We start from the raw sequence: 48,107 nt of genomic DNA, 5'->3' as shown, positions 1-48,107 counted from the left end.
CACGATGGATGGCTCGCCGAGCCTCCGAGTTAGCGAGGTCGACACCGCACTACGGTGGTATGCGGCCCGGCTCATGGATCTGATGGCGGTCTGACGCCACGATGATCAATCCGGCGCGGGACGTCGCGCCGGACCTGAGAAAAATCCCCCAATATGTCAAAAGCTTACGGAGAACCGAGAACTTTTTTCGGTTTGCCGTTTTGGATGGCGTGACATTTTCCTTAGTTCCTATGGGACGCCAATTAGAACCACGCATCGAGCACATCACATGACACCCATTCTGCTGAAATTCGAGGATGCCGCGAAGCTCCTCGGTATTCCCAAGACGGATCTCTGTGCTGCTGCTGATGAACACGGGTTCACCGTGAGCATCCGCAAGACCCGTCGGATTGAAGCAGATAAACTGAAGGAACTGATCGAACAATGCCGCGTAAATCCAAAGGCCCCAAGCTCTACTTTCGCAAAGCCAAGGGGTCGCGAAAGGCCGTCTACGTCATCCGAGACGGCAAGAATGAGTTCTCAACGGGCACAGACGATAGCGGATCAGCTGAAAAGGCACTCCGGATCTACCTCGCAGAAAAAGAGCGACCAGTAGCGCCGGATGCCAAGCTCATGGTCGCGGATGAAACAGGCTCCCCCCGTAGCCTTGCCGTCGCTCCTGCATGCACATCTCAATCGCTGGCACGCCAATGGATCCCAGTGGGTCGTCGAGATCGAAGGCGCGGGCGTGGTGAACATCAAGAACGACTGGGAGGCGGTTCGCCAACGAGCCGGGCTTCCCGAAGTCACGCCTCATACCCTGAGGCACACCGCTATCACCTAGGCGATGCAAGGCGGCGCTGACGTTTGGCACGTATCAGGCTTCTTTGGCGTGTCGCTTGACACACTTCAGCGCGTCTATGCACACCACCATCCTAATCACATGTTCACCGCCGTTGGTGCAGCGAACAGGATGGGTAAGCCGGCCAAATAGGACGTCACATTCGATTCAGGGACCAGCCCGTGCGAGCCGACTCGCGCGGGCTTTTTGTTTGGAACGCGGCCATCTGTCAGGTCTGACCGACCTGATACGATGCATATCTGGGACGGTCCCCAGATATGTGGGGCCCAGAAAACAACAAAGGCGCCCGAAGGCGCCTTGTTTTATTGGTCGGAGCGAGAGGATTCGAACCTCCGGCCCCTGCCTCCCGAAGACAGTGCTCTACCAGGCTGAGCTACGCTCCGACCGTGGCGGGCGGGATAGCCCAGCACGGGCGCCTTGGCAAGTGGTTATTCTGCCGCTTCGCGCCGGCTTCTGCGGTGCAGGATGGGCGAGATGCGGAAGGACGCCGCCGTGGCCCCGCGCGACCTTGTGCGCAACACAGGAGTTTGCGACCTTGCGCCCAGCCGAACCTCGCGAAAGAGGATGTAAAGCCCCGACAGAATGATGATTCCCGCGCCGATCATCGTGGCCCTGTCCACACTTTCGCCGAAGAGGAACAGTCCGAAGAGGCTGGCCCATATGATCTGGGAATACTGCATTGGCGCGACGATGGCCGCGTCGCCGTTGCGGTAGGCGGCGATCAGCACCAATCCCGCGACGAATCCAAGGAGTGACACGAGGCCGAGCCCGCCTAGGTGCTGGATCGGCATCGGCACATAGACGAAAGCAAGGAGGCTCCCCATGATCAGGAAGTTCGAGGCCATCGGATAGAGCATCAGGACCACCGGGCGTTCATCCTTGCCGATCTTGCGCACGATGACGCTCGCCACCGCATTGCCGACCGCCGAGGTGAGGCCCGCGATATGGCCGAGCGTCAGTTCCGTCGCCCCCGGTCGCAACACGACCAGCACCCCGATCAGCCCGAGCACGACGGCGAACAGCCGATGCGGGCCTACCCGTTCGCCCAGCATGGGGATTGACAGCAGGGTAATCAGGAGCGGCGAGGCGAAGAGCAGCACATAGACCTGCGCCAGCGGGAGAACCGAGAATGCATAAAAGGCCGTGAAGCCGGTGAGCGAGGCAGAAAGCGTGCGTGCCAGTGTCCACCAGGGATGCACGGGCCGGAGGTTGCCGGGCGTCGCGTCCTTCATCAGCATGAAGGTCACGAGCGGGAATGAGAACAGCGTCGAAAAGAAGATGAGCTGAAACGGCGAATAGGTTCCGCCCAGCACCTTGATGACGGCGTCGTGGGTCGCATAGATGCCGAACGCCAGAAGCGCGAGAAGTGGGCCGGACAGGTTCATGGGGTCTCCATTCTACCTGACGGTATCGCGCAGACCCTTCGGATTGTTCAACCCCGCATGGGGGAACCGATCAAATGCGAGGCGGCAATCGGCCAAGTGATGCGTATTTGGCCGGTGGTGCCAGGTCCATGACCGACGCAAGAAGAAAGCCGCGCGAGGGAGTCGCGCGGCTTCAGGGTCATTGGTCGGATCAGAGGCTCGCGTCGAGCTTGGCGAGGATCGCGTCGCCCATGCCGCTGGTCGAAACGGGTGTGACGCCCTCCTGGCCCAAAAGGTCCGCGGTGCGCACACCATCGGCCAGCACATCCTCGATGGCCTTTTCCAGACGGTCGGCTTCGTCGCCCAGATCGAAGGAATAGCGCAGCGCCATCGAGAACGACAGGATGCAGGCGATCGGGTTCGCCTTGCCCTGACCCGCGATATCGGGGGCCGAGCCATGCACCGGCTCATAAAGCGCCTTGGGACGGCCGTTCGCCATCGGCAGGCCGAGCGAGGCCGACGGCAGCATGCCGAGCGAACCCGTCAGCATCGCGGCCACGTCGGACAGCAGGTCGCCAAAGAGGTTGTCGGTCACGATCACGTCGAACTGTTTGGGCCAGCGGGCAAGCTGCATGCCACCGGCGTCGGCATACATATGCGACAGCTCGACCTCGGGGTAATCCTTGGCGACTTCGGTGACGACTTCGCGCCACAGGATGCCCGATTCCATCACGTTGGCCTTTTCCATGGAACACAGCCGCTTGCCGCGCTTCATGGCAAGTTCAAAGGCGGACCGCGCCACGCGGTCGATCTCGCTCTCGGTATAGCGCTGGGTGTTGATGCCCACGCGTTCGTTGTTTTCGGTAAAGATCCCGCGCGGCTCGCCGAAATAGACGCCCGAGGTCAGCTCGCGCACGATCATGATGTCGAGGCCCGCGATCACGTCGCGTTTGAGCGACGAGAAATCGGCGAGCGCGTCGAAACACTGGGCCGGGCGCAGGTTCGAGAACAGGTCCATCTCCTTGCGCAGGCGCAGGAGACCACGCTCGGGTTTCACGCTGAAATTCAGCACGTCGTATTTCGGGCCGCCCACGGCCCCCAGCAGAACCGCGTCCACCTCCTGCGCCTTGGCCATCGTGTCGTCGTGCAGCGGTGTGCCATGCGCGTCATAGGCGGCCCCGCCGACGAGGTCCTCGGACACGTCGAAGCGGAGGTCGCGCTTGTCACCGAACCAGTCGATGATGCGCTTCACTTCGGCCATGACTTCCGGGCCGATCCCGTCGCCGGGGAGGATGAGGAGAGAGCCGATGCTCATGGGCGTTGTCCTTCTGAATGACTGTCCGCGGTGGGGTATCCTGACCGGACGGAAGGGTCAAGAAACGCTGGGGCTCCGGACGGTCGCCGGGATGCCTTCGGCCAGCGCGTCCCAGACCCGGCTCACCCGCGGGACCCGGCGCATCGCCTCATGCGCGGTGAGCCAGACGGGCAGGGCGGGGAGCCCCATCTCGGGAAACAGCCGCTCGACCCTCGGATCGGACTGGCCCGTGGCCACCTGCGCGATCCCGATGCCGCAGCCCGCCGCGACGAGTTGCCAGTTTCCGGCCTGATCATCCGTCCGCGTCGCGAAGAAGTCGCGCGTAACCGGCCAGCCCATCTCTCGCATACCCCGGATCATCAGGTCCGAGCGGTCATAGCCGACCCAGTCGTGGTTCAGCATGTCTTCGACGGTCTCCGGCCGCCCCCGCCGGTCGAGATAGCTCGTCGCCGCGAAGATCCCCAGGGGCAGGTCGCAGACATGCCGAGTCACCACGTCGAGTTGCTCCGGGCGATACATTCGCACGGCGATGTCGGCTTCGCGGAACAGAAGGTTCTCGCTCGCGTCGGTCGCGACGAGGTCGATCTCGATCCCCGGCTCCGTGTCCCGCAACCGGGCAAGGATCGGCGGCAGCACGAAATGCGCGACGATGACGCTCGCCGTGAGCCGCACCGTGCCCGACGCGCGGTCGTCCTCGCCTGCGGCAATCAGGGCGATTTCTCCCGCCGCATCGCGCATCGCCTGGGCCGCAGGAAAGATCCGATGACCGATGTCGGTCAGGCTCAGGCCCTTGGCGTGACGACAGAAAAGCTCGACGGCCAGCGCCTGTTCCATGTCGCGCACTTGCCGCCCGAGCGTTGGCTGGCTTGCCGACAGGACCCGCGCGGCGGCAGAGAGCGAACCCTCTTCTGCGACGGCGAGGAAAGCGCGGATCAGGGTCCAGTCGATCTGGGACAAGGGGTTTTCCATTCACCCATGAATAGCAGACATCCGCTTTCTGGCAATTCCTATACGAAGCGCGTAGGGACAAGCTGCGTCATGACCACCGGAAAGGAGACCGTCATGACCAAGACCATCCTCATCCTCGGCGGCACCGGCAAGTTCGGCCGCCATGCCACCAAGGCTTTCACCGAAGCCGGCTGGACCGTGCGGCCCTTTGACCGAGCCACCGAAGACCTGACGGCGAAGATGCGCGAGGCCGACGCGGTGCTCATGGGCTGGAATCCCGTCGGCTACCACCTTTGGGCCGATCACCTGGTCCCGCTTCATGACCGTGTCGCCCGTGCGGCCGCTGCCACTGGGGCGCGGGTGATCCTGCCGGGCAACGTCTATGTCTACGGTCCCGGTCAGGGCATGCCTTGGACCACGGACACACCGCATCGGGCCGAGAACCCCCTTGGCCGACTGCGCCGCGCGGCCGAGGCGACCTACGCTCGCCACGGTGCGAAACTGACGATTCTTCGCTGCGGCGACTTCATAGACACCGAGAATGGCGGCAACTGGTTCGACAGTCACATCGCGGCGACGGCCCCCAAAGGCTTCATCCGTTATCCCGGTGCGCTGGACGTTCCCCATGCCTGGGCTTTCCTCCCGGATGCGGCGCGGGCCGCCGTCGCACTGGCTGAAGCGGCAGACCGGCTGACCGACCGCGAGGACGTGCCTTTTCCCGGCTACACGCTGTCAGGCAACGACCTTGCCCGCGCGATGTCGCAGGCGCTGGGCCGTCCGATCGCCGTGAAGCCCTTCCAATGGCTGCCACTGCGCCTGGCTCAGCCGGTCGTGCCGATGCTGCGCGGCGTCTTCGAGATGCGCTATCTCTGGTCGCTGCCTCATGCACTCGACGGTGGGCGGTTGGCTGAACTTGCACCCGACTTCACGGCGACGCCCCTTGCCGATGCGCTGCGTCAGGCGCTTGCCTGGCAGGAGCGAAGGCACGCCGCCTAATGTCTGCGCCTGTGTCCGCCCGGCGTGCGCGACAGGAAGTCGACCGGCCGTTTCGCGACCCAGGCCGCGAACTTCGCGAGGCGCGGATGGGTCAGGAGCTTTTCCGGTGTGTCGTAGTCACGCGCGATCTCGGCTTCGCAGAGCGTCGCGTGGATTTCCTTGTGGCAGATGTGGTGCAAGAGCACCGTCTCCCGCCCGCCCTTGAGCCGCGGCACGAGGTGATGGCGCGACTGCGGCACGCCGGGCGGGATCGGGCGGCCGCAAAGCGGACAGACGGGCGTGCTTGTGTCGGCGGGCGTTTCCATGCAGGGAACGTGGGATGACGGACGAGATTTGCCAAGCGCTGGTGATCGGAGGCGGGCCCGCGGGGCTGATGGCCGCGGGCGAGTTGGCCCGTGCCGGCCTGTCCGTCGTGCTCTGTGAAGCCAAGCCCACCGTTGCGCGAAAATTCCTGATGGCGGGCAAGAGCGGTCTGAACCTGACCAAGGACGAACCGCTCGACTCCTTCCAGGCGCAGTTCCACGGAAGTTGCGCGGGTTTGGTGCGCGAGGCAGTCGCGGACTTCGGCCCCGAGGCGGTCGCGGATTGGGCGCGCGGGCTGGGGCAGCCGGTCTTCACCGGCTCGTCAGGTCGGGTTTTCCCGGTCTCGATGAAAGGCTCCCCCCTTCTGCGGGCCTGGCTCGCCGGGCTGGACGGGGTCACGATCCGCACGCGTTGGCGCTGGGCGGGGTTTGGGGACGATGTCTGGCGTTTCGAGACCCCCAAAGGTGAGCGCACGATCCGCGCGGAGCGGGTCATTCTGGCGCTGGGCGGGGCGAGCTGGGCGCGGCTGGGGTCTGATGCGTCTTGGGTTCCATGGCTGGATGAGCGCGGTGTCGAGATCGTGCCGTTCCAACCCGCGAACGCCGGGCTGGTAGTGGACTGGTCGCCCCATATGGCCAGACATTTTGGCGCACCGGTCAAGGTGGCGCGGCTCACCGCCGGCCAGACCGACGTCCGTGGCGAGTTCGTCGTCTCTGCGCGCGGGCTTGAAGGCTCTGCCATCTACGCCGTGTCGCGCGCGGTGCGGGAGGGTGCGCCCCTGACGCTCGATCTTTGTCCGGACTGGACCCTTGACGAGGTCGCCGCCCGGCTGGCCAAGCCGCGCGGCAAGGCGACCGTTACCGCCCATCTGCGCAAGACCCTGCGCCTTGATCCGGTGCGGCTCGCGCTTCTCATGGAATTCGCGCGGCCCCTGCCCGAAGGCGCGGCTTTGGCGGGGCTGGTGAAAGCACTCCCGGTGGCCCACGGCGGTCTTCGACCGATGGACGAGGCGATTTCGACCGCCGGGGGGGTCCCAGCCGGCGCGCTCGACGGCTATGTGCTTCGTGCGCTCCCCGGCGTCTTGACCTGCGGCGAGATGCTTGATTGGGAGGCCCCGACGGGGGGTTACCTGCTCACCGCCTGTTTCGCCACCGGGCGCGCGGCCGCGCGCCAAGCACTCGATATCGCGCACCGAACTTGATCCTGGGCGGGAGATTCAACCCAGTGCCTTGACCCGCTGATAAGCCTCGCGCGACCGCATCCGTTTGAAATAGGCCAGCACATCCTCGTTCTCGACCGGGTATTTCGCGCCAAAGGCCCAGTTTCCACAGTGAGTCGCGAGGATGTCGGGCACGGTCATCTCGTCGCCCATGAGAAAGGGCCTGTCGCCCAGGAACCCGGCCAGCCGGTCGATGGAGCGGGCGAATTCCCACTTTAGCGGCCCGCGGATCTCGGGCATCTTCTGGTCATCGGGCAGCATGAACATATGGCGCGTGCCCATCCACAAAAGCGCATCCATTTCGTCGTTGATGAAATTCGTGACCGCGTCCTGCTTGCCCCGCGCGACGGTGCCGGCGGGGGCGGTGAAGCGCCCGTGTTTGTCCGCGAGGAACTGCATGATCGCGACGGAATCGCCGAAGCTGTCGCCCTCGACCTCCAGCACCGGGACCTTGCCCAGAAGGTTGCGGGCTCGGGCGTCCTCGGACTGCGGTCCGGTCTTCACGAAGTCATAGGCCTCGCCCAGTTCCTCGAGCATCCAGAGCACGCGAAAGGCGCGGGTGTCAGTCTTGCCGTAGACGGTATACATTTCGGTTCCTCCCTGTCTGCAGGGAAGCCGGGGTCGCGCAGCAGGGCAAGCGTGACGTGAGGTTCAGCGCCCCGCCATATAGGCCAGACGAATGAGCGTGCGCTCCATCAGCGCCATTCCGGGTGCCTTGGAGGCGGACCGCAGCGTGAGGTCGGCGTCCACGATCATGTCGAGCGCCGATTCGAGCTTGTTCACGCCCCAGCGCCCGGCCTGCCGGATCATCCGGTCGCGGGATTTGAAATGCACCGGGGGACGGGCGCGGAAGATGCCCTTGCCCGGCCCCTCGGGGTCCGAGGCGGCCATGTGGAGCGTGCGAAAATGCATCGTCATCGCAATGGCGAGGCGGACGGGCTCCAGCCCCTGCGCCTCCAGTTTGGTGAGAAGCGGCCCAAGGTCGCCCGCCCGACCCTCGGCGGTGGCGTGGAGCACGTCGTCCAACTCGGCTTCCGTCGTGGCGGGCGCACAGGCCAGCACATCGGCGGGGGAGACGGGCGCGGGATCGCCCAGCTTGTAAAGCGACAGTTTCTCCATCGTCTGGCGGAAATCGCCGGGGTCCAGAGTGCGCGACAGCCCCTCGATATCCGTCATCGCCTCGCGGTCGATGTTGGTCAGGCCCTTTTTCCCGAGTTCCGCCTGAATTTCCTCGCGCGTCGGCGGGTCGTCATAGATGCCCACGGCATAGGCGCTGGGATGCGTCTCGAAATATTTCCGGAGCGCCCCGGTCGGCTTCATGTTCCCGCCCGTAATGATCACGGCGGCGTCGCCCGGCACCCATTCATCCAGCGATTTGCCCAGATCCTTGCCCGCAAGATCGGTCATATCCTCGACAAAGACGGCGCGGGGACCGGGGAAAAAGCCGATCTCCTTGATGGCGTCGAGAAGCCGGGTCGGATCGGACTTGAGGTCACCGGCGGTCATCCGGGTGAGCCGCATGTCCTGTTCATAGGTCGGGCCCAGCAGATTCTCGATCAACTCCTGCCGCTTGAGCGCCACGCGCATCGCGTCGGTCCCGTAGATGAGCACGCCCATCTTGTCGGGATCGGGTTTCGCGAAATAACGCGCGGCCTCGGCGGGTTTGAGCTTCATGTGACGACTGTGGCCCTAGGCCACGACGTTCACAATACGCCCCGGCACCACGATCACCTTCTTCGGCGGATTGCCGTCCAATGCCCGCTGCACGCCTTCGGTCGCGAGCGCGAGTTTCTCGACCTCGGCCTTGTCCATATCGGCGGGCACGGTGATCTCATCCCGCCGCTTGCCGTTCACCTGAATGGGCAGCGTTACGGTCTCGTCCACCAGCATCGCCTCGTCGAGCTTCGGCCAAGGGGCGTCGGCGACGAGGCCTTCGCCGCCGAGCATGGACCAGAGCTCTTCCGCGAGGTGCGGGGTCATGGGCGACATGAGCTGCGCGAGCGTCTTGGCGGCGGTCTTCTTGGCTTCGGCCCCGGCTTGGGACTTCTGCAAGGTGTTGGTGAAACCATAGAGCTTCGCCACGGACGTGTTGAAGGCAAAGCCCTCGATCCCGTCGGACACGGCCTTGATCGTCTTGTGCATCGCGCGCAGCAGGTCCTCGTCACCCGTGCCCTCGCCCGTGGAGTCTACCACGTCCGACACGATCCGATACACGCGGGCCAAGTGCTTGGACGCGCCCTCGGCACCCGACGCGGTCCATTCCACATCGCGCTCGGGCGGGCTGTCGGACATGACGAACCAACGCGCGGTATCGGCCCCGAAGTCCGCGATGATCGCCAGCGGGTCGACCACGTTGTTCTTGGACTTGGACATCTTGGCGGAGGGGATGACCTCGACCTGTTCGCCGGTCTCCCTGACGAATACGCCGCCTTCCCGCGCCTCGACCTGCTCGGGGTAGTGGTAGACCGGACGCCCCTCGGCGCTCGTCGTCCTGTAGATCGCGTGCGTCACCATGCCTTGGGTAAACAGCGCATTGAACGGCTCACGCGATTTTTCCGGCAGGTGGCCGGTCATGTTCATCGCGCGGGCGAAGAACCGGGAATAGAGCAAGTGCAGGATCGCGTGTTCGATGCCGCCGATGTATTGATCGACGTTCATCCAGTACTCCACATCCTCCGCGACCGTCGGCGTGTCCGCACGCGGCGCGGTGAAGCGGGCGAAATACCACGACGAATCGACGAAGGTGTCCATCGTGTCGGTCTCGCGCTTGGCCGGCGCACCACACGACGGGCAGGCGCAGTCGCGCCACGTCGGGTGGCGGTCGAGCGGGTTGCCGGGGATGTCGAAGCTCACGTCATAGGGCAATTCGACGGGCAGGTTTTCCTTCTTCTCCGGCACCACGCCGCAGGCGTCGCAATGCACCACGGGAATCGGGCAACCCCAATACCGCTGGCGCGAAAGGCCCCAGTCGCGCAGGCGGTATTGCGTGTGGCCCGTGCCCCAGCCCGCCATTTCGGCAAAGGCCACGGTGGCGGCAATCGCCTCTTCCCCCGTCGCCTCGTCCAGACCCGCGAAGTGGTTCACCCATTTCACGCGCTCGGTCTTGGGCGGCAGGAAGGCGGTGTTCTCCACCGGCTTCGGGTCTTTGAGGTCAAAGAAGGTGTCGATCACCGGCAGGCCGTATTTCCGCGCGAAATCGAGGTCGCGCTGGTCATGCGCCGCCGAGCCGAAAATCGCCCCGGTGCCGTAATCCATCAGGATGAAGTTCGCGATCCAGACGGGCAGCTCCCAATTCGGGTCGAGCGGGTGCTTCACGCGCAGGCCGGTGTCCATCCCCAGTTTTTCCGCCGTTTCCAACTCGGCGGCGGTGGTGCCCCCCTTGCGGCAAAGTGCTGCGAACTCCGCGATCTTGGGGTCGGACGCCGCCAGGTCCTTGGCCAGCGGGTGATCCGCCGAAATCCCCACGAAACTCGCGCCCATCAGCGTGTCGGGCCGGGTCGTGTAGACCTCGATCGGATCGCCCCCGTCCAGGCGCTCGAACGCAAAGCGAAGGCCCTGCGACTTGCCGATCCAGTTCGCCTGCATCAGACGCACCTTCTCCGGCCAGTCCTTCAGCCCGTCCAGGGCCGACAGCAACTCGTCCGAGTAATCCGAGATCTTGAAGAACCACTGGGTCAGCTCGCGCCGCTCCACATCCGCGCCGGACCGCCAACCCTTGCCGTCGATCACCTGCTCGTTGGCAAGCACCGTCATATCGACCGGGTCCCAGTTCACTACGGCGTTCTTGCGGTAGACGAGACCCTTCTCAAGGAAATCCAGAAACAGCGCCTGCTGCTGGCCGTAATACTCCGGGTCACAGGTCGCCAACTCGCGCGACCAGTCCAAAGACCAGCCCATCGGCTTCATCTGTGATTTCATTTCCTCGATGTTCTTGTAGGTCCAGTCCTTCGGATGGCCCCCGGTCGCCATGGCGGCGTTTTCGGCCGGCATCCCGAAGGCGTCCCAGCCCATCGGGTGCAGCACGGAAAAGCCCATGTTCCGCTTATAGCGCGCGACCACGTCGCCCATCGTGTAGTTGCGCACGTGCCCCATGTGGATACGCCCCGAGGGATAGGGAAACATCTCGAGTACGTAGAACTTGTCCTTCGACGGGTCGCGGGTGGCGGCGAAGGTGCCTGCCTCCTCCCAAGCCTTCTGCCACTTGGGTTCGATGGAGCTTGCGTCGTAGCGGGACATATCGGGTCCTTTGATAAGAAAAGCGCCGGGCGTTTGGCCCGGCGCACATGTAATTGGATGTGAGAGAGGCGTCCAGCCGCTTACAGGTTGATGTCCTGAACCCGGAGCTGGCGGGCGCGGTGCAGGATCGCGTCCTCGATCTTGTGCTGGGTTTCGGTCGACACCGACTGGCCGCCACGTGATTGCAGCGCCACGTGAAGCCCGCGTGCATCGAGCGCCGGGTCCGACACATGGACCGTGGCGCGATAGGCCTGACCGCCGCCGGGCGGAACGCCGTAACCGAAGACCAGAACGCCCGTGAAGGGATCGGCGCTTTCGACGGGCATGAAGGACAGAACGTCGAGCGAGGCGTTCCAGAGGTATTTGTTCACTTCGACGGTGGTGTTCGGGTCGTCGCGGTCTGCGAAGAGGTCCCAGATCGTGTCGCCATTGTCGCGCTGAGTGGCGCGATCGGGGCGCTGCGGGATCGCGATCGCATCGGGTGTGCCCTGCCGCGCGCCATTGCCGCCAAGGAAATTGCCCATGCCGCCAGAGCAGGCCGTGAGAGCCATCAGGCTGACCATGAGCCCCGCTTTCGCCACTATGCGACCTTTATGCATGGAATTGCCCCTCACCGTCCGTTTGCATCTAACTACCCAAGCGAAAAAGCCCCGGCAAGCGTTTTCCCGGCGCGGGCCGGCCAGTCATAGAGGCGGCCGGGGGACAGCCCCCCATATATATGCGCCTTCGCGCGGGCCGTGCGATCCGAGGCAGACGTGGAATCCGTGCCTCTGATAAGGCGGTCAGATTTTGTGTGACATGTCTGCACCATAATTGTGCGCAATCAAATCAGCGGTTTCGCATTGCTTGCATCAAGGGCGGGAAAGAGAGAGGAAACAGCATACTCAATTCGGATTCCCCTGAATTGAGGTGCACCTTTAGATAAACGAGGGAAACGAAATGAAAAAGATTCTCCTTGCTTCGACGATGCTGGTGGGTACCGCCGGTGTTGCCGCTGCTGACGTGTCGTTCACCGGCGCCGCCTGGACCGGCCTGTCGTACAACGTCACCACTTCCACCCTGTACCCGGAAATCTCGGCGCTCTTCACCGCCGGCATGATGACCACCACCGACGGTGGCCTCGAAGTGGGTGCTTCTGTGACCACGCTCGCCGCTGGCGCCGTGATGCAGAAAGACCCGGGCGACGCTCAATTCGGCACCAACGACTGGCCGCTGACGTCCGGCGTTGTGCTCGGTGCGTCGGTCTACATGTCCGGCTCCTGGGGCCGCCTTGACATTGCCTACGACACCAACGCTGACGACAACACTGGTCCGGCCACTCCTGGCTTTGTTGCGACTCACCCGGGTGTCTCGGCCGACCCCGACATCACCGCGACCTACACCAACACTTGGGGCAACTTCGACCTCGCGGTGTACGGCGTGCTGGTTCCGGTCGGCTCGGCTGCCACCACCATGGGTGACTTCGGCGCCATGGGCACCTACAACTTCGGCGACTATGCCGTTTGGGTTGCCTATGACTACGACCGTTCGGACGCTCCCGGTCAGCCGCACACGATCTCGGCTGGTGCCGAAGCTTCGATCTCCGGCTTCACCGGCGCCGCTGAAGTTGCTTACAACTTCGGCAACCCGGCCCCCTTCTCGTGGGCTGTGTCGGCTGGCTACGAAACCGGCCCCTACTCGGTTGAAGCTTTCTTCAACTCCGACCGTGAATACGGTGTGGAAGCTGCCTACGACCTCGGCGGCGGTGTGGCCATCGAAGCTGGCTTCGCCCACTCGAACGGCGTGAACTCGCCGGTCGCCAACGTCGTCTACGGCGGCGTGTCGATGCGCTTCTAATCCCATCGGGATTTGAACAGGGAAGAGCGGGCCTTGCGCCCGCTCTTTTCTTTTGTGCAGCGTCATGTTCTGTCGGGTCCTGAAAAGGAGTGACCGCCATGCCGCTGACCGAGATCATCCAACGCATTCAGGATGAAGAAACCCGCGTGGGTCGGGCGCCCGGGTCCACGAAGCTGGTCGCCGTGTCGAAGGTCCAGCCGCTCGACCGGGTCGTCGCGGTTCTGGAAGAGGGTCACCGTCGGTTCGGAGAGAACAAGGTTCAGGAAGCGGCGGGCAAATGGCCGGAGCTGCGCGACCGGTTCCCGGGGGTCGAACTTCACCTGATCGGACCGCTCCAGACCAACAAGGCGCGGCAGGCGATGGAGCTGTTCGACGTGATCGAAACCGTCGATCGCCCGAAGCTCGCCAAGACGATCGCGCGGCTGGCGGACGAGCTTGGCCATTGTCCGCGCCTCTTCGTTCAGGTGAACACCGGGGAAGAGGACCAGAAGGCGGGCGTCCTGCCGGCTGACGTGGATGGGTTCCTTGCCGAATGTCGTGACCTGGGTCTGACCATTGAGGGGCTCATGTGCATCCCGCCGGTCGATGAGGAGCCGTCGCTCCACTTTGCGCTCCTCGCAAAAATCGCCGCACGGAACGGGATTGCCGAGCTGTCCATGGGCATGTCGAGCGACTTTGAGAGGGCCGTTGCACAGGGTGCGACCTATGTCCGCGTCGGGTCCGCCATTTTCGGCGAACGCGACTACGACTGAGGCCGCACGATCACGCGGGAGCGGGGCGTCCACCGGTCCAGAATCCAGCGCAGGTGTTCGGGCCGGAACGCCAGACAGCCCGCCGTGGGCCTGAGCGGTCCACGCCAGCAATGCACGAAGATCGCCGATCCCTTGCCGGGTGTCGCCTCGGGCCAGTTCCAGTCGGTTACGACGAATACGTCGTAAAGCGGGTCCGCGCGGCGCAGCCGTTCATGTGATGGCGCATAGGGCGCGCGCACGAGGTGGTTGTAGTCCGGCGCATCCGGGGCATCGGACCAGAGGTCGCGGGGTCCGGTTGGGTAAAGCGGGAAGGGGGCATCCGGCCGCGCCAACCGATCCGCGCGATATCCGCCCTCCATCAGGCGCCAGACGCCCGCTGGCGTTGCGCCGTCGCCCTCGCGTTTATCGGTGGTGATGCCGTTTCGACCGATGGCCACCGGAAATTGTCGGCCCAGGAAGCGCGCACGATGGCCCGTCACGACCAGATCCCGGATCACAGGAGATGCCCGCTCTTCGCCGCCTTGGTGTCGAGATAGGCCGTATTATGCGCCCCGCGCCCGACCTTGAGCGGCACGCGCTCGGCCACGCGAATCCCCTGCGCTTCCATCATCGCGACCTTGGCGGGGTTGTTGGTCATCAGCCGCACCGAGGAGAACCCCATCTTCTTCAGGATCTCCGACCCGATCCGGAAATCCCGCTCGTCGTCTTCGAAGCCGAGCCGGTGGTTCGCCTCGACCGTGTCGAAACCCTGATCCTGAAGCGAATAGGCGCGCATCTTGTTGGCAAGCCCGATCCCGCGCCCCTCCTGGTTGAGATAGAGCAGAACCCCCGTGCCGTTCGCCCCCATCGCGCCAAGGGCCGCGCGAAGCTGTGGACCGCAGTCGCATTTGAGCGAGCCAAGCAGGTCGCCGGTGAAACAAGCCGAATGAAGCCGCGCGAGGACCGGCTCGTCGCGGTAGGGACGACCGATTTCCACGGCGTAATGCTCTTCTCCGCCGTCTTCGGGACGATAGATATGGAGCCGCCCGGCCTCGGACACTTCGAGCGGCACCCGCGCCGACACCACTTCAGCGAGCGTGGCGAGGGGCGCCTCGGCCGGCGCATCGGTCAGGTCGAGCCGCGTGAGCCCATGCTCGAGCGCCACGGCGAGCCCGTCGTCCAGAGACACCATGACCGCGGCAGGCAAGAGCATTGCGGACTTTGCCAGCACGATGGCCGCCGTCGCGATACGGTCGTCTCCGCCCCGTTCGGTCAGGAGAGGACCCTTCATCGGCTTTCGCAGGTCGTCCGCCGGGTCCGCGACTCCGGTGATCCACTCAACGCCTTCGTCCTCGGGCACGATCACGCGGGCCACGTTGTCGGAATAGGCACGGGCCTTCAGCGTGGCCGCGCGGCGGGGCGTGACCGCGAGGATGACCTGCCCGAATCCGCGCAGGTCGGCCAGCCGCGCGGGCCCCAGCGTTTCACTGGCCACGACGAGCGCGGCCTGACCGGCGATCTCGATCACCACGGGAAGCCCCATCCGCAGGTCGGCGCGGGCGCGGGCGGTCAGCTCGGTCTGGCTGGGTCTGAGGCTCATATCGGTCCCTTATCTCTCGCCCCTAGATAGAGCGCGCGCCCGGAAAGTGAAACATTCCACGCACATTCGACACGTCCGCGTGAGTCGATTGCAGCAAATGTTGCCGGGATCGTGTGGGATGCGCACCTGCCAGATGTAAGCGAACGATCATGGCAAGGAGGACCAGATGGCGACCCAGAAGAACATCCTGCTCGTCGACGACGACGAAGATATCCGTGAGGCTCTGGCCGAACAGCTTGTCATGACCGAGGATTTCGAGGTCTTCGAGGCCGCCAACGGGGCCGAGGCCATGCAGAAGGTCAAGGAGCAGATCCACGATCTGGTCATCCTCGACGTGGGCCTGCCCGACACCGACGGTCGCGAGCTTTGCAAGTTGATGCGCAAGCAGGGCGTGAAATGTCCCGTCCTCATGCTGACCGGACACGACAGCGACGCCGACACGATTCTCGGCCTTGATGCCGGGGCAAACGACTATGTGACGAAGCCCTTCAAGTTTCCCGTGCTTCTGGCCCGGATCCGTGCGCAGCTTCGCCAGCATGAGCAAAGCGAAGACGCGGTGTTCCAGCTTGGGCCCTATACCTTCAAGCCGGCGATGAAGATGCTCATCACCGAGGACGAAAAGAAGATTCGTCTGACCGAGAAGGAAACCAACATCCTGAAGTTTCTCTATCGTGCGCAGGAAAGTGTCGTGGCAAGGGACGTTCTTCTGCACGAGGTCTGGGGCTACAACGCCGGGGTCACGACCCATACGCTGGAAACCCATATCTACCGCCTGCGTCAGAAGATCGAACCCGATCCCTCCAACGCGCGGCTGCTGGTGACCGAAAGCGGTGGATACAGGCTTGTTGCCTGACGGCCACAGGGGTCAAAAACGCGCTACTTTTTGGTGCGATTTTCGGGTAGTCTGAAGTTAGGACACGATGGAATACCGGGGCGAGTTCTCTCCCCCTCTACCGGGGTTCACGACATCCCCTCCCCGTGTTGGGGTAATAACACGGGATCCTCCCTGTTGGACTGACCCGGCTTCCCGCCGGGTCTTTTTTTGTCCGTTTCTGCGTGGCCTAGTGCCCGGCAATGGGGCCGTCGACGACCGAGATTGGAGCGATACGGTCCCGGTTGGCGAGCCATTTGGGCCGGGGCGCCTTGGCCGCGAAGGGGCCGACGGGACGGTTTGTGACCGCGTTGAACACGAAGAACGCGTTCGAACGCGGGTCGGGCGTGATGTTGCCGTTCGAGCCGTGGAGCGTGTTGCAGTCGAAGAAGACAACAGTGCCAGCCGGACCGGTCGCCGCATCGAGGCCATAGTGCGAGGCGAAGCGGCGGATCGTGTCGGGCTGCGGCACCCCGACGGTCTGCGCCTTCAGCGATTGCTCGTGATTGTCCTCCGGGGTTTCGCCGAGGCAGGCGATGAATTCACCCTGCGATCCGGGGATGAGCAAGAGCGGCCCATTGAGACGCGAGTTGTCGGTCAGCAGCACCGACGCCGACACCGCCCGCATCCGGGGGAGCCCGTCCTCGGCGTGCCAGGTTTCGAAGTCCGAATGCCAGTAAAACTCTTTTCCTTTGAACCCCGGCTTATAATTGAGCCGTGACTGGTGGAGATAGACCTTGTCGTTCAAAAGAAACTGGGCGACGCCGGCCAGCCGGCTGTCCGCGGCGAGTCGCGCGAAGATGGGGGAGTGTTCGTCGAGCCGAAAGACCGTGCGAATCTCGTCCCCCTCCGGCTCGGTGACGAAGTCCGCCGGCCGTTCCTGCGCCGGGGTGTCGCGCAGTTTGGCGGCGGTAGAGACCAGAAGCTCCAGTTCCTCCGGTGTGAACACGTCGTGGCGGACGAGATATCCTTTGTCGTTGTAATGCTGTGCTTCGGCTTCGGAAATGGGCGCGGCGTCGGTCCATTCCGACCACAGGACCGGATCGCGACGCTTTGATATGTCTTCCTCGCGCGGCAGGCGCGTCGGATAGGCGTCGATGCGCTCGGCGTTCTCGGTCTTGATGGTTTCGAGTCCAGCTTCGAATTTCATGGTTTGCCTCTCCGGGTTGAGTTTTCATTTCGCCATAAAATTAGGCAGCGCGCCCCTAACGCGGACTGGCAGTCTCATGTTCCAGTCTGTGGTCGCAAGCCCGGCGGACGATGGCGCACCGGGCGGAGAGGTGCTGGTTGGGGCCCGACCACTGGCCATTCCGGTTTCAAATGGTAGGGTCCGCGCGAGCAGAATACGGAGTCGCACATGCCCTTTACCCTCGCCACATGGAACATTAACTCTGTCCGCCTGCGTGCCGATCTGGTGTCGCGCTTGCTGGCGGAGGAGGCCCCCGATGTCCTGTGTTTGCAGGAGTGCAAGAGCCCGGTCGACAAGATCCCGCTCGATGTCTTCGCCGCCCGTGGCTACACGCACCTGGTCGCCAGGGGGCAGAAGGGCTACAACGGTGTGGCGATCCTGTCGAAGATCCCGATCGTTGACGCGGGCGATCGCGATTTCGCGCGCCTTGGCCACGCGCGACATGTGGCGGCGACGCTCGAGAACGGGGTGACGGTGCATAATTTCTATGTCCCCGCCGGTGGGGACGAGCCGGATCGGGAACGCAACGAGAAGTTCGGTCAGAAGCTCGATTACCTGTCCGAGATGCGCGACTGGTTCCACGAAGAGGCGCCGCAGAAATCCGTCCTCGTCGGCGATCTCAACATCGCCCCGCGCGAGGATGACGTCTGGGACCACAAGAAGTTGCTCAAGGTGGTAAGCCATACGCCGGTCGAGGTCGAAGCCCTGGGCGAGGTGCAGGACGCGGGCAAATGGGTCGACATCACGCGCAAGGATATTCCCGAGGGCAATCTTTACAGCTGGTGGTCCTATCGCAGCGCCGACTGGGACGCCGCGGACAAGGGGCGCCGGCTCGACCATGTATGGGCCACGCCAGACATCGCCAACGCGGGGCATTCGAGCCGCATCCTGCGTCCGATGCGCGGCTGGGAGAAGCCCTCGGATCACGTGCCGGTCTTTGCGAGCTTCGACCTGTGACCTGCGACAGGCTGCCGGGGTTGGCGGCCTGAGCCATCGCGCCCATATTGGGGACAACTCTGGATAGGACGACGACCATGATTGAACTGGGACAAGCCAAGCCGAACGGCGCCGACCACGGCGCGCATGTGAAGGAAATCAGCGAAATGACCTTCATGGAGGACGTCGTCGACGCCTCCAAGGAGGTGCCGGTGATCGTGGACTTCTGGGCGCCCTGGTGCGGGCCCTGCAAGACGCTCGGCCCGGCGCTGGAAGAGGCCGTGAACGCCATGGGCGGGCGCGTGAAGATGGTGAAGGTCAACGTAGACGAGAATCAGCAGATCGCCGCGCAGCTTCGCGTGCAGTCGATCCCCACCGTCTATGCTTTCGTCGACGGACAGCCCGTGGATGGGTTTCAGGGCGCGATCCCGCACAGCCAGATCAAGGAATTCGTGGCCAAGCTGGCCGACAGCGCCGGCACCGACGGGCTGGCAGAAGCGCTCGCCGCCGCGGATGAAATGTTGGCCGCCGGGTCGGTGGACGACGCGGCCCAGACCTATGCCGCGATCATCGAAGAGGACGACAAGCGTGCCGCGGCCTATGCCGGGCTGGCCCAGTGCCACCTTGCGAAGGACGACGTCGAGGGGGCGGAGGCCGTGCTGAACGGAGCGCCCGTCGAAGTCTCCAAGGACCCGTCGATCGAAGCCGCCCACGCCCAGATCGCGCTGGCCCGACAGGCGGCAAACGCCGGTCCCGTGGATGACCTGCGCGCGCAGGTCGACGCCGATCCCGACAACCACCAGGCGCGCTTCGACCTTGCCCAGGCGTTGCAGGCCTCGGGTGACACGCAAGGCGCGGTGGACGAACTGCTGGAGTTGTTCCGGCGTGACCGGGAGTGGAACGAGTCCGCGGCAAAGGCGCAGCTCTTCATGATCTTCGACGCCCTGAAGCCCAACGATCCCATCGCGCTCAAGGGCCGGCGCAAACTGTCGTCCCTGATCCTCGTATGATCCAACGCAAGGACCTTCCCGATTCCCTGCCGCTGTTTCCCCTGCCGGGGGCAGTCGTTCTCCCTCGGGGGAGGCTGCCGCTCAACATCTTCGAGCCGCGCTATCTGGCGATGTTCGACGATGCGCTGAAGACGGCGGGGCGGCTGATCGGGATGGTCCAGCCCGCCGAGGACAGCGGGCAGCGGCTGCACCAGATCGGATGCGCGGGGCGGATCACGTCCTTCACCGAAACCGACGACAATCGCTACATGATCCAGTTGACCGGGGTCAGCCGCTTCCGGATCGTGGAAGAGATCGACGGGTTCACACCCTATCGCCGCGCCCGCCCGAACTGGGACAGTTTCGAGCGCGACCTTGGCCGGGCCGAACATGACCCGGCGATGAACCGGGACGCCTTCCTCGACCTGCTTGCCCGCTACTTCGACGTGGCGGACCTGCGCACTGACTGGGGCAGCCTCAAGGAAGCCGAGGACGAGCTTCTGATCAATTCGCTGTCGATGCTCTGTCCCTTCGATCCCGAGGACAAGCAGGCGCTTCTTGAGGCGCCGACGCTCGTCACCCGGCGCGAAACGCTGGTGACGCTCATGGAGTTTGCGCTGGCATCTGGCGGCGGGGGCGCGAGCCTGCAATGACAGAGGTTCTCTTCGACCGTCACATGCTCGAAGCGCTGGTCTGCCCGCTCACGCAACGGCCGCTCGAGTATGATCCCGAACGGCAGGAGCTCGTGTCGAAAGCTGCCAAGCTCGCCTTTCCGATCCGGGAAGGCGTTCCCGTGATGCTGGTGGACGAGGCGCGCAAACTCGACGACTGATCAGAGGTTGCGGCGGTCTTTCTCCACCCCGATCGAAAACGTCCGGTCGGGCAGATTACCACCCTGACGCAATTCACCGAGCACGGTCGTCGTCTGTGCTCCGGTGTCGTCGGTGATCACCCACTGCCGAAGCTGGACAGGATTCGCAGTGAACATGAGCTGGATGTTCCCGTATTCCGGATGCTCCGGGTCCTGCGCCGTCACGATGGTCGCCGTTCCGTCGAAGCGATGGGCGATGACCATGCCATTGCGGGCGAGATCGACGTTCTGCGCAAGGATCAGGTTCAGGGGCGTCTTGGCGAGCGGGTATTGCTCCGGCCCGGTGTTCGACTTGGCGTCGAAGATCGCGAGTTGTCCGGCCGAGGCGAGCACCAGCGTGTTGTCCGGCGCAGCATATTCGAATCGCGCGCGACCGGGGCGCTTGAGCAGGATCTGCCCGGTGGAAATCGAGCCGTCTGCGTTGATCTGGGTGAACTCCGCCGTGGCCGTCGTGATGCTGTTGAGATAGCGCGACAGGTCATTGAGCGGCAGTTGCTGGGCCATGGCAGGCAGGCTGGTCGCAGCGAGGGCAGCGGCGACGGCGGGCAAGGCGAGGGCGAATTGACGTCTGTTCATGGGCTTCATGTAGGTCCTTAGGGGCGCGGTTCCATCCCGGTTGTCCCAGGATAAGCGAAACCCGGCCTGATAGGCGATATCAGACCGGGTTCGTAACGTGCTGGTGCCGGGAGTTTGTTCCCGGCTACTGCTGTTCGGGCACCAGAATCTCGCGCTTGCCGACGTGGTTCGCCGGCGAGACGAGCCCCTCGTCTTCCATCTGCTCCACCAGGCGCGCGGCCTTGTTGTAGCCGATGCCCAGCTTGCGCTGGATATAGGAGGTGGAGCACTTGCGGTCCTTGATCACGATGGCGACCGCCTGATCGTAAAGCGCATCCTCGCCGTTCGTGTTCCCGCCGGTATTGAGGCCCAGCACCGCGTCGATGTCGTCGGCCTTCTCGTCGTCCACCCCTTCCACGACGCCGCCGACATAGGTCGGAGGGCCATAGGATTTGAGGTAGGAAACGATCTCCTCGACTTCCTCATCCGAAACGAACGGCCCGTGAACGCGGGTGATCCGCGCACCGCCGGCCATGTAGAGCATATCGCCCATGCCCAGAAGCTGTTCGGCCCCCTGTTCCCCCAGAATGGTACGGCTGTCGACTTTCGACGTGACCTGGAACGAAATACGGGTCGGGAAGTTCGCCTTGATCGTGCCGGTGATGACATCGACCGACGGACGCTGCGTCGCCATGATGATATGGATGCCCGAGGCACGCGCCATCTGGGCCAGCCGTTGGATGCAGGCTTCGATCTCTTTCCCCGCGACCATCATGAGGTCGGCCATCTCGTCCACGATAACGACGATATAGGGCAGCTTCTCGGGCGCGAATTCCTCCGTCTCGAAGATCGGCTCGCCGGTGTCCTCGTCGAACCCTGTCTGCACGGTCCGGCTGAACATCTCGCCCCGCGACTGCGCATCCGCCACGCGGCTGTTGTAGCCGTCGATGTTGCGCACGCCCATCTTGGACATCTTGCGGTAGCGTTCCTCCATCTCGCCCACGGTCCACTTGAGCGCGACGACCGCCTTTTTCGGGTCGGTCACGACGGGGGACAGAAGGTGCGGGATGCCGTCGTAGACGCTGAGTTCCAGCATCTTGGGGTCGATCATGATCAGGCGGCATTCCTCCGGCGTGAGCCGGTAGAGGAGCGACAGGATCATCGTGTTGATCGCCACCGATTTCCCCGACCCGGTGGTCCCGGCGATGAGAAGGTGGGGCATCTTGGCAAGGTTCGCGACGATGGGATCGCCGCCGATGTCCTTGCCGAGCGCCAGCGGCAGTTTCATGTTCGCGTCGCCGAAGTCACGGGCGGCGAGGATTTCGCGCAGCACGACCTTCTCGCGGTTCGCGTTCGGGAGTTCGATGCCGATCACGCTGCGGCCCGGCACGGTCGAGACGCGCGCAGAGAGCGCCGACATCGACCGGGCGATGTCGTCAGCGAGACCGATGACGCGCGAGGCTTTCAGACCTGGCGCGGGCTCGAGTTCATACATCGTGACCACGGGGCCGGGGCGCACGCTTACGATCTCGCCCTTCACGCCGTAGTCGTCGAGCACGTTCTCGAGCATCCGCGCGTTTTCTTCGAGCGCCTCGTCCGACAGGTGGTGCCGTTCGATGATCGCCGGGTTGGTGAGCAGGTTGAGCGGCGGGAGTTCATAGGCCGCCATGTTGTCGTCGAAGGCGAGCGAAGGCTGCGCCTCTGCGATGGCCCGGGTTGAGAGCTTCTGCGGCTTCTTCACCGGATGCTGCACGACCTTCTTCTGCTCGGGCATGGGAGGCGGAGCATAGGCGGCGGGCGCGGGGTCATAGGGTTCCGCGTCGTAGTCCGGCTCCATCTCGGCCGAACGCCAGTCGTCATACCCGTAGTCGGCGTCCAGCGCGACGTCGTGACCCTGCGCGTCCAGAGCCGCCGGGGCCCGCATCGCAGGGGCAAGGTGGTAGGTCTCGGTGCTGTAATCCCCATCGTCGAAACCGGGAGCTTCGTCGTCCATTTGGGCAAAGATATTGGGGTCTTCCGCCGTTTCCACCGGCATCGCAATGCCGCCGTGGTGGTGGAACATCGGCTCATCCTGACCCATCGGAGCATTGCCCTGCTCATAGGCCATATGCTCATGCTGGATCGGGGCACCGAGCGTCAAAGGCGGTTCCGCGCGAAGCGGGGGCTCGGCCCGAAGCTGCGGGGTGCGGAAGCTCTGGGCCATGCGTTCGACACCGGCGCGGCGCTGATCACGGGCCCGCGCGGCAGCGGAGGCGATCATCTGCGAGGTGGTCGAAAGCTCTTCCTCGGGCGCATAGGACATGCCACCCGCTTTTGCCGCGCGCGATTTCATCGCGGTGGCGATCTTGGCCGAGATCCGGTCAGGGTTGTCGTCCCCGCCTGCGAGATCCCCGTGGAATGTGTTGTCCATCAGCTCCGGCTGCGGCTCGGGCTGCCGTTTCATGAGCCCGGGCACGCGCGACAGAAGCCCGCCGCGTGGCGCGGGGGCCGGTTCGGGGGCGGGGACAACGGGCTGCGGCATCGGTTGCCGTGCGGCCGGCTGCGGCGCGGGCTGGGCCACCTGTTGCGCCGGGCGCATGGGCGGCTGTTGCGGCGCGGGGGCGCGCTGCACGGGGCGTTCCATCGGGGGTTCGGCCCGGATCACGCGGCTGGCCTGAAGCGGAGGCGGCGCGTCGAAGTGGTCGTCCTCGTCGATCATCGGCTCGTCTTGGGGCATGTTGGCGAAGGACTGCTGGGTCCATTCGGACCGGTCCTCGCGACGGGCCGCCTGACGCTCTCTGACGCCCTGCGCCATGCCGGCCGCACCCTGTGCTGCGCCGCGCATCCCGATCCTGGCGCCCGAGGCCGCACCTCGTGCGCCGATCCGGAGGAGAGACACAAGCCCCGCATAGCTCATGACCGCGCCAACCAGCATGAAGCGCCCGATCCGCACGATTTCGTCCCGGGTAAAGCCGGTGGCGAAGGCGCCGACAATGAGCGTCGCGAGTCCGAAGGCAACCGCCATGAGCTTGAGCCCGAAGCCAGCGGATCCGGGCACGACACCCAGAACCGCGCCCAGAACCGTGTCGCCGAACAAACCGCCGAGCCCGAAGGAGTGGGTCCAGTCGGCCGGCGGAACCAGCGTCGCGGCATAGACAGAGGCGAGCGCTACGGCGATGGGCGCGAAGATCGCACGCGACATCACCCGGTCATCGCCCCGGTGCAGGATGTAGCGCACGCCCCAGATGAGGAAGGCCGCCGCGAAACCCCAGGCCCCCTTGCCCAAAATGATCGCCAGCGGCGAAGCGACGGTCGCGCCCACGGTGCCGAGCGCGTTTTGCGCCGGGCCCTCAGTCGCGGACATCCAGCCCGGGTCCTCGGCCGAGTAGGTGCCCATCATCAGCGCGATCGCCAGCCCGACGATCACGAGCCCGATCCCCATCAGTTCCTTGCCGCGTCGCTCGATCATCATCTGCGTCGCGCTGTCAAAGATCGGGTCACGTTCCCTGAGCTGATATGCCATGGTTCACCTCGTCCTCAGTGTTGGAGGCAGTCGCGAAGCTGTATCAGCACGCGCTGCGTCTCTTCTTTCGGGGCGACTAACGCCACTCTTATGTAATTTCTGCCCGGATTCTGCCCGTCCACATCCCGCGCCAGATAGGCACCGGGGAGCACACGGATACCGGTCTCGGTCCAGAGCTTCATTGCCGCCGCTTCGCCGTCCTCGACCGGAAGCCAAAGGAAGAAACCGGCTTCGGGGGGCAGGTAGCCGGGATAATCGGCAAAGACCTCGTCCGCGATGGCGTATTTGTCCTGATAGAGCTGGCGCGACGCGGTGACGTGCTGTTCCTCGGCCCAGACCGCCGCGGCGGCGTTCTGAAGCGGGAGCGGCAGCGGCGCACCGGCATAGGCGCGAAGCTGCTTGATCGCGGTCATGTTCGCTGGACCGGAGGCAACGAAGCCCGACCGCAGGCCCGGCAGGTTCGACCGTTTCGACAGCGAATGGAAGATCACCACCCGCTCGGGATCGGCGCCACCCTCAACCGCGACCTCCAACGCCCCGGGGGGCGGCGTGTCGCGGTAGATCTCGGAATAACACTCGTCCGCGAAGATACGGAAATCGTATTTCTCGGCCAAGGCGATCAGGTTGGCCCAGTAATCGCGATCCGCCACTGCGCCCTGCGGGTTCGCAGGCGAACAGACATAGGCGATGGCCGTCCGGGTCAGGATCTCGGGCGCGAGGCTCGCGTAGTCCGGCAGGAAACCGTTCTCGCGCGTGGCGGCGACGAAGACCGGTTCGGCCCCGACCGTCGCGGCGGCCACCGCATAGACCTGATAGAAGGGATTGGGGATCAGCACGACGGGCTTCTTGCCGCGCACGTCTTCGGGGCAGAGCGCGAGGGCGGCGTTGAAGAGCCCCTCACGCGTGCCATTGAGCGGCATCACCTGCGTCTCGGGGTCGAGCGACAGGCCGTAGCGCCGCTGGGCCCAGTCGGTAAAGGCCTGCCGCAACTCCGGCGTGCCCTCATTGGGCGGATACTTCCCGAAACCCTCCGTGGTGTCGAAGATGATTTTCTGAACGAAATCAGGGAATTGGTGCTTGGGTTCGCCAATCGTCAGATGCACCACGGGCCCGCCCGGCGCATGGGCGTCAAGCAACGTCCGAAGACGCGGAAACGCGTATTCGGGCAAGCCTTGGAATCGTTCCGGGAACGTCGTCATTGCTCGCAGTGCCTCAAGGTTCGGGATCATTGTCGCCCCGATTTGGTTCAGAATAACGGCAATGTGCGGCACGGTCCAGAAAAACGCCGGATTCCGAGGGGTTAAACGGCGTCTATTGTGGCTTTTTTGTTCAGGGCCGCTAGCCGTGGGGCCCGGCGCGGGCTCAGGCGAGCGCCTTCTCCGCCGCCGTGCAGAGCCTCAGAAGCCGCTCCTCGCCCATCGCGGGACCCATGAAGCTGATCCCCGCGCCCGGAACGCCCGTGGGCAGGGTCAAGGCGCAACCGCCCGTCAGGTTCGAATAGCGCGTGTTGCGTAGGGTGAGCAGGTTCTCGGTCACGTAATACTCCCCGTCGGAGAGGAGCCGCTCGACATTGGGTGGCGTGTTCGGCGTCGTCGGCAGGATGACCGCGTCGAAACCGGCGACCGCCCGCGCGAAATCGGTCCGGACCCGGTCGATGGTAAGCCATGCCGAGACATAATCCGGCGCCGAGAATGCCTTGCCGCCCCGGAACCTTTCGAGAATCGGGGGAAACATCACGCCCGGGTTTGCCTCGATCACGTCGCGCCAGATGCCATAGGCCTCGCCTGCAAAGAGCACGCCGGAGAGCGCCTGCGCCTCCTCCAGCATCGGCATGGCGGCGCGTTCGACGGTGGCGCCATGGTCCATGAGCCGTCCCACGGCGCTCTCAAAGGCATCGCGGGGCAGGTCGCGACACCCTTCGAGAGCGTTGGTGAGGACGAGAAGTCGGGTGCCGGAAAGGCTCGGTTCGGTCAGGTCGAGGGGTTTGCTTCCTTCCATGGTGGTCAGGAGCAAAGCGGCGTCTTCGACCGTGCGGCAGATCGGCCCCACGGTGTCGAACCGGGCGGCGAGCGGCACCACACCGGCGAGCGACAGGCGGCCCGAGGTCGTCTTGAGCCCTACAAGGTCGTTCCACGCGGGCGGCACCCGCGCTGATCCGCCGGTGTCCGAACCAATCGCCGCGGCACCCAGTCCGAAGGCGACCGAGGCGGCCGCACCCGAGGAAGATCCACCTGGTGCATTCGCCGGATCATGGACATTGGGCGGCGTCGCGGTCACAGGGTTCAGGCCGAGACCCGAGAAAGCCAACTCGCTCATATGGGTCTTGCCCAGACAGACAAGCCCCTGAAGAGTCGCGCTTTTCAGAACCTCGGCGTCGGTGTCCGGCACCCGACCCGAAAGGAGTTTCGAACCCGCCTCGGTCGCGACCCCGGCGGTGTCGAAGAGGTCCTTCCAACTGATCGGCACCCCGTCGAGCGGGCCAAGACGTTGACCGGTCCTGGCGCGGATGGCGGCGGCCTTGGCTTCGGACAGGGCGCGGTCCTGGGTCAGGCGGGCGAAGATGCGCGGCCCGAAAGCATGGGTTTCGGCTGCTTCGAGAAAGCTCTCGGTCAGCTCGACCGGGTCGATCCGCCCCGCACCGATCGCCCGGCCGATCCCTGCCGCACTCATCCACCGTTCGTCCATCGTATCCTCCAATTTGTCGCAACGCTAACCGGGCCCCGCCGCATGGACAATCCCGCCGCTCCGGCGCATGAAAGAGGCATGAAACAGGACAGCGATATCGTCATCGTCGGTGGCGGGCTGAACGGCCCGGCGCTCGCGCTCGCGCTGGGCGATGCGGGCTTTGCAGTGACACTCATCGACGCATTGCCGCAGGGCACGCGTGGGGAAGAGGCCTTCGATGGTCGTGGCTATGCGCTCGCGCTCGCCTCGCAACGGCTGCTCAGGGCGATCGGCGTCTGGGGCGGCGTGGCACAGCATGCCGAGCCCCTGCTCGAGATCAAGATTTCCGACGGCAAGCCGGGACAGGGGGTCGGGCCCTTCGTGCTGGAGTTCGATCACGCCGAGATCGACGAGGGCCCGATGGGATACATGGTCGAGGACCGGTTCCTGTCGCGCGCCCTCTCCGACGCGGTGGCCGCACACCCGCGCGTGACGCTCCTGCCCGAAACGACCGTTGTCGATCAAATCGTCGATGCCGCCGGCGCTTCGGTCACGCTCGGGACCGGAGAGGTGCTGCGCGCCACGATGATCGTCGGCTGCGACGGGCGGCGGTCGGGCACCTGCGAGAGGGCGGGCATCAAGCGCTGGGGGCACGACTACGGCCAGACCGCGCTGGTCTGTGCCATCTCGCATGAGCTGCCGCATCACGGCACGGCGCACCAGTTCTTCCTGCCCCCCGGACCGCTCGCCATCCTGCCTTTGCCGGGGAATCAGTCCTCCATCGTCTGGACCGAAACGGCGGCCGAGGCGGCTCGGGTCCATGCGCTCCCCGATGCGGAATATCTCGACCACCTGCGCCCGCGATTCGGCGATTTCCTGGGCGAGATTTCACTGGCGGGAGGGCGGTTCACCTATCCCCTGAACCTGACCGTGGCCGAGCGCTTCGTGGTCGAACGCGTCGCGCTCGTCGGCGATGCGGCGCATGGGATGCACCCCATCGCGGGTCAAGGTCTCAACGCCGGGCTCAAGGACGTCGCAGCTCTGGCCGAGGTGCTGACGCTCGCGCGCCGCCGCGGCGAGGATATCGGCCGGCTCGACGTGCTCGAGCGCTATCAGCAATGGCGGCGGTTCGACGTGGCCCAGATGGTCGCAGCGACCGAGATCGCCAATCGGGTGTTCTCCAACGACAACCCCTTCCTCAGGATCGGTCGTGACTTGGCGCTGGGCGCGATCAACGCCATGCCCGGCCTGCGGCGCGGGTTCATCCGCGAAGCCGCCGGTTTGACCGGCGAACTTCCCAAGCTGTTGCAGGGCCGCCAGATCTAGCGTTTTCCGCAGGACCGAAGCTGGATGTCGTAGTTGATGGCCCGGGCCTGAACCTCGTCCGACACGCGCAGGAGCCAAGCTTTGCTGTTGTGGCTGCCGCGTTTATAGCCCGCGCGACCCTCGTGGTAGGCGAGATACTGGTTCTTGGCGTCAGTCACAGGCACGCCCGTTTCCTTGGTCGTCTGGGTCATGTACCAGCCCATGAAATCGGTCGCATGCTGGATCTTGTCCCGCTTGCTGCTGCGACCGCCTTCTTCCTTCTGGTATTCTTCCCAGGTCCCGTCGAGCGCCTGCGCGTAGCCGTAGGCCGAGCTTTGTCGACCCATGGGAATGATGCCCAGCACGTATTTCATGGGGGTTCGGTTGTTCCCGATGAATTTCGATTCCTGATAGATGATCGCCATCTGCACCGGCACCGGCACACCCCATTTGCGCTCCGTCGCCTGCATGGCGCGAAGATACTTGGGGCGCTCGTCGGTGATCGAACAGGCGTTGTCCAGATCACGCGGCGCAGAGTAGTTCCGACCGCACGATACCAGCGCGGCCATCAACAGGAATGCGAGGAGAATTCTGCTCATCTGCCTCTCGCTATGTATTCTTATGTTTTTTGCCAGTGTAACCGATTGTGCGCGTATTGGAAATGCCGGCTTCGTGAGGTCAGATGAAGAAGGCGAGGATGAGCGGAAGCGCTCCGACTGACATGAGGGTCGAGGTCACGACGAGCCCGGCGACCGCATCGGAATCGGCCCCGTATTTCTCGGCCAGAAGGTAGGACGTCACCGCGACGGGCGTCGCGATCTGGACCACCAGAATGGCGAAGGCTACCGGCGACAGGTCAAACAGGCTCGCCACGCCCCAGCCGATGGCGACCGAGATCGCCACCTTGACGAGCGACAGAAGGAAGGCGCGGCCCAGCCCTTTGGGTGTGAGCCGCGCGACGGCGACCCCAAGGGTGATGAGCATCAGCGGGATCGCGAGCTGACCGATCAGGCCGAGCGCGTTGGTCAGGAAGGTCGGCGTTTCCCAGTCGAGGGCGAGGAATAGGGCGCCAAGAATCGTCGCGATGACCAGCGGTTCCTTCGCGATCTGGACGAGCGACGCGCCCCCCGAGACGAGCCAGAGACCGAAGGTGAAGCTGAGAATGGCCATCACTGCGAAGACCACGACGGCGTAGCCCAGGCCTTCGTCCCCGAAGGCGAAGAGACAAAGTGGCAGGCCGAGGTTGCCCGTATTTCCGAAGATGAGCGGCGAGAGGAAAGTGCGCATGTCGAGCCGCATCACGCGCAGGATGATCCAGAATACGACCGTAAGCCCAGCATACCCGACGAAGGCCGCCAGCGAGACGGCGGTGAGCGCGGCCGGCTCGATCTCGGTCTCCATCAGAGCGGTGAAGATGAGCGCGGGCACGCCCAGCGTCATGGCGAGTTTGGTCACGAAGGCGATTCGGTATTCATGGCCCAGACGGACCCAGCCGAATCCGATGGCAGCCAACAGAAAGACCGGCGCGACCACTTCGATCACTGTCAGGACAAGGTCCACAGATTGTTTCCTTTGAATGTCGCCTGTGCGGATGGACAGGCCCCCGTCGGTTACCCTACTAATGAGGTGGGGACAGTTACACCATGCTGAAGAGTCACGCGAAATATCATCTCGGTCAGGTTGTGCGCCACCGGAAGCATCCGTTCCGGGGCGTCATCTTTGACGTGGATCCGGCGTTTTCGAACACCGAGGAATGGTATCAATCCATTCCCGAAGAAGCGCGTCCCGCGAAGGATCAGCCGTTCTATCATCTGCTCGCCGAGAACGATCAGAGTTACTACGTCGCATATGTCTCCGAGCAGAACCTGGTCGAGGACATGTCGGGCGAACCCGTCGATCATCCGGATCTCTACGATCTGTTCGGTGACTTCGAGGACGGGCATTACCCGCTTCATTTCCAACTGAACTGATCGCGCCGGTGACGGTGTGCGCGCTGTCTTCCCCTGGGGGAAGATACCTCGATGCCGGGCACTGGGTGGGGGCTGTTATACCCGGCACCGAGGGAAGCTGTTGCAGCTACCCGATCCTTCTGTCCCGGCAATCTGTCCCCGGTTTGGAGCCAATCGGGCGATTTGGGGGCAAATGATTTCGAAATGGTGAACGCCGATCCGGTGGAGGGGGTCAGCCTCCCACCAGGGGAAGGGCAAAGGATAGTTCGTTTCGGGCACCATCGCGGCGATAACGGAGGTCGACGGTCAGATCGCGGATGATCGACCAGCCGAAGCCACCTTCCGGCAGGTCGCAGCGGTCGACGGGATCAGACGCGCGAGTCGGAGCCGGGATTCTGCCGTTCGGCAAAGCCAGTCCATCGTCACACAGGCGCACCCGGAGGGATCCGCCGTCGCGCCAGGTCTCGAGCTCGATCAGTCCATAGCCGCGGTCCTCGTAGGCATGTTCGACCACGTTGTTGAGCGCCTCCGCCAGCACCAGTTCCACCATGCCACAGGCATCGGGGCCGACGCCGGCGTTGCGCAAGACGGTGATCACCGTCGCGAGCGCGCGCCGCACCGAGGCGTGAGCTGCCGGAAAGATCAGGTGAAGCCCGCCCAGCCCCGAAGCACCGAAACGAGGGCGATCTCGCGGGTCTTCCATGACGAGATTCGGCTCAGCCAGCATCGGCGAGCCCGCCTGTTATCGAGGATAGACCGGCATGGATGATGAAAACCCGGTCCATTCGAGTGAGAGAAAAGACCTTCTGAACGTTGCGCGTCAGCCCCGCGAGTTCGAGTCGTTGCGGCGTCGCGGCCTGTTTCATCGAGGCGACGATCGCCCCGAGACCCGAGCTGTCGATGAAGCCCACGCGGGACAAATCGAGCACGATCCGGTCCGGTCCGCCGTCGATCAGCGCGCGCATCTGGTCCTTGAACTGGATCGCGACCGCAGCGTCGATACGAGGGTCGAGCACGGTGATGATCCGGGTGCCGGAATGGTCGCTGTGATGCAGGTCCATTGCCATTCTCCTGTTCGGGCGTTTTGATGCGCACGACCCTAGGCGCGGCGTCTTACCAAGTCGTAACCGCGCATCGGAGAAATGGAGGATCTGATGGAAAAAGTTGTGATCGCGGGCGCGTCCCGCACGGCGATGGGCGGGTTTCAGGGCGTCTTCTCCGACATGACCGCCAGCGCGCTCGGCGGCGCCGCGATCAAGGCGGCGCTGGGCGATGCGGGCGCCAGCCCCGACCGGATCGAGGAAGTGCTCATGGGTTGCGTCCTGCCGGCGGGGCAGGGGCAGGCACCGGCCCGACAGGCCGGATTCGCCGCCGGCCTGGGCGAAGAGGTGCCCGCCACCACGCTGAACAAGATGTGCGGCTCTGGCATGAAGGCCGCGATGATCGCGCATGATCAGATCGCGCTGGGTCAGACGGGCATCATGGTCGCGGGCGGCATGGAGAGTATGACCAATGCGCCCTATCTGTTGCCCAAGATGCGCGGCGGGGCGCGGATCGGGCATGGTCAGGTGATCGACCACATGTTCCTCGACGGGCTCGAGGACGCCTATGACAAGGGCCGCCTCATGGGCACCTTCGCCGAAGACTGCGCCGAGGCGTTCCAGTTCACCCGCGAGGCGCAGGACGATTATGCGCTCGCCTCATTGTCGCGCGCCCTGCAGGCGCAGGCGGAGGGTGGCTTCGACGGCGAGATTGCGCCCGTTACGGTGACCTCGCGCAAGGGCGAGACGACCATCGACGCCGATGAACAGCCCGCCAATGCAAGGCCCGAGAAGATCCCGCAACTGAAGCCCGCCTTCCGCAAGGACGGGACCGTGACTCCCGCGAACTCGTCCTCCATCTCGGACGGCGCGGCGGCGTTGGTCATGGCGGGGCAGGGAGCGGCAGAGAAAGCCGGGCTCAACATCCGGGCGCGGGTTCTTGGCCATGCGTCGCACGCCCAGGCGCCAGCGCTGTTCCCCACCGCCCCTGTGCCGGCGGCGCGCAAGCTCCTCGACAAGCTGGGCTGGCGGAAGGAGGACGTGGACCTTTGGGAGGTGAACGAGGCCTTCGCGGTCGTGCCCATGGCCTTCATGCATGAAATGGGGCTCGACCGGGAAATCGTGAACGTGAACGGCGGCGCTTGTGCGCTCGGCCATCCCATCGGGGCGTCCGGGACGCGGATCATGGTGACGCTGCTCAACGCGCTGGAGAAGCGCGGGCTGAAACGCGGCATCGCGGCCATCTGTATCGGGGGCGGCGAAGGCACGGCCATCGCGATCGAGCGGGTCTGACACTTCGGGACGGGTGATCATGGACTACCGGGAACTGCGGCAAAGGATCGGGGCCTTGACCGAAGGCGAGACGGATGTCGTCGCGCTTATGGCGACGGTGGCCTGCGAGGTTCACCATTTCGACGATCGCTTCGACTGGACCGGGTTCTACCGCGTCGTCGCGCCGGACCTGCTCAAGATCGGGCCCTATCAAGGTGGGCACGGCTGCCTCGTGATTCCCTTCGCGCGCGGCGTCTGCGGGGCCGCGGCCCGGACCGGAGAGGTCCAGCTCGTTCCCGATGTGGAGGCCTTCCCGGGTCATATCGCCTGTTCGTCCTCCACGCGGAGCGAACTCGTCCTGCCGGTGCGAGACGCGGCGGGAGAGATCATCGGCGTCTTCGACATCGACAGCGACCGGCCCGATGCCTTCACGTCCGAGGACGCAGAGGAAATCGGCGCGCTGCTGACCCAGGTCTTCGCGCGATGATCCTCGGGCTCGATGCTGCGACGCTTCTGGCCTTTCTGGGCGCGGGGATCATCCTGAATCTCACGCCGGGCGCGGATGTGATGTTCGCCACCGCCTCGGGCGCGTCGGGTGGACCCGGGGCCGGGATCGCCGCCGCGCTGGGCGTGTCGCTCGGGGCGCTGTTTCATACGGTGCTGGCGGCGCTGGGCGTTTCGGCGCTTCTGGCGGCCGTGCCAGCGGCGTTCACCTTTGTGAAGGTCGCAGGAGCGCTCTACCTTCTGTTCCTCGCCTACAAGAGCTGGGTCGCCCCGCCCGCTATGCCCGGCCAGGGGGTCACGCGGCTGGGCCGGGCCGTGGCGCGCGGCTTTGTCACCAATGCGCTCAATCCCAAGGTCGCGCTCTTCATCCTCGCCTTCCTGCCTCAGTTCACACGGCCCGAAACCGGCAATGCCACGCTACAGATGCTGCTCCTCGGCGCGGGCTTCGCGGTCACCGGCTTCGTGATCACGGCCGGCTACGGGATCGCGGCCGGCGTGGCCGGGGCAAGGATCGCGCGGGGGCGGGTGATGACGCGGCTGTCTGCCGTGGTCTTTGCCGCACTCGCGCTCCGGCTTCTCCTGGGAGAGACGCCAGGCCGGGCTTGAACCGGGGCGCCGGCTCTGCCACATGCGCCGCATGGACAACGCCTATTCCCCGCCGACCGACCCGCTGGTGATCCTGCACGAGGATCACGAGGTCATCGTCGTGGACAAGCCGGCGGGGCTTCTGTCGGTCCCCGGCAAGGGCGAGCATCTGGCGGATTGCCTGATTGCCCGGCTTCAGGCGGCCTATCCCATGGCGCTTCTCGTGCACCGGCTGGACCGCGACACCTCCGGCGTGATGGTCTTTGCCCTGACCCCGCATGCGCAACGCCACCTCGGGCTTCAGTTCGAGAAGCGGCAGACGAAGAAGACCTATGTCGCGCGGGTCTGGGGCGAGGTCGAGGGCGAGGCCGGGACCATCCACCTGCCGTTGATCGTGGACTGGCCGAACCGGCCGCTCCAGCACGTCGACCATGAGAACGGCAAGCCCGCCGTCACGGATTGGCGCGTGATGCGGCACGAAGGCGGGACGACCCGGATGCGGCTTTTCCCGCAAACGGGGCGGTCGCACCAGCTGCGCGTTCACATGCTGGAACTGGGGCACCCGATCCTTGGCGATCCCTTCTATGCCTCTGGTCCTGCGCTCGATTACCCGCGCATGATGCTCCATGCCGAAAGCCTTCGCTTCCGTCACCCGGACGGCGGCGTGATGCAGAGTTACAAGTCCAAAGTGCCGTTCTAGCCGGCCAAATCCAGATCCGGCAGCGGATCGAGCGTCTGCAACAGGCGCGGGCGCAGGTGGGCGTGCTGGTCGGGCAGTTTCAGGTGCTCGCCCAGCGCGGTCGGGGCCTCGTCCACATCGAACCCGATGTCGCAGGTCGCCACCTCAAAGAGCACACCGCCCGGTTCGCGGAAATAGATCGAATGGAAATAGGTGCGGTCGCGCACTTCGGTCGGCTTCAGTCCCATCTCCACGACGGCATCGCGCACCTCGGCCTGAGTCGCATCGTCGGGCGTGGCGAAGGCGATATGGTGGACCGACCCGGCGCCGGAGTCGGCGTGGATTTCCTCGGCAGCGCCGATCACGTCGATCACCCCGGCAGGGCCGTCCATGATCATCCGAGTCGTGCGCCCTTCGACTCCTAGCTCCCGATATCCCATTGCCGAGAGCAACTCGATCGTGGGCAGCGGGTCGCGCACCTTGAGCGCGACGGAGTGAAACCCGCGGATCGCCACGTCCTCGGGCAATGTGATCCAGCCACGCCGGGGATCGTCGGCTTCGACGACCGCCAGCGTTTCGCCGTCGGGGCCGGGAAAGAGAAGCCTCGGATCATTGAAGGTCGAGGTCACCTCGCCCCCCACCCGGCTCTGCCACCAGTCGAGCGACCCTTTGGGCACCGAAAAGGCGGTGACCGCCACCTCGCCGGCGCCGCGCACCCCGGTCTTCCAATGATGAGCCGGGAAATGGGTGATGACCGTGCCCGGCGTTCCTTCGGCGTCGCCGTAGTAGAGGTGATAGACCTCGGGGTTGTCGAAGTTCACCGTCGTCTTCACCCGCCTGAGCCCGAGCGTCTCCGTGAAAAAGCGGTTGTTGGTCTGAGGGGGACCGGCGAAAGCGGTGACATGGTGGAGCCCGCGGATATGGGGGATCATCGGGTCGTCCTTCTTGCGTTCCATAAGTGAGACTACGACATGTTTCACGACGGCGCAAAGCTCCTGTCGTTTCTGGGACGCAGGAAGGGATCACCCGGCGCGATGCGCTCTTGGGTTGAACCGGAAACCGTCTTATCTATGACGCGGACAGTATTTCAAAGGGAGGGTGCCGCGCGTGCAACCCGAGGACGTTTTCTCCGAGTTCATTGGCTCGAATGTCGTTCTGCTGCTTATTGCAGCCTTCATCATCGTTTCGATCTTTCTGGGCGTGCGGATCGTGCCGCAGTCCGAGAAATTCGTCGTCGAGCGCTTCGGGCGCCTGCAATCGGTGCTCGGGCCGGGGATCAACTTCATCATCCCCTTCCTCGACAGGGTCCGGCACCGGATTTCCATCCTCGAGCGCCAGCTTCCGACCCATTCACAGGACGCGATCACCCGCGACAACGTCCTCGTGCAGGTCGAAACCAGCGTATTCTACCGCATCCTCGAGCCCGAAAAGACGGTCTACCGCATCCGTGACATCGACGCGGCGATCTCCACCACGGTCGCCGGCATCGTGCGGAGCGAGATCGGGATGATGGACCTCGACGATGTGCAGTCCAACCGTCAACAGCTGATCCAGCGGATCAAGCAGCAGGTGGAGGACGCCGTCGATAATTGGGGGATCGAGGTGACGCGGGCCGAGATCCTCGACGTGAACCTCGACCAGCAGACCCGGTCCGCGATGCTCCAGCAGCTCAATGCCGAACGCGCGCGCCGCGCGCAGGTGACTGAGGCCGAAGGGCGCAAGCGGGCGGTGGAGCTCCAGGCCGACGCCGACCTCTATGCCGCCGAACAGACCGCCAAGGCGCGGCGCATCCAGGCGGATGCCGAAGCCTATGCGACGCAGGTCGTGGCCACGGCGATCGCCGAGAACGGGCTGGAGGCCGCGCAATACCAGGTGGCGCTGAAACAGGTGGAGGCGTTGGCCAAGGTCGGCGACGGTCAAGGCAGCCAGACGATCCTCCTGCCCGCCGACGCGGTGGACGCCTTCAAGAACGCCTTCAGCATGCTGAAAGGGCGAGGATGATGCCGCTTTGGGACATCTGGTGGGCGTGGATCGCGGCGGCGCTGGTCCTCGCCATCCTCGAGCTGTTCCTGCCCGGCTTCATCTTTGTCGGCTTCGCGCTGGGCGCGGCGGTCGTGGGTGTCCTCGTCGCATTGGGCCTTGGCTTTTCGCTGGCATGGTCGCTGGTGATCTTTGCGGTGGTTTCCGTCGCCGCCTGGGTGATCCTGCGCGCGGCATTCGGGGTGCGCAAAGGGCAGGTGCAGACCTTTCACCGGGACATAAACGAGGACTGACGTCCTCTTTCAGGTGACATCAACGAGGACTAGACCTCCGAAGACGGTGACGGCGCGACGGTTTCGACCGCGCGTCGCACCGGCTTCAAGGTCTCGCCCTTGACCAGCCAGGCGACCGCGAAGGCGACGCAGGCGAGGCTTTCCATCACGAACATGTATTTCCACGGCGCGAGCGTCTCGGTCACCTGGTCGATGAGCACGTAGGGCACGAGTGCGAGGAGACAGAGGATCATCAGCGTGCCGCATCCCACGTAGATGAGGTTGTCGGGCGTCCATCTGATCGACCCGTCCGCGTGACGGTCGCCCTTGGTGAACTGGAAGATGCACAGGATCGCGAGCGCCAGGAAGAACCCGGTGGCCGAGCCGAAGTGGAGCAGGTTCGGGTGGCATTCCAGACCAAGGTTGATCCCGGGATCGTCGCAGAGCGCGGGGGCCTCGACCCGGACAGGGAAGATCGCGACCCCGATGGCCAGCAGGCCGGCGATGCGCGACAGGACCTTGTCCGACAGCACTTCACCGGGTTCGCGGCGATAGCCCTTGTAGGTGAAGAGGAAGACCCCGATCGCGCACATGACACCGACGAAGACACCGCCCATGTGGGTATAGTAGAACTCGCTGATCGAAGGGGCGAAGGTGGTGCCGGGCAACGCGCCATAGAGGATCAGGACCACGGGCAGCCCGAACCCGAGATAGCCGAGCGCCCGTCGCACGTTCAGGTATTCGAGGACTAGATCGTTCTGGACCTCCTGGATCTTGCCTCGGAATTCCTTGCCTGCCGCGTCGTTCATGCCTGCACTCTCCCGTCGTTTGATGGACGAAGGGTAACACGGGCGGCCGACAGGTGGTTACGGCAATTCCGACAGGATCGCCTGCGCGGCGCGGCGGGGATCGGCGGCCTTGTTGACCGGGCGCCCGACGACGATGTGATCGGCCCCGGCGGCCAGCGCGTCATGCGGTGTCATCACCCGTTTCTGGTCGCCAAGCGCGGCACCGGCGGGGCGCACGCCGGGGGTGACGATGAGCTTGCCCTGCGCCTCGGGCAGCGCGCGAATGGCGGCGGCCTCATGCGGCGAGGCGATGACGCCGTCGGCCCCGGCAGCAAGCGCCTTGGCCGCGCGTTCGACCACAAGATCGGCGATGTCGCCGGGCTTGATCATCGCGCCATCGAGGTCGGCGCGGTCGAGCGAGGTCAGGATCGTCACGGCCAGGATCTTGAGGTCCGAGCCGCCTTTGCCTTCTTGCGCTGCGCGCACGACATAGGGGTCGCCGTGGACGGTGAGAAAATCGAGGCCATAGTCCGCCAGTCCGCGCACCGCGCCCTCGATCGTGTTGCCGATGTCGAAGAGTTTCATGTCGAGGAAGATGCGCTTGCCGTGCTCGTCCATGAGCTCGCGGGCGAGCGCGAGGCCACCGCCCATCAGCATCTCCAGCCCGATCTTGTAGAAACGGGCAGCGTCGCCGATGCGGGTTGCCAGTTCCAGCCCGGCAATGGCGTTGGGCACGTCGAGCGCGACGATCAGACGATCGTCCGCAGGCATCATAACATCGGTCATGGCAGGTCCTTTCAGGATTTTCCCCTCTTTGCGCGACGGGCGGGGAAAATCAAGCGGCGCTCAGCCGTAAAGCCGCCGCATGTCAGGCTGTTCGACCGTGTAGAAATGCACCCAGATAAAGGCGTGCTGGAAGGCCGCGACGACGAGGGCGTTCCACGACCCCAACAGGAGCGCGATGCCCCAGAGACCAAGGAAGACGACGCCATACATCCCGTTGTCGGTGTAATCGAAAATACCCCCCTTCACCGGCGGAAGCGCGCGGATGCTTTCGCGAAAATGGTCCCCGCCGACGGCGCGGCGGAGCGTGAATTGCGTGAGCGTCGAATGCATACCCCAGATCGCGGGCACCAGCAGCGCCGTGCCGATGATGATCTCCGACAACCGGTATCCGGTGATCGGGATCGGGTCCGCCCAACCCGTGAAGAAGAGCGTGACGGGACGCAGGACGAGGAAGGGCATGAAGACGGCAGTCCAGATGGCAAGGTCGTTCTGGCCGAACAGACGGGACAGCGTCGCGTGGTGGAGTTGCAGCCGGAACACCACCGCCACCACGGCCTGATGCACCACGGCGACGGCGATGGAGGTCAGCGCCCAGCCCCGCGCCGTCAACCCCAGAAGGCGCGGAGGCTCCGGGGGCTCGGTCAGGAGGCACGTCGCCGCGACCAGCAGCAGGACGAGGAGCAGAAGATGCTGCGCCTGTCCTTCGAACAGTTGCCCGACGGTCGTCTTCTCCCGTATCTCGTCCAATGTGGCCATAGCCAAGCCTAGCACGCTGCGCCGGTTTCTCCATGCGTCTCAGGCGGCGCGGATCGGAACCGTCGACACCCGCGCACCGACATCCATGTCGATCTGTTCCTCACCGTGACGAAAGCCGGGCATCGCGCGCGCCTGATCAATCGCATGGGTAACAAGATCGTAGGTGATGAGAGAGGACGGCGCGTCTTCGGCCCTGTGCGCCTGGCAGATGAACACCACGCGCCGGGGCGCCTGCCCGGGTCTGTCGATCAGCATCGAAACGCTGCCGAGAAAGCGGCCGAACCGCGCTTCGTGGCGCAGTTCCCGAATGTCGATGTCGGACACCTTCATGGCACGATCCTTTCCGTCTGTTCGTTTCGGGGACGGTGCCGCAGAGAGGTGAATTTTCGGTTCAGGAACGGTTGCCGAAGGGTGAATCCGAATGCCTTAAACCTGTTGCAATTTTCACACGGAGCGGACTTGCGCAGGGTCGCGCGCCACCCCATCTCTAGCCCAAGGCCCCATGGGGTGTGCCGCAAGGGCGGGCACCGCGACAAGGGGATGCTTTATGGAAGGAGAGACCCATGAACTTGGAGAAGTTCACGGAACGGTCGCGCGGCTTCATTCAGGCTGCCCAGACCATCGCAATGCGTGAAAACCACCAGAAAATCGCGCCGGAGCACCTGCTCAAGGCGCTGCTCGACGATCCCGAAGGTATGGCCGCGAACCTCATCCGCACGGCGGGCGGGGAACCCCGGCGCGTGGCCGAGGCCACCGACGGCTGGATCGCGAAAATTCCGCGCGTCACGGGAGACGCGGGTCAGGTCTACCTCGACCCCGCGCTGGGCCGCGTGCTCGACGAGGCCGAGAAGGTCGCGAAGAAAGCCGGCGACAGCTTCGTTCCGGTGGAACGGATGCTGACCGCGCTCGCGCTGACGAAATCCAACGCGAAGGACGCGCTGGAGGCGGGGGCCGTCACGGCCCAGAAGCTCAACGCTGCGATCAACGATCTGCGCAAGGGGCGCACGGCAGACAGCGCGTCGGCCGAGGACAGCTATGAGGCGTTGAAAAAGTATGCCCGCGACCTGACCGAGGCGGCCGAGGCAGGCAAGATCGACCCGATCATCGGTCGGGACGAGGAAATTCGCCGTGCCATGCAGGTGCTTTCGCGCCGGACCAAGAACAACCCGGTCCTGATCGGCGAACCCGGCGTGGGCAAGACCGCGATTGCCGAGGGGCTTGCCCTGCGTATCGTGAACGGCGACGTGCCGGAGAGCCTGAAGAACAAGAAGCTTCTCGCGCTCGACATGGGTGCGCTCATCGCCGGGGCGAAGTATCGCGGCGAGTTCGAGGAACGCCTGAAGTCCGTGCTGAACGAGGTGACGGACGCGGCGGGCGAGATCATCCTCTTCATCGACGAGATGCACACGCTCGTGGGCGCCGGCAAGACGGATGGCGCGATGGATGCGGCCAACCTCATCAAGCCGGCGCTGGCGCGGGGCGAGTTGCACTGTGTGGGCGCGACGACGCTCGACGAATACCGCAAGTATGTTGAGAAGGACGCGGCCCTTGCCCGCCGGTTCCAGCCCGTGATGGTCGAGGAGCCGACGGTGGAGGATACGATTTCGATCCTGCGGGGCATCAAGGAGAAATACGAATTGCACCACGGCGTGCGGATCAGTGACTCCGCCCTCGTGGCGGCGGCGACCCTGTCGCATCGTTATATCACCGACCGCTTCCTGCCCGACAAGGCCATCGACCTTGTCGATGAGGCGGCGTCGCGTCTGCGCATGGAAGTCGACTCGAAGCCCGAGGAACTCGACCAACTCGACCGCAACATCCTCCAGCTTCAGATCGAGGCCGAGGCGCTCAAGAAAGAGGACGACGCCGCCTCCAAGGACCGGCTCGCCAAGCTTGAAACCGAACTGTCGGAGCTTCAGGAGAAATCCGCGAGCATGACGGCCAAATGGCAGGCGGAGCGGGACAAGCTCGAAGGGGCGCGGGACATCAAGGAACAACTTGATCGGGCGCGCGCCGAGCTGGACGGGGCGAAACGCGAGGGCAACCTCGCCCGTGCGGGAGAACTGTCCTACGGGATCATCCCTGAGCTCGAGCGCAAGTTGTCCGAGGCGGAAAGCCAGGATGACGACGTGTTGGTCGAAGAAGCCGTGCGCCCCGAACAGATCGCGCAGGTGGTCGAACGCTGGACGGGGATCCCGACGTCGAAGATGCTGGAAGGCGAGCGCGACAAGCTTCTCCGTATGGAAGAGGGCCTGCACAAGCGGGTCATCGGCCAGGATCAGGCGGTGCGGGCCGTGGCTAATTCGGTGCGCCGGGCGCGCGCGGGTCTCAATGACGAGAACCGTCCGCTTGGGTCGTTCCTGTTCTTGGGTCCGACCGGCGTGGGTAAGACCGAGCTGACCAAGGCGGTCGCCGAGTTCCTCTTCGACGACGACAGCGCGATGGTGCGGATCGACATGTCGGAGTTCATGGAGAAACACTCCGTGGCGCGGCTGATCGGTGCCCCTCCGGGCTATGTCGGCTATGACGAGGGCGGCGTGTTGACCGAAGCCGTGCGGCGGCGTCCCTATCAGGTGATCCTCTTCGACGAGGTTGAAAAGGCACATCCGGACGTGTTCAACGTGCTCCTTCAGGTGCTGGACGACGGTGTGCTCACCGATGGTCAGGGGCACAGGGTCGACTTCAAGCAGACCCTGATCGTCCTGACCTCCAACCTCGGGGCGCAGGCGCTGAGCCAACTGCCCGAGAACGCAGACGCGGCCCAGGCCAAGCGGGACGTGATGGATGCGGTGCGCGCCCATTTCCGGCCCGAGTTCCTGAACCGTCTGGACGAGATCATCGTGTTCGACCGGCTCAACCGGGCGAATATGGACGGGATCGTGGACATCCAGATGGCGGGGCTCGCCAAGCGGCTGGCCAAGCGCAACATCACGCTGTCGCTGGATGCAGAGGCGCGCAAATGGCTGGCCGATCAGGGCTATGACCCGGTCTATGGCGCGCGTCCATTGAAGCGCGTGATCCAGAAGGCGCTGCAAGACCCGCTCGCAGAGGCGATTCTGTCGGGTGACGTGCTCGACGGGTCGGTGGTGCCGGTGACGGCGGGACCGGATGGGCTGCTCATTGGGGATCGGGTGGGAAACTCGAATAACCCCAAGCCTGATGATGCTGTCGTGCACTGACACGGCGGGCGCAGGCGGTACAGAAGGGCGGGGGAGACCCCGCCCTTTTCCTTTGCGCGATTGACAGGAGTCGAGAAAAGCGAGTAAACACTCCTATACGATGCGAGTGAATACTCGCACCCCTGACCCGGAGCGCATCATGTCAAGCTTCCTGCAAAAATTCTTTGCCCGCCCCTTGGCTGTCCCCGCGCTGATCGTGCCCTCGGCGATCATGCTCATCTTCTCGGTTTTTACCCTCACCGCACCGATGGACCCCGCCCGGCTCGCGCCCGAAATCAAGCTCGCCGTCGTAAATCAGGACGAGGGGCTGACGATGCCGCCGATCAAAATCTCGGAACGGATGCTGGCGGGACTGGGTGGCGAGTTGCCTTTCACGGTCGTTTCCATGGAGACGACCGATGCGGCGCGGGTAGCGCTTGAGGCCGGTGACGTGAGTGTCGTCCTCGTTTTCCCGTCCGATTTTTCGGCCAAGGCCTTTGCCGGAGAGCAGGTCAGGGTCGAGATCTTTACCGCGCCTCATGTGACCGTGGCCGAGACGCAGATGGCCGGATCGCTCGAACGGATGTTGCCCATCGCCATGTCGGCCGGTGTCGCGAGCATGAAGCTCGCCATGGCGCAAGGCCAGATGCCCACCGGCGCGATGCCCGTCGTGGCCGAGGTCACGCGGCTTGGCACCGATGAGCCCGCTGCCGCGGCACAGGCACCCTTTGCCATGCTCTATACGACCTGGCTCGCAGCCTTCGTCGGGTCCATCATGTTGACGCTCGCAACGCGCGGACGCCCGGATCGGGGCTCCGTCGCTTGGACTCGCACGATGCTCCCCGTCGTGATCACGGGCGCCGCCTCGCTCCTCCTGGCGCTCATCGTTGGCGCGACGGTTGGATGGGGCACGTTCCTGCCCGCATGGCTCGTGGTCTGGCCGACGACGCTGGCGCTCACGTGGTTCTTCACAGGCGTTCTGTCGACCGTCGGACTGTGGATGATCGCTGTGATCCTTCCGCTCGTCTTCTATCAGTCGGCCATCGGCGGCGTAATGATGCCCGCCGGTGCCGCGCCCGATTGGCTCGGCACGCTCACCGGCTGGATCGGTCTTGAAGCGGTCGGTGCGGCCTATCGGGGTGCCGTGCACGGGATCGCGCTGCCCTATCCGCTTGTGCTCGTCGGTATCTTCGCCATCCTCGGACTTGCACTGATCTGGCTGCGCGCGGCGCTGCCGGGGCGTGCCAGCAAGGCGGATGAGACGACACAGGCGGCATGACCGAAACACATCCCTACGAGGCCGTGGTCATCGCGGTCGAGAAAGAAGAAGGTCGCATGGCGCCGAAAAAGCGCCTTGCGATCCTCGCCGCCTTGGAATGCTTTGCCCAATACGGGTTCGACGGCACCTCGACCAAGATGATCGCCCAGAAAGCCGGGATCGGCGAGGCGACGATCTTCCGGCACTTTCCGACCAAGCGGGATTTCCTGTTGCGGCTGACGAAACCGGTCGTGCGGCACGTACTTGCACCGGAGGCTGCGCATCAGGCCGAGACTTTCCTCACCCACCGACCTGGCGATCCGCGTCAGTTCATTCGCGAGGCCCTGCTCACCCGGCTGCACTGGATGCGGCTCTATGCGCCGCTCGTTCGGATCGTGATGCAGGAAGTGCTCGTCAATGACGACCTCCGCGATATGCTGGCGGGCGAGATCGGCCCATTCTTCGTCCAGCTTGGCGAGGTCATCGCGATGGTCGGCGCCGAGACGCCAGCCCAGAAGGAACGCTTCATACGCACCGTGGCGTCGCTCGTCGGCGGCTACTTCCTGCATTCTTCGGTCGTCGCGCGCGACCGGGACTGGTCCGACGAGGACGAGCTGGATTTCATCCTGACCGTGGTTTTTCAGGGAATCGGCGCGGCGCTGCTCCTGCGCTGACGTATCGGAAGGCTTTGCGGTTGGACACTCCCGGATTACCGTGACGGACAGGGAGGACGGCATATGCGGAAAATCGACGCGCTCTTGATCGAATATGGCGAGAGCCATCAGAACCCGACGAACAAGCGGGTGCACTGGATCTGCGTGCCGGTCATATTCTGGTGCGTCGTGGCGCTGATCTACGCGATCCCGCCGGTTGCCGGGGTGAACCTCCTCTGGCCCGTCGCCATCGCCGCGCTCGTTTATTACGCGCTGCTTTCGGTGCCGCTCGCCATCGGATTTGCCATCGTGCTCGGTATCTGCTGGGCGCTCATCCAGCTCGCGCTCGCCGCGTCGCCCCTGCCGCTGTGGGCCACGGCGCTCGTGCTTTTCGTGCTGGCCTGGATCGGGCAGTTCTGGGGTCACAAGGTCGAGGGCAAGAAACCATCGTTCTTCAAGGACGTTCAATTCCTCCTGATCGGTCCTGCGTGGCTCCTGAGTTTCCTTTATCGTCGCGCGGGCCTTGCCTACTAGGGGAACGGCTTTCGGCTTGTGCCCCTTCGCGCCCCTGATGCAAGGTCCGGGCAGGCGGCAGACATGACGACGGAGACATCATGAGCACGACCTTCTGGGTACTCGAGTATCTTTCGCTGGCCTTCCTGCTGTTGATCGGCTTCGCCCTTCTCGCCGCGCTTGTGCTTTATCTTGTCGACCGGATCCAGACGCGAGACGCGGTGCGCCGCAATTACCCGGTGATCGGCCGGTTCCGGTCGCTCTTCACCAATCTGGGCGAATTCTTCCGGCAATACTTCTTCGCCATGGACCGCGAGGAGATGCCCTTCAACAGGGCTCAGCGCGACTGGGTCTATCGGGCAGCCGACGGCAAGGACAACACCATTGCTTTCGGCTCGACCCGCAACATCAGTGTGCCCGGCACGACGATCTTCGCCAATGCCGCCTTCCCCCCGCTCGGGTTCCAGTATGCCAAGACGATGCCCCTGCGCATCGGCCCCACCGCCCGCCACCCCTATGATGCGCCGTCGTTCTTCAATATCTCCGGCATGTCCTATGGCGCGCTGTCTCGTCCCGCCGTCCGGGCGCTGTCGATGGGCGCGAAACAGGCGAATGTCTGGCTCAACACCGGCGAGGGCGGCATGTCGCCCTTCCACCTCGAAGGTGGCTGCGACGTGGTCTATCAGATCGGCACCGCGAAATACGGCGTGCGCGATGCGGAAGGCAAGCTCTCGGACGACCGGCTGCGCGACGTGGCCGCGCGCCCGGAAGTGAAGATGTTCGAGATCAAGCTCGCGCAGGGGGCGAAGCCTGGCAAGGGCGGCATTCTCCCCGCTGCTAAGGTCAATGAAGAGATCGCCGAGATCCGGGGGATCCCCGTTCACACCGCGAGCGAAAGCCCCAACCGCCATGAAGAGATCGACGACTGGGAAGACCTGCTCGACGTCATCGCCCATATCCGCGAGGTGACTGGCAAGCCCGTGGGGATCAAGACCGTCGTCGGCATGGTCGATCCCTTCTCGGATCTCTTCGACGTCATCATGCGGCGCGGGCCTGACTCGGCCCCCGATTTCATCAGCATCGACGGAGGCGAGGGCGGCACCGGGGCCGCGCCCATGCCGCTCATGGACCTGGTCGGCATGCCCATCCGCGAGGCGCTGCCCCGGATCGTTGACCTGCGCGACCAGCGGGGGCTGACCAACCGCATCCGCATGATCGCGAGCGGAAAGATGGTGAACCCGTCGGATGTGGCCTGGGCGATCTGTGCCGGCGCCGATTTCGTGGTCTCGGCACGTGGCTTCATGTTCTCGCTCGGCTGCATCCAGGCGCTCAAGTGCAACAAGAACACCTGCCCCACGGGCGTCACCACGCACGACCCGCATCTTCAGCGTGGACTTGACCCGACCGACAAGGCGGTGAAGGTCGCCAAGTTCGCCACCGCCATGATTCACGAGGTCGAAACCATCGCGCACAGCGTGGGCGTGGCCGAGCCGCGCCAGATGCGGAGGCGGCATGTGCGGATCGTGCAGGCGGACGGGCGATCCATCCCGATGAACGAGATTTATCCGAGTTACAGCTCCCGCGCCGTATCGTGATGCACCTTTATTGGGTTTCGACTCGTTCCTGCTGTTAGATGCGCGCAAAGGATTGGAGGAACGCAATGGGATACAAACCTTTCTACACACGTGACGACGTGACGCCGAAGTCGCTCTGGCTCAACCGCCGTCAGATCTTTGCAGGTGCCGCAGGGCTCGCCACCACGTCGATGATCCGCCCCGCGCTGGCGCAGGATCAGGGGCTGGAGCCGAACACGCTCGAAGAAATCACGAACTACAACAATTTCTATGAATTCGGCACCGGCAAGGAAGACCCGGCCGAACATGCCCATATGCTCACCACCGACCCCTGGTCGGTCGAAGTGGGCGGGCTGGTCGACAATCCCGGCACCTATTCCTTCGCCGACCTGACCGACGGCATGACGATCGAGGAACGCATCTACCGTTTCCGCTGTGTCGAGGCCTGGTCGATGGTCATTCCGTGGAACGGGTTCGAGCTGAACCAGCTTCTGGAAAAGGTCGGCGTGCAGTCCGGTGCCAAATACGTGGCCTTCGAGACCGCCTATCGTCCCGAGGAGATGCCCGGCGTCCGTTTCCCCGTCGTCGAATGGCCCTATGTCGAGGGGCTGCGCCTCGACGAGGCGATGCACCCGCTCACGATCATGGCGACGGGCATCTACGGAGAACCCATGCCGAAACAGAACGGTGCGCCGATCCGGCTCGTCGTGCCGTGGAAGTATGGCTTCAAGTCGATCAAGTCGATCGTCAAGATCACGCTGGTCGAGGATCAGCCGCCGACCACATGGGAAAAGGCGAACGCGCGGGAGTATGGCTTTTATAGCAATGTGAACCCAACCGTCGATCACCCACGCTGGTCGCAGGCCACCGAGCGCGTGATCGGCGCGGGCATCTTTGCTAGCCGGCAGGAGACGCTCATGTTCAACGGCTACGATGAAGTGGCGGGCCTTTACGAAGGCATGGACCTGTCGAAGTTCTACTGATGCCCGGTCCGCGTATGACAGAGTTCGCCCGCACCGTGAACGGGGCGCTGCGCAGGGTGCCCGCGTGGCCTCTCTATATCATAGGGGCCGTTCCGCCTGCGTGGCTCTTCTACCAGGGAGTCGCCGGCAACCTCGGCGTCGACCCCGTGAAAGAGATGGAACATCAGATCGGCCTTCTGGGCCTTCAAGTGCTTCTGGCCACGCTGGCCGTCACACCGCTGTTCAAACTGACTCGCATCAACCTGGTGAAGTTTCGCCGGGCGATGGGGCTGGTCGGCTTCTTCTATATCGTCTGCCACCTCGCGGTCTGGCTCTTTCTCGATGTGCAGATCTGGAGCCAGATCTGGGCCGACATCGTGAAGCGGCCCTATATCACCATCGGCATGGGGGCCTTCGTGCTGCTGATCCCCTTGGCGGTCACCTCGAACGACTGGTCGATGCGCAAGCTCAGGAAGTCGTGGAAGACCGTGCACAAGCTCTTCTATCCGGCGATCATCCTGGGCGGCGTGCATTTCTTCATGCTGCGCAAGGGCATTCAGCTGGAGCCCGTCCTCTATCTGCTGGGAATCGTCCTGCTCCTGGGTCTTCGACTTCCGTTCCTGTGGCGCAGACGGGCGCGATCCGGGCAAACGATTCCCCGCGAAGCGACGTGACTCGGCATTGAATCAGACCAGACGGGGCCCTTGGGCCCCGTTTTCTGTGGATATCCCCGGGATAACGCGTCTAACTCACTGTTAGCGCCCCACGTGAACAAGGGTGAGCGGGATACATCCGGCGGCGAATTATCAAAAAAGCGTTGAAAAACAATGCTTTGGTTGGTACTGGCAAAAAAATGCGACTTTCTGGAAAAAAGCTCTTGCGAACCCCGGCCCCAATTCGTAAATACCCCCTCACCGGCGGCGCTGAGGCGCACGACGGTACGCCGAAAGGAACCACGGAGCGACGCTCTCGCAGGCCTTGAAGCAAAAAACAGAGGCAGGATTAGGCGGGCGCGCCGTGAGTTTAGGGCGCACTGGTCTGGTTTTGTTTCTACGCTCTTTGACATTGCTGGTATCTGAAGAGATATGTGGGCGGTTTGGTTCATAT

At 64.3% G+C, this 48,107-nt stretch carries 50 protein-coding genes and 1 tRNA gene; 26 read left to right on the top strand and 25 right to left on the bottom strand.

All coding sequences use genetic code 11. From position 1 onward, the window contains the following. Positions 1–268: 268 nt before the first annotated feature. Together KJP29_RS07585 and KJP29_RS07580 are read left to right on the top strand one after the other, a co-directional pair. Positions 269–595: a hypothetical protein gene (locus tag KJP29_RS07585; RefSeq protein WP_218462989.1), complete on the top strand. Its 327-nt coding sequence runs from the start codon at positions 269–271 to the stop codon at positions 593–595. Positions 596–622: 27 nt separating this feature from the next. After that, positions 623–823, top strand: a complete 201-nt coding sequence (locus KJP29_RS07580) for a hypothetical protein (RefSeq protein ID WP_218462988.1) — start codon at positions 623–625, stop codon at positions 821–823. Between the two features lie 324 nt (positions 824–1,147). On the opposite strand, the gene KJP29_RS07575 is transcribed toward KJP29_RS07580, so the two are convergent. The 4 genes from KJP29_RS07575 to KJP29_RS07560 form a co-directional block, all read right to left on the bottom strand. Beyond that, a tRNA-Pro gene (locus KJP29_RS07575) sits at positions 1,148–1,224 on the bottom strand. A gap of 45 nt (positions 1,225–1,269) precedes the next feature. Then, positions 1,270–2,226, bottom strand: coding sequence for a DMT family transporter (locus KJP29_RS07570; RefSeq protein ID WP_218462987.1), 957 nt, complete (start codon positions 2,224–2,226; stop codon positions 1,270–1,272). A gap of 190 nt (positions 2,227–2,416) precedes the next feature. After that, positions 2,417–3,520 carry a 3-isopropylmalate dehydrogenase gene (gene leuB, locus KJP29_RS07565; protein ID WP_218462986.1) on the bottom strand — a complete coding sequence of 368 codons (1,104 nt, stop codon included), beginning with the start codon at positions 3,518–3,520 and terminating at the stop codon, positions 2,417–2,419. Positions 3,521–3,577: 57 nt separating this feature from the next. Beyond that, entirely contained in the window at positions 3,578–4,477 is a 900-nt protein-coding gene (locus tag KJP29_RS07560) for a LysR family transcriptional regulator (protein WP_255553500.1), read from the bottom strand. 105 nt (positions 4,478–4,582) lie between these two features. Between KJP29_RS07560 and KJP29_RS07555 the strand changes: the two genes are divergently transcribed. Then, positions 4,583–5,464, top strand: coding sequence for an epimerase (locus KJP29_RS07555; RefSeq protein WP_218462984.1), 882 nt, complete (start codon positions 4,583–4,585; stop codon positions 5,462–5,464). On the opposite strand, the gene KJP29_RS07550 is transcribed toward KJP29_RS07555, so the two are convergent. Then, positions 5,461–5,769 (bottom strand): HNH endonuclease, encoded by a 309-nt coding sequence (locus KJP29_RS07550; protein ID WP_218462983.1) that lies wholly within the window; start codon positions 5,767–5,769, stop codon positions 5,461–5,463. The two genes, KJP29_RS07555 and KJP29_RS07550, sit on opposite strands and share 4 nt — an antisense overlap. 14 nt (positions 5,770–5,783) lie before the next feature. Between KJP29_RS07550 and KJP29_RS07545 the strand changes: the two genes are divergently transcribed. Next, positions 5,784–6,968, top strand: a complete 1,185-nt coding sequence (locus tag KJP29_RS07545) for a TIGR03862 family flavoprotein (protein ID WP_218462982.1) — start codon at positions 5,784–5,786, stop codon at positions 6,966–6,968. Positions 6,969–6,983: 15 nt separating this feature from the next. Here KJP29_RS07545 and KJP29_RS07540 read toward each other — a convergent pair whose 3' ends face one another. The 4 genes from KJP29_RS07540 to KJP29_RS07525 all read right to left on the bottom strand — a co-directional run bounded on the left by KJP29_RS07540 (position 6,984) and on the right by KJP29_RS07525 (position 11,821). Further along, on the bottom strand, positions 6,984–7,574 hold the full coding sequence (locus KJP29_RS07540) for a glutathione S-transferase family protein (RefSeq protein ID WP_218462981.1): 591 nt from the start codon (positions 7,572–7,574) through the stop codon (positions 6,984–6,986). A gap of 63 nt (positions 7,575–7,637) precedes the next feature. After that, entirely contained in the window at positions 7,638–8,660 is a 1,023-nt protein-coding gene (holA, locus tag KJP29_RS07535) for a DNA polymerase III subunit delta (protein WP_218462980.1), read from the bottom strand. Between the two features lie 15 nt (positions 8,661–8,675). Continuing rightward, on the bottom strand, positions 8,676–11,222 hold the full coding sequence (gene leuS, locus KJP29_RS07530) for a leucine--tRNA ligase (RefSeq protein WP_218462979.1): 2,547 nt from the start codon (positions 11,220–11,222) through the stop codon (positions 8,676–8,678). A gap of 80 nt (positions 11,223–11,302) precedes the next feature. After that, on the bottom strand, positions 11,303–11,821 hold the full coding sequence (locus KJP29_RS07525) for a DUF3576 domain-containing protein (RefSeq protein WP_218462978.1): 519 nt from the start codon (positions 11,819–11,821) through the stop codon (positions 11,303–11,305). A gap of 340 nt (positions 11,822–12,161) precedes the next feature. On the opposite strand from KJP29_RS07525, the gene KJP29_RS07520 reads away from it, so the two are divergent. Then, positions 12,162–13,058, top strand: a complete 897-nt coding sequence (locus KJP29_RS07520; RefSeq protein WP_218462977.1) for a porin — start codon at positions 12,162–12,164, stop codon at positions 13,056–13,058. A gap of 98 nt (positions 13,059–13,156) precedes the next feature. Continuing rightward, complete coding sequence (locus KJP29_RS07515) at positions 13,157–13,810, top strand: YggS family pyridoxal phosphate-dependent enzyme (RefSeq protein WP_218462976.1); 654 nt, start codon at positions 13,157–13,159, stop codon at positions 13,808–13,810. Here the strand turns inward: KJP29_RS07515 and KJP29_RS07510 are convergent. Beyond that, the gene (locus KJP29_RS07510) at positions 13,801–14,304 is read right to left on the bottom strand and encodes a L,D-transpeptidase family protein (RefSeq protein WP_218462993.1); all 504 of its coding nucleotides are present in this window, start codon (positions 14,302–14,304) and stop codon (positions 13,801–13,803) included. The genes KJP29_RS07515 and KJP29_RS07510 overlap by 10 nt on opposite strands. Further along, positions 14,304–15,389, bottom strand: a complete 1,086-nt coding sequence (gene ribA, locus KJP29_RS07505) for a GTP cyclohydrolase II (protein ID WP_218462975.1) — start codon at positions 15,387–15,389, stop codon at positions 14,304–14,306. The genes KJP29_RS07510 and ribA overlap by 1 nt, the downstream gene beginning before the upstream one ends. A 166-nt stretch (positions 15,390–15,555) precedes the next feature. Between ribA and KJP29_RS07500 the strand changes: the two genes are divergently transcribed. Continuing rightward, positions 15,556–16,242: a response regulator transcription factor gene (locus tag KJP29_RS07500; RefSeq protein ID WP_218462974.1), complete on the top strand. Its 687-nt coding sequence runs from the start codon at positions 15,556–15,558 to the stop codon at positions 16,240–16,242. A gap of 208 nt (positions 16,243–16,450) precedes the next feature. Here KJP29_RS07500 and thpD read toward each other — a convergent pair whose 3' ends face one another. Continuing rightward, entirely contained in the window at positions 16,451–17,410 is a 960-nt protein-coding gene (thpD, locus tag KJP29_RS07495) for an ectoine hydroxylase (RefSeq protein ID WP_218462973.1), read from the bottom strand. A gap of 207 nt (positions 17,411–17,617) precedes the next feature. Between thpD and KJP29_RS07490 the strand changes: the two genes are divergently transcribed. From KJP29_RS07490 to KJP29_RS07475, 4 genes are all read left to right on the top strand, one after another. Beyond that, positions 17,618–18,406 (top strand): exodeoxyribonuclease III, encoded by a 789-nt coding sequence (locus KJP29_RS07490; protein ID WP_218462972.1) that lies wholly within the window; start codon positions 17,618–17,620, stop codon positions 18,404–18,406. 77 nt (positions 18,407–18,483) lie between these two features. Beyond that, entirely contained in the window at positions 18,484–19,395 is a 912-nt protein-coding gene (gene trxA / locus KJP29_RS07485; RefSeq protein WP_218462971.1) for a thioredoxin, read from the top strand. Further along, positions 19,392–20,027, top strand: coding sequence for an LON peptidase substrate-binding domain-containing protein (locus tag KJP29_RS07480; RefSeq protein WP_218462970.1), 636 nt, complete (start codon positions 19,392–19,394; stop codon positions 20,025–20,027). Before trxA ends, KJP29_RS07480 begins: the two co-directional genes overlap by 4 nt. Further along, positions 20,024–20,206 carry a Trm112 family protein gene (locus KJP29_RS07475; protein WP_218462969.1) on the top strand — a complete coding sequence of 61 codons (183 nt, stop codon included), beginning with the start codon at positions 20,024–20,026 and terminating at the stop codon, positions 20,204–20,206. Before KJP29_RS07480 ends, KJP29_RS07475 begins: the two co-directional genes overlap by 4 nt. Here KJP29_RS07475 and KJP29_RS07470 read toward each other — a convergent pair whose 3' ends face one another. The 4 genes from KJP29_RS07470 to KJP29_RS07455 form a co-directional block, all read right to left on the bottom strand. Next, positions 20,207–20,830, bottom strand: coding sequence for an outer membrane lipoprotein carrier protein LolA (locus tag KJP29_RS07470; RefSeq protein ID WP_218462968.1), 624 nt, complete (start codon positions 20,828–20,830; stop codon positions 20,207–20,209). A 115-nt stretch (positions 20,831–20,945) separates the two neighbouring features. Then, complete coding sequence (locus tag KJP29_RS07465; protein WP_218462967.1) at positions 20,946–24,302, bottom strand: DNA translocase FtsK; 3,357 nt, start codon at positions 24,300–24,302, stop codon at positions 20,946–20,948. 14 nt (positions 24,303–24,316) lie between these two features. Beyond that, a complete protein-coding gene (locus KJP29_RS07460) occupies positions 24,317–25,501 on the bottom strand; it encodes an aminotransferase class I/II-fold pyridoxal phosphate-dependent enzyme (protein WP_218462966.1) in 1,185 nt (394 codons plus the stop codon). 163 nt (positions 25,502–25,664) lie between these two features. Next, the gene (locus tag KJP29_RS07455) at positions 25,665–26,987 is read right to left on the bottom strand and encodes an amidase (RefSeq protein WP_218462965.1); all 1,323 of its coding nucleotides are present in this window, start codon (positions 26,985–26,987) and stop codon (positions 25,665–25,667) included. A 78-nt stretch (positions 26,988–27,065) separates the two neighbouring features. On the opposite strand from KJP29_RS07455, the gene KJP29_RS07450 reads away from it, so the two are divergent. Then, a complete protein-coding gene (locus tag KJP29_RS07450) occupies positions 27,066–28,292 on the top strand; it encodes an FAD-dependent monooxygenase (RefSeq protein WP_218462964.1) in 1,227 nt (408 codons plus the stop codon). Here the strand turns inward: KJP29_RS07450 and KJP29_RS07445 are convergent. Both KJP29_RS07445 and KJP29_RS07440 read right to left on the bottom strand, forming a co-directional pair. After that, on the bottom strand, positions 28,289–28,870 hold the full coding sequence (locus KJP29_RS07445; RefSeq protein ID WP_218462963.1) for a transglycosylase SLT domain-containing protein: 582 nt from the start codon (positions 28,868–28,870) through the stop codon (positions 28,289–28,291). The two genes, KJP29_RS07450 and KJP29_RS07445, sit on opposite strands and share 4 nt — an antisense overlap. Positions 28,871–28,949: 79 nt before the next feature. Beyond that, a complete protein-coding gene (locus KJP29_RS07440) occupies positions 28,950–29,831 on the bottom strand; it encodes an AEC family transporter (protein WP_218462962.1) in 882 nt (293 codons plus the stop codon). A gap of 83 nt (positions 29,832–29,914) precedes the next feature. Here KJP29_RS07440 and hspQ point away from each other — a divergent pair, with 83 nt between their 5' ends. After that, the gene (hspQ, locus tag KJP29_RS07435) at positions 29,915–30,241 is read left to right on the top strand and encodes a heat shock protein HspQ (RefSeq protein WP_218462961.1); all 327 of its coding nucleotides are present in this window, start codon (positions 29,915–29,917) and stop codon (positions 30,239–30,241) included. Positions 30,242–30,452: 211 nt separating this feature from the next. Here the strand turns inward: hspQ and KJP29_RS07430 are convergent, their stop codons facing one another. Then, positions 30,453–30,947: an ATP-binding protein gene (locus tag KJP29_RS07430; protein WP_255553498.1), complete on the bottom strand. Its 495-nt coding sequence runs from the start codon at positions 30,945–30,947 to the stop codon at positions 30,453–30,455. Further along, positions 30,937–31,281 carry an STAS domain-containing protein gene (locus tag KJP29_RS07425; protein WP_218462960.1) on the bottom strand — a complete coding sequence of 115 codons (345 nt, stop codon included), beginning with the start codon at positions 31,279–31,281 and terminating at the stop codon, positions 30,937–30,939. Before KJP29_RS07425 ends, KJP29_RS07430 begins: the two co-directional genes overlap by 11 nt. 93 nt (positions 31,282–31,374) lie before the next feature. On the opposite strand from KJP29_RS07425, the gene KJP29_RS07420 reads away from it, so the two are divergent. The 4 genes from KJP29_RS07420 to KJP29_RS07405 are packed head-to-tail and all read left to right on the top strand — an operon-like array spanning position 31,375 to position 34,321. After that, complete coding sequence (locus tag KJP29_RS07420) at positions 31,375–32,553, top strand: acetyl-CoA C-acyltransferase (protein WP_218462959.1); 1,179 nt, start codon at positions 31,375–31,377, stop codon at positions 32,551–32,553. Positions 32,554–32,572: 19 nt separating this feature from the next. Beyond that, the gene (locus KJP29_RS07415) at positions 32,573–33,019 is read left to right on the top strand and encodes a GAF domain-containing protein (protein ID WP_218462958.1); all 447 of its coding nucleotides are present in this window, start codon (positions 32,573–32,575) and stop codon (positions 33,017–33,019) included. Further along, positions 33,016–33,642: a LysE family translocator gene (locus KJP29_RS07410; RefSeq protein WP_218462957.1), complete on the top strand. Its 627-nt coding sequence runs from the start codon at positions 33,016–33,018 to the stop codon at positions 33,640–33,642. Before KJP29_RS07415 ends, KJP29_RS07410 begins: the two co-directional genes overlap by 4 nt. A gap of 31 nt (positions 33,643–33,673) precedes the next feature. Beyond that, positions 33,674–34,321 (top strand): RluA family pseudouridine synthase, encoded by a 648-nt coding sequence (locus tag KJP29_RS07405; protein WP_218462991.1) that lies wholly within the window; start codon positions 33,674–33,676, stop codon positions 34,319–34,321. Here KJP29_RS07405 and KJP29_RS07400 read toward each other — a convergent pair. After that, entirely contained in the window at positions 34,318–35,280 is a 963-nt protein-coding gene (locus KJP29_RS07400; protein ID WP_370630848.1) for a VOC family protein, read from the bottom strand. The genes KJP29_RS07405 and KJP29_RS07400 overlap by 4 nt on opposite strands. Before the next feature lie 127 nt (positions 35,281–35,407). On the opposite strand from KJP29_RS07400, the gene KJP29_RS07395 reads away from it, so the two are divergent. Both KJP29_RS07395 and KJP29_RS07390 read left to right on the top strand, forming a co-directional pair. After that, positions 35,408–36,301 carry an SPFH domain-containing protein gene (locus KJP29_RS07395; protein WP_218462956.1) on the top strand — a complete coding sequence of 298 codons (894 nt, stop codon included), beginning with the start codon at positions 35,408–35,410 and terminating at the stop codon, positions 36,299–36,301. Next, the gene (locus tag KJP29_RS07390) at positions 36,298–36,573 is read left to right on the top strand and encodes an NfeD family protein (RefSeq protein WP_218462955.1); all 276 of its coding nucleotides are present in this window, start codon (positions 36,298–36,300) and stop codon (positions 36,571–36,573) included. Before KJP29_RS07395 ends, KJP29_RS07390 begins: the two co-directional genes overlap by 4 nt. A gap of 29 nt (positions 36,574–36,602) precedes the next feature. Here the strand turns inward: KJP29_RS07390 and KJP29_RS07385 are convergent, their stop codons facing one another. Genes KJP29_RS07385 through KJP29_RS07370 form a run of 4 tightly spaced genes read right to left on the bottom strand, consistent with a single transcriptional unit; the run spans position 36,603 to position 39,212 of the window. Continuing rightward, positions 36,603–37,361, bottom strand: a complete 759-nt coding sequence (locus tag KJP29_RS07385; protein ID WP_218462954.1) for a hypothetical protein — start codon at positions 37,359–37,361, stop codon at positions 36,603–36,605. 57 nt (positions 37,362–37,418) lie between these two features. Then, on the bottom strand, positions 37,419–38,126 hold the full coding sequence (gene pyrF, locus KJP29_RS07380; protein ID WP_218462953.1) for an orotidine-5'-phosphate decarboxylase: 708 nt from the start codon (positions 38,124–38,126) through the stop codon (positions 37,419–37,421). Positions 38,127–38,186: 60 nt separating this feature from the next. Continuing rightward, positions 38,187–38,882 carry a phosphatidylethanolamine N-methyltransferase family protein gene (locus tag KJP29_RS07375; RefSeq protein ID WP_218462952.1) on the bottom strand — a complete coding sequence of 232 codons (696 nt, stop codon included), beginning with the start codon at positions 38,880–38,882 and terminating at the stop codon, positions 38,187–38,189. A 39-nt stretch (positions 38,883–38,921) separates the two neighbouring features. After that, the gene (locus KJP29_RS07370; RefSeq protein ID WP_218462951.1) at positions 38,922–39,212 is read right to left on the bottom strand and encodes a hypothetical protein; all 291 of its coding nucleotides are present in this window, start codon (positions 39,210–39,212) and stop codon (positions 38,922–38,924) included. Between the two features lie 233 nt (positions 39,213–39,445). Here KJP29_RS07370 and clpB point away from each other — a divergent pair, with 233 nt between their 5' ends. The 7 genes from clpB (at position 39,446) to msrQ (ending at position 47,674) form a co-directional block, all read left to right on the top strand. Continuing rightward, a complete protein-coding gene (gene clpB / locus KJP29_RS07365) occupies positions 39,446–42,061 on the top strand; it encodes an ATP-dependent chaperone ClpB (RefSeq protein ID WP_218462950.1) in 2,616 nt (871 codons plus the stop codon). Positions 42,062–42,200: 139 nt separating this feature from the next. Then, positions 42,201–43,319: a hypothetical protein gene (locus KJP29_RS07360; RefSeq protein ID WP_218462949.1), complete on the top strand. Its 1,119-nt coding sequence runs from the start codon at positions 42,201–42,203 to the stop codon at positions 43,317–43,319. Further along, entirely contained in the window at positions 43,316–43,972 is a 657-nt protein-coding gene (locus KJP29_RS07355; RefSeq protein WP_218462948.1) for a TetR/AcrR family transcriptional regulator, read from the top strand. Before KJP29_RS07360 ends, KJP29_RS07355 begins: the two co-directional genes overlap by 4 nt. Before the next feature lie 63 nt (positions 43,973–44,035). Next, positions 44,036–44,485, top strand: a complete 450-nt coding sequence (locus KJP29_RS07350; RefSeq protein ID WP_218462947.1) for a DUF962 domain-containing protein — start codon at positions 44,036–44,038, stop codon at positions 44,483–44,485. An 80-nt stretch (positions 44,486–44,565) separates the two neighbouring features. Next, entirely contained in the window at positions 44,566–46,059 is a 1,494-nt protein-coding gene (locus KJP29_RS07345; protein ID WP_218462946.1) for an FMN-binding glutamate synthase family protein, read from the top strand. A gap of 65 nt (positions 46,060–46,124) precedes the next feature. Further along, the gene (msrP, locus tag KJP29_RS07340) at positions 46,125–47,021 is read left to right on the top strand and encodes a protein-methionine-sulfoxide reductase catalytic subunit MsrP (protein ID WP_218462945.1); all 897 of its coding nucleotides are present in this window, start codon (positions 46,125–46,127) and stop codon (positions 47,019–47,021) included. 14 nt (positions 47,022–47,035) lie between these two features. Then, complete coding sequence (gene msrQ / locus KJP29_RS07335; protein ID WP_218462944.1) at positions 47,036–47,674, top strand: protein-methionine-sulfoxide reductase heme-binding subunit MsrQ; 639 nt, start codon at positions 47,036–47,038, stop codon at positions 47,672–47,674. The last annotated feature ends 433 nt before the right edge of the window (positions 47,675–48,107 follow it).

Source organism: Maritimibacter sp. DP1N21-5, assembly GCF_019218295.1.
Classification (GTDB): Bacteria; Pseudomonadota; Alphaproteobacteria; order Rhodobacterales; family Rhodobacteraceae; genus Maritimibacter.
The sequence above is the reverse complement of the archived record's forward strand: the minus strand, read 5'-3'. Positions and strand labels throughout refer to the sequence as shown.

Coding starts and splice junctions, on each gene's coding strand:
- KJP29_RS07350 (WP_218462947.1), top strand. CDS start 44,036: ATGCGGAAAATCGACGCGCTCTTGATCGAATATGGCGAGAGCCATCAG.
- KJP29_RS07490 (WP_218462972.1), top strand. CDS start 17,618: ATGCCCTTTACCCTCGCCACATGGAACATTAACTCTGTCCGCCTGCGT.
- KJP29_RS07425 (WP_218462960.1), bottom strand. CDS start 31,281: ATGGACCTGCATCACAGCGACCATTCCGGCACCCGGATCATCACCGTG.
- KJP29_RS07360 (WP_218462949.1), top strand. CDS start 42,201: ATGTCAAGCTTCCTGCAAAAATTCTTTGCCCGCCCCTTGGCTGTCCCC.
- pyrF (WP_218462953.1), bottom strand. CDS start 38,126: ATGACCGATGTTATGATGCCTGCGGACGATCGTCTGATCGTCGCGCTC.
- KJP29_RS07545 (WP_218462982.1), top strand. CDS start 5,784: ATGACGGACGAGATTTGCCAAGCGCTGGTGATCGGAGGCGGGCCCGCG.
- KJP29_RS07585 (WP_218462989.1), top strand. CDS start 269: ATGACACCCATTCTGCTGAAATTCGAGGATGCCGCGAAGCTCCTCGGT.
- KJP29_RS07450 (WP_218462964.1), top strand. CDS start 27,066: ATGAAACAGGACAGCGATATCGTCATCGTCGGTGGCGGGCTGAACGGC.
- KJP29_RS07475 (WP_218462969.1), top strand. CDS start 20,024: ATGACAGAGGTTCTCTTCGACCGTCACATGCTCGAAGCGCTGGTCTGC.
- thpD (WP_218462973.1), bottom strand. CDS start 17,410: ATGAAATTCGAAGCTGGACTCGAAACCATCAAGACCGAGAACGCCGAG.
- holA (WP_218462980.1), bottom strand. CDS start 8,660: ATGAAGCTCAAACCCGCCGAGGCCGCGCGTTATTTCGCGAAACCCGAT.
- KJP29_RS07370 (WP_218462951.1), bottom strand. CDS start 39,212: ATGAAGGTGTCCGACATCGACATTCGGGAACTGCGCCACGAAGCGCGG.
- KJP29_RS07480 (WP_218462970.1), top strand. CDS start 19,392: ATGATCCAACGCAAGGACCTTCCCGATTCCCTGCCGCTGTTTCCCCTG.
- KJP29_RS07385 (WP_218462954.1), bottom strand. CDS start 37,361: ATGAACGACGCGGCAGGCAAGGAATTCCGAGGCAAGATCCAGGAGGTC.
- KJP29_RS07525 (WP_218462978.1), bottom strand. CDS start 11,821: ATGCATAAAGGTCGCATAGTGGCGAAAGCGGGGCTCATGGTCAGCCTG.
- KJP29_RS07390 (WP_218462955.1), top strand. CDS start 36,298: ATGATGCCGCTTTGGGACATCTGGTGGGCGTGGATCGCGGCGGCGCTG.
- trxA (WP_218462971.1), top strand. CDS start 18,484: ATGATTGAACTGGGACAAGCCAAGCCGAACGGCGCCGACCACGGCGCG.
- KJP29_RS07570 (WP_218462987.1), bottom strand. CDS start 2,226: ATGAACCTGTCCGGCCCACTTCTCGCGCTTCTGGCGTTCGGCATCTAT.
- KJP29_RS07500 (WP_218462974.1), top strand. CDS start 15,556: ATGGCGACCCAGAAGAACATCCTGCTCGTCGACGACGACGAAGATATC.
- KJP29_RS07415 (WP_218462958.1), top strand. CDS start 32,573: ATGGACTACCGGGAACTGCGGCAAAGGATCGGGGCCTTGACCGAAGGC.
- KJP29_RS07460 (WP_218462966.1), bottom strand. CDS start 25,501: ATGACGACGTTCCCGGAACGATTCCAAGGCTTGCCCGAATACGCGTTT.
- hspQ (WP_218462961.1), top strand. CDS start 29,915: ATGCTGAAGAGTCACGCGAAATATCATCTCGGTCAGGTTGTGCGCCAC.
- KJP29_RS07430 (WP_255553498.1), bottom strand. CDS start 30,947: ATGCTGGCTGAGCCGAATCTCGTCATGGAAGACCCGCGAGATCGCCCT.
- KJP29_RS07420 (WP_218462959.1), top strand. CDS start 31,375: ATGGAAAAAGTTGTGATCGCGGGCGCGTCCCGCACGGCGATGGGCGGG.
- KJP29_RS07515 (WP_218462976.1), top strand. CDS start 13,157: ATGCCGCTGACCGAGATCATCCAACGCATTCAGGATGAAGAAACCCGC.
- KJP29_RS07540 (WP_218462981.1), bottom strand. CDS start 7,574: ATGTATACCGTCTACGGCAAGACTGACACCCGCGCCTTTCGCGTGCTC.
- msrP (WP_218462945.1), top strand. CDS start 46,125: ATGGGATACAAACCTTTCTACACACGTGACGACGTGACGCCGAAGTCG.
- KJP29_RS07345 (WP_218462946.1), top strand. CDS start 44,566: ATGAGCACGACCTTCTGGGTACTCGAGTATCTTTCGCTGGCCTTCCTG.
- leuS (WP_218462979.1), bottom strand. CDS start 11,222: ATGTCCCGCTACGACGCAAGCTCCATCGAACCCAAGTGGCAGAAGGCT.
- KJP29_RS07445 (WP_218462963.1), bottom strand. CDS start 28,870: ATGAGCAGAATTCTCCTCGCATTCCTGTTGATGGCCGCGCTGGTATCG.
- KJP29_RS07520 (WP_218462977.1), top strand. CDS start 12,162: ATGAAAAAGATTCTCCTTGCTTCGACGATGCTGGTGGGTACCGCCGGT.
- KJP29_RS07580 (WP_218462988.1), top strand. CDS start 623: ATGAAACAGGCTCCCCCCGTAGCCTTGCCGTCGCTCCTGCATGCACAT.
- clpB (WP_218462950.1), top strand. CDS start 39,446: ATGAACTTGGAGAAGTTCACGGAACGGTCGCGCGGCTTCATTCAGGCT.
- leuB (WP_218462986.1), bottom strand. CDS start 3,520: ATGAGCATCGGCTCTCTCCTCATCCTCCCCGGCGACGGGATCGGCCCG.
- KJP29_RS07375 (WP_218462952.1), bottom strand. CDS start 38,882: ATGGCCACATTGGACGAGATACGGGAGAAGACGACCGTCGGGCAACTG.
- KJP29_RS07555 (WP_218462984.1), top strand. CDS start 4,583: ATGACCAAGACCATCCTCATCCTCGGCGGCACCGGCAAGTTCGGCCGC.
- KJP29_RS07470 (WP_218462968.1), bottom strand. CDS start 20,830: ATGAAGCCCATGAACAGACGTCAATTCGCCCTCGCCTTGCCCGCCGTC.
- msrQ (WP_218462944.1), top strand. CDS start 47,036: ATGACAGAGTTCGCCCGCACCGTGAACGGGGCGCTGCGCAGGGTGCCC.
- ribA (WP_218462975.1), bottom strand. CDS start 15,389: ATGAGCCTCAGACCCAGCCAGACCGAGCTGACCGCCCGCGCCCGCGCC.
- KJP29_RS07455 (WP_218462965.1), bottom strand. CDS start 26,987: ATGGACGAACGGTGGATGAGTGCGGCAGGGATCGGCCGGGCGATCGGT.
- KJP29_RS07355 (WP_218462948.1), top strand. CDS start 43,316: ATGACCGAAACACATCCCTACGAGGCCGTGGTCATCGCGGTCGAGAAA.
- KJP29_RS07410 (WP_218462957.1), top strand. CDS start 33,016: ATGATCCTCGGGCTCGATGCTGCGACGCTTCTGGCCTTTCTGGGCGCG.
- KJP29_RS07550 (WP_218462983.1), bottom strand. CDS start 5,769: ATGGAAACGCCCGCCGACACAAGCACGCCCGTCTGTCCGCTTTGCGGC.
- KJP29_RS07465 (WP_218462967.1), bottom strand. CDS start 24,302: ATGGCATATCAGCTCAGGGAACGTGACCCGATCTTTGACAGCGCGACG.
- KJP29_RS07405 (WP_218462991.1), top strand. CDS start 33,674: ATGGACAACGCCTATTCCCCGCCGACCGACCCGCTGGTGATCCTGCAC.